Origin of the sequence: Mesorhizobium sp. M0140 (assembly GCF_040322475.1) — a bacterium.
Classification (GTDB): Bacteria; Pseudomonadota; Alphaproteobacteria; order Rhizobiales; family Rhizobiaceae; genus Mesorhizobium.
In genome coordinates this window covers 1-56201 of sequence record NZ_JAMYTM010000028.1, presented here as the reverse complement: position 1 = coordinate 56201, position 56201 = coordinate 1, and the positions used below count along the sequence as shown (strand labels likewise).

Sequence of the window (56201 nt, the reverse complement as noted above, 5' to 3'; positions counted from 1 at the left end):
TTCGAGTGGCGACAAGGGTTCGGGTGACTGGCGCTCAACCATGCATGCGGCTCCCGTCCGGATCGAAGAAGTGGTTGGAGACGATCTCGACCGGTCCAAAGCGGTTGCGCAAGGGATCGGAGACATGGGCGCGCGTGCCCTGCCGTGCCTTGCCGCCCTTGACCAGCGCCAGCGCGATATGCTTGCCGAGCGCCGGCGAATAGCAGCAGGCGGTGATATGGCCGATGGAGTCGTGCGGATTGGCTTCGTCAACCTCCTCGACGATGTGGGCGCCACCGTTGAGTGGCCGGTTATCGAGGGCGATCAGGCCGACCAGTTCAAGGCGGTCCGATGCGATCAAGCCTTCGCGGTCCATCATCGCCGAGCCGATGAAAGGCTTCTTCTTCGACAGCATCCAGTCGAGATGCAGGTCGCGTGCCGTGGTGCGGCCGTCGATCTCGGCGCCGGTGACATGGCCCTTTTCGATGCGCATGGTGCCCAGTGCCTCGAGCCCATAGGTGGCCAGCCCGAACGGCTTGCCGGCTTCAATAAGCGCTTCCCAGACATGGGTGCCGTGGCCGGCGCCGGAATAGACTTCGAAGGCCATTTCACCGGAGAAGGACAGCCGGCAAATCATCACCGGCACGCCTGCTATATCGCCACGCACGATGCCCATGAAGGGCAAGGCGGCGTTGTCGACCGACGTGCCGGTGACACAGGCGGCGAGGATCTGCCTGGCCTTCGGCCCGCCGATCGCGGCACCCGCCCATTCGTCGGTCACCGAGGTCACGTGGACTTTCAGCTCCGGCCAGATCACGTCGAGGAAATACTCCAGATGCTGCATCACCTTGCCGGCATTGGCCGTGGTGGTGGTCATCAGGAAATCCTGATCGCCGAGCCGCCAAGTGGTGCCGTCGTCGAAGGCTAGGCCGTCCTCGCGCAGCATCAGCCCGTAGCGTGCCTTGCCGGCGGCGAGCGTCGAAAACATGTTGGTGTAGACGCGGTCGAGGAATGCGGCGGCGTCAGGGCCTTGCACGGCAATCTTGCCCAGCGTCGAGACATCGACGATCCCTGCGCTTTCGCGCGTCGCCTTGGCTTCGCGCACATAGGCCTGCTCGACCGTCTCGCCGGCATGACCGTAGATCATCGGCCGGTACCAGAGGCCGGCGGAATACATCGTCGCGCCACTGGCCAGATGCCAGTCATGCATCGGAGTCAGCCGCTCGGGCTTCAGGTCGCCAAAACGCTCGGCCGCCAGCGAGCCGATCGACACCGGTGCAAAGGGCGGCCGGAAGCGCGTCGTGCCGACCTCGGGGATCGGCTTGCCCAGCGCTTCGGCCATGATTGCGAGGCCAGGCACGTTGGAACTCTTGCCCTGGTCGGTCGCCATGCCGAGCGTGGTGTAGCGTTTCAGATGCTCGACCGAGACGAAGCCCTCGCGGTGGGCCAGCCGCACGTCCTCAGCCGTGACGTCGTGCTGGAAATCGACAAAGCTCTTGCCCTTGGCCCTGATCTCGAACACCGGGGCGGGATCGGGATCGCCGGGCACTGCTTCGACGGTCGGCAGCATGGACGGTGTGCTCTGCCCGCCGGCGGCGGCGAGGCCGGCGGCGCGGCCTTCGGCGATGGCTTCGGTGGTGGAAAAACTGCCGGTGAAGGCACCGGCGCCGATCCATTGCTGTGGGGGCCACTTTTGTGTCGGCTTCGGCGGCAGAAAGGCTTGCCGGGCGGCGTTCCATTCCGCCTTGGCACCGGCCTGGCTGGCCAGATGGATGGTCGGCGACCAGCCGCCCGACATCAGCAGGCAATCGGCATGGATGCTGCGTGCATCACCGATGAGCGTGCCGTTGGTCATGTCGAAGCGCTGCAGTTTGAGGCCGGACAGCGCCTTGCCGCCTTCGGTGGCGACGACGGCATGGCCAGCGAAGATCTCGGCCTCGGCTTCCGCGGCCAGCTTGCGCATCTCCGGCGAAAGTTCCGGCCTGACATCGGCGATGGCGACGACCGCGGCACCGGCCTTCTTCAAGGCGACCGCCGCCCGATAGGCGCTGTCATTGTTGGTGAACAGTGCGATCCGCTCGCCCGGCAGCACGCCGAATTCGTTGGCGTAGCGCTCGGCGGCATGCGCCAGCATCACACCGGGCCTGTCATTGCCGGGGAAGACCAGCGGCCGCTCGAACGCACCAGTGGCCAGGACCACGGATTTGGCGCGGATCGCCCAATAGCGATGGCGCGGCTCGCCCTTGCCTGGCTGATCCTTATGGTCGCTGACCCGTTCGAGCGCGGCAAGCGTGTTGTTGTCGTAGTAACCCCAGACCGTGGTGCGCGGCAAAAGGCGGACATTGTCTCGGCCTTCGAGCTGGGCGACCGTGCGACGGGCCCAATCGGCGGCAGGCGCGCCGTCGATCGTTTCATCGGACCAGTTGGCCGAACCGCCGAAACGCGGCTCGAGATCGGCCAGCATGACGCGGGCGCCCTGATCGGCGGCAGCCTTGGCGGCCATCAGGCCGGCGGGGCCGGAGCCGACCACCAGCACGTCGCAAAAGGCGTTCATGCGTTCGTAGCGGGCCGGGTCCTTTGCCGATCCGGCGCTGCCGAGGCCGGCGGCGCGACGGATGAAGTGTTCGCAGAACATCCAGAAGCGCGTGCCTTTGAGCGGACCGAACACCGGTCCCATGAAGGTCTTGTAGTAGAACCCGGCCGACAGGATCTTGCCGCCGAGCTGGTTGACGGCGTTGATGTCCCAGGCAAGCGAGGGAAAGCGGTTCTGGCTGATGGCAACCAGGCCGTCATGGATCTCGACCATGGTCGCTGGGATGTTGGGTTCACGAACCTCGCCCTTCAGCACCGTCACCAGCGCGTTGGGTTCCTCGACGCCGGCTGTGAGCAGGCCGCGCGGGCGGTGGTATTTGAACGAACGTCCGTAAAGCGTGACGCCCTTGGCCAGCAGGGCTGACGCCAGCGTGTCGCCGGCATGGCCGGTGTAGGCCGCGCCATCGAAGGTGAAGCGGATGGTTTTCAGCCGGTCGATGCGGCCGCCGGTGTCGGTGCGGCGCGGGCTCATGACTTGTCCTCCGCCTTGCGGCGCGCGGCGGAGCCATGATCGCCGCGCCCTTGATGATCACCGCGCACAAAAGCAACGCTGGAAATCTCATGCGTCAGCGTGTTGCGCACGACGCGCAGATGCGTGCGGCAACCGCCGGAATGCTGCCAGATCTCGTTGTGATCCCCGGCCGGGTTCAGCCTGTCATAGACATAGGCGTTCCACGCCTCGAAATTCTGCGAGGCGGGGTCGGGGCGCTCACGGTTGCCGTCACCCTGATAGGTGAACTCGATGACGTCGCGCGGGCCGCAATAGGGGCAAGTGATCAACATTGAACTCTACCTAATGCCTAATGCAGCCGCGGGTTTGCACCCTGGCCCTTGTCGTCGATCACCAGGCCGCGGTGGAAGCGGTCGAGGGTGAAGGGGGCGTTGAGATCGTGCGGCTGGTCCTTGGCGATGGTCCAGGCGAAGCACCAGCCGGAAGCCGGCGTCGCCTTGAAGCCGCCATAGCACCAGCCGCAGTTGAGATACATGCCGGGCAGGGGGCCGGTGGTGATGATCGGCGAGCCGTCCATCGACATGTCGCAAACACCGCCCCAGGAGCGCAGCATGCGCACGCGCGCAAGGCCCGGAAACAGCGCCAGCATTTCGCTCATCACCTCGTCGACGACGGGCAAATTGCCGCGCTGGGCGTAGCTGTTGTAGCCGTCGATGTCGCCGCCATAGATGAGGCCGCCCTTGTCCGACTGCGACATGTAGAAATGGCCCATGCCGAAGGTGACGACCGTGTCGATGAAGGGTTTCAGCGATTCGGTGACGAAGGCCTGCAGCACATGGCTCTCGATCGGCATTGTCTCGATACCGGCAAGCTGCATGACACGCCCGGTGCTGCCGGCGACCGCAACGGCCACCTTCCTGGCGCGGATGTCGCCACGGGACGTCGTCACGCCTGAAATGCGGTCGCCGTCGCGCAGGAAGCCGGTGACCTCGCAGTTTTCGATGATGTCGACGCCGCGACGGTCGGCGCCGCGCGCATAGCCCCAGGCCACCGCATCATGGCGGGCGGTGCCGGCGCGTCGCTGCATCAGGCCGCCAACCACCGGAAAGCGCGCGCTGTCGGAGATGTCGAGCGCCGGAATCAGACGTTTGATCTCAGCCTTCGTCATCAGTTCGGCATCGACGCCGAGATGGCGCATGGCATTGCCGCGTCTTGCATAGTCGTCGAACTGGGCCGGCGTGTGCGCCAGGTTCAGGCAGCCGCGCTGCGAGAACATGACATTGTAGTTGAGCTCGTGCGAAAGGTTTTCCCACAGCTTCATCGAGTGTTCGTAGAAGCGGGTGTTGGCCGGCAGCAGATAGTTCGAGCGCACCGCCGTTGTGTTGCGGCCGACATTGCCGGAGCCGAGCCAGCCCTTTTCCACAACGGCGACATTGGTGATGCCGTGTTCCTTGGCAAGATAATAGGCGGTCGCCAGCCCATGACCGCCGCCGCCGATGATGGTGACGTCATAGGACGCCTTCGGGTCCGGCTTGCGCCATGCCGGCTTCCAATCCTTGTTTCCCTTGAGCGCGTTCGCGAGCAGCGAAAAGGCCGAGTACTCTGCCATTGATGTCATCCGGTTCGGGCGATGCGGCAGACTATAGAGCAGGCCGCACCGGCAAAGCCAATATTGCGCCATCGCCTTTCGACTGGCCGACGCATCGGTCAGGGGATCAATGGGGTCTGGGCTCAATGAGAGTCAGGATCAGTGAGGTCAATGATCGGATGAGTCCGCGATGCGACGGCTTGCCCCATGATAGGGCCGTCTTTATCAAGGACAGGCTTTCAAATTGCCTTCGCCGCCGATGAGTCGCCAACAAATCATGCTTTTCCGATTGCTTCGTCTCATTTTGATCCTCACGCTTGTCGTCTCGGCGCCGCTGTCGTTCGATGCGGTGGCACAGGGGCTTGGCCAGGCGCCTGCCGGACTGGTCGCCGACCAGCAGAAGATCATCCAGGCGCTGACGACCAAGACCGACAATTTCGAGAAGCAGATACAGCAGGACGGCGAGGAGGATAGCAGCCTTGTCGATATCCGCTTGCAACTCGAGGAGCTGTCGCGGCAATCGCTGAACAGCGCACTGGCCTTCCGTACGCGTCTTGGCGAGATCAACAGCCGTCTTGAGCAGCTTGGCGCGGCACCTGCCGCGGGTCAGCCGCCGGAGCCCGACATCGTCAGCGGCGAACGCGAGGCGCTGGTGTCGGAAAAGGCGGAGATCAATGCCGTCATTGCGCAAGCCCAATCGCTTTCGATCCGCATCAGCGGGCTGATCGACAAGATCGGCAACATGCGCAGCGAGCTGTTCCGCAATGTGCTCACCAAGCGCTATGTGCTGTCCGACGCGCTCAGCCCGCAGGTCTTTTCGGACGCCAGGGACGAATTCGGCAATTTCTACAAAGCGGTGTCGTCATGGCTAAGCTTCGCTTTCAAGTTCAAGTTCCAGGCCATTCTGGCGGCAACCTTCGTGGCGCTCGGGCTGGCGCTGGTGCTGCTGGTCGGTGGCCGGCGCCTGTTCGGGCGCGTGTTCGAAGCCGACCCTGCCAATGAGGATCCATCCTATCTCAGCCGCTTGTCGGTGGCCTTCTGGTCGACCTTGCTGCCGACGCTGGCGGTTGGCGTGTTCTTGGCCTCCACGGTGTTCTTTTTCAACTATTACAATGTGTTGCGTGGCGACATCGGCCTCTTCCTGAATGCGCTCGCGGCCGTCATCGGGGTGGTGTTCTGCGTCAACCGATTGACCAATGCGGCGCTCGAGCCGCGGCTGCCGAATTGGCGCCTTATCCCCGTCGAGACAGGTCCGGCGCGCTGGCTGGTGCGGCTGACGACCGCCATGGCCGTGGTCATCGGCGTCAATTATTTCCTGTCGGTCATCAACGACAAAATGGGCTCGCCGCTGTCGCTGACCATCGCCCGCAGTTTCGGCGCCACCATCATCGTCGGCGTCATCCTGATCCTGATGGCGATGCTGAGGCCGTTCAAGGCGCGTGACGGAAGCTGGCGGCCTTGGCCGGCATGGCTGCGCTATACGGCGCTTGCGCTCGGTCTTTTCACCATCGTCGCGGCGCTGCTCGGTTACATCGGCCTTGCTCTGTTCGTTTCGTTGCAGGTCGTCGTTACCGGCACCGTGCTGATCACCGCCTATATCGGCTTCCTGTCGGCGCAGGCGATCGGCGAGGAGGGTGCTTTCGCCAACACGACCGTCGGGCGCTGGCTGTCGGCCAAATCCAGCTACGAGGATACAGCCCTCGACCAGCTCGGCCTTGTCGTCAGCGTTGCCATCAATGTGATGATCGTGCTGGTGTTCCTGCCGTTGATCCTGCTGATGTGGGGTTTCCAGCCCGGCGATATCCAGGCCTGGGCCTACAAGCTCGCAACCGGGATCAACATCGGCTCGGTGACGATCTCGGTCACCGGCATCCTCTCCGGCATCGTCGTCTTCGTCATAGGCTATTTCCTGACACGCTGGTTCCAGGGCTGGCTCGACGGTTCCGTGATGGCGCGTGGCAAGGTCGATACCGGCGTGCGCAACTCGATCCGGCTGGCGGTCGGCTATGCCGGCGTCGCGCTCGCGGCACTGGTCGGCATCTCGGCGGCGGGCATCGACCTGTCCAGCCTGGCGCTGGTCGCCGGCGCTCTTTCCCTCGGTATCGGCTTTGGCCTGCAGAACGTGGTGTCTAATTTCGTTTCCGGCCTGATCCTGTTGGCCGAACGGCCGTTCAAGGTGGGCGACTGGATCGTTGCCGGCGATGTCAGCGGCACAGTCAAGAAGATCAGCGTGCGCGCCACCGAGATCGAAACCTTCCAGCGGCAATCGGTGATCCTGCCCAACTCGAACCTGATCAACAATGCCGTCGGCAACTGGACGCACCGCAACAAGCTCGGCCGCATCGACATCAAGGTCGGCGTCGCCTATGGCAGCGACGTCAAGCAGGTTCATGCCGTCCTGCTGGAGATCGCCCGCAGCCACCCGATGGTGCTGAAGAACCCCGAACCCTTCGTGCTGTTTTCCAATTTCGGCCCTGCCGCCCTGGAATTCGAGATCCGCGTGTTCCTGGCCGATGTGATGAACGGCAACATCGCGCAGAACGACATCCGTTTTGCCGTGCTTGAAAAATTCAGCAGCGAACACATCGAGATGCCCTCGACGCCACGCGCCGTGGTCGAGGCCCACAAGCCCAAGGCCTGGCCGACAGACGACGACAAGATCGAGGCCGACTTCGCCGAACAGGAGCAGGTGAAGGCCGAAGCCGAGGCGGAGAAGAAGCGACTAGTCAAGTCCCGCAAAACCAGGAAGCCAGATCCGGACTAGGCTGGGAATCGGTGGGTCTCAACCATCGAAAGCCGATTGCGGCATGAATGGGGCATTCAGTTGCGGTTCAGCTTCCATCTCATATAAGCTCCATGCAAAGGCGAAAATGCCTTGCGAAATGCAACAGAGGCGGTGGGAACACCGATATTGCACCATGTGGAAGTCTCTCGTCGCTGCCGTCGCCCTGGTCGCCGCTATCGGCTCGGTCCATGCCGCGAGCGCGGTCAACAAGGACGCCGAGACCCGAACGCTGGTCGTCACCGAGGGCGGCAGCAAGACCGACCTTGCGTTGGCCGGTGGCGAAACGGTTGAGTTCTGCCCGAATGGCTGCTTCGTCACCTTGCCCAATGGCGACCTCGAAGCCCTGACCGGTTCGGAAACCGTCGAGATTTCGGGCGGTGTCGCCCGCATCAAGTAATCCTGGCGTCACGATTGCGGAGGCCGGGAATTTGCCCGGCCTTTTATCGTTTCCGGTAGCGGTTGTTTAACAATGACGCCGGAAATACCCCCATGGCAGCCGTCTGCAACCGTGCGTTTTAACGTTCGCTACGTCATCGCCCGCTATACCAGCCTCAAGACGCCGAAAAGCGGCGCGCAACTCTACGCGGGCAGGGTAGGACATGGATGCGCGGTCGGACAGGAACGCAATACCGCTTGCGGTCGATCTCGACGGCACGCTGATCGCGACCGACCTGTTGTGGGAAGGGCTGTTCATCCTTCTCAAGAAGAACCCGCTCTATATCTTCCTCGTGCCTTTCTGGGCCGCCGGCGGACCGGCGCGGCTGAAGCAGGCAATCGCGCAGCGCATCGACATCGATCCGGCATCGCTGCCCTATCGCGAGGTGCTGCTTTGCCGCCTCCGGACCGAGCATGCCGAAGGCCGCAAGATCGTGCTGGCGACCGGCACGCCGCGCAAGTTCGCCGATGCCATCGCGGTCCATCTCGGCATTTTCGACCAGGTGCTGGCCACCGATGGTCTCGCCAATCTCACCTCGGGCAGGAAGCGCGCTTCGCTGATCGCAGCCTATGGTGATGGCGGTTTCGACTATGCCGGCAACAGCCGTCACGATCTCCAAGTCTTTGATGCAGCGCGCAACGCGATCGTCGTCGCGCCCGACCGCCATGCCGCGCGCTGGCAGGCGGCACATGGCGCCGAGACGATGCCGGCGCCGAAGCCGACTTTGCGGACCATCGTCAAGATGCTGCGTGTCCATCAGTGGCTGAAGAATTCGCTGATCGCAGTGCCGATGGTGCTCTCGCACGAATATTTCAACACCGACATGATCTGGCAATGCCTGCTGGCATTCGTCTCGTTCAGTGCGGTGGCATCGGCCATCTACATCCTCAACGATTTCTTTGACCTCGCGCTCGACCGCAAACACCTCACCAAGCGCAACAGGCCGTTCGCCAGCGGTGCGCTGTCCATCCCGTTCGGACTTGGCGCGATTGCGATGCTTTTGGCGATCGGCTTCGGCACCGGGCTGTTCTTGTCGCACGAATTTCTGGCTGTGCTTGGCGGCTACATGGTCGTCACCACGGCCTATTCGCTGTCGTTCAAGCGCATGCTGCTGGTCGATGTGCTGACGCTCGCCGGCCTCTACACGATCCGCGTCCTGGCCGGTGCGGCGGCGACCGGCGTCGACGTCTCGTTCTGGCTGCTGGCCTTCTCTATCTTCTTCTTCCTGTCGCTGGCGCTGGTGAAGCGCTTCGTCGAATTGCGCACCACCGCCATTCCGCCTGGCGAGCGCATTGCCGGCCGCGGCTATCGCACCGAAGACCAGGAGATCGTCGCCCAGGCCGGCATGGCCTCGGCCTTCTCCTCGGCGCTGGTGCTGGCGCTCTACATGGACAGTGTCGCGGTGCGGGAGCTCTATCCGCATCCATGGCTGATCTGGCCGCTGGCGCCGATCGTGCTTTATCTCACCATGCGCGTCTGGATCCTGGCGCGCCGCAACGAGATGCATGACGATCCGGTCGTGTTCATCATCCGCGACTGGCGCAGCCAGATCGTGGTGCTGATCGGTGCGGTGATGCTGGTCATCGGGGGCTGGTAGGCATGGCCGCCGGACGTTTCCCAAGCTTTGGCCTTGCCACACCGCCGGCGCCGCGCGCCATCGGGGCCGATGAGGCGATCGCGCTGCTGAAGGGCGGTCGGGCCAAGCCGGCGTCGCTGCTTGCCTATGGCAATGGCCGCTCCTACGGCGATTCCTGCCAGAACGAGGCCGGAGCGGTCGTCGATATGCGATCGCTGAACCGCATCCACGCCTTCAACGCCGAAACCGGTGTTCTCGAGGCGGATGCCGGCGTGCTGTTGTCCGACATCATCGCCCACGCCGCCCCTTACGGCTTCTTTCCGGCGGTTGTGCCAGGCACGCAATTCGTCACGCTCGGCGGCGCCATCGCCAATGACGTGCATGGCAAGAACCATCACCGGCGCGGCACCTTCGGCTGCCATGTCGAGAGCTTCACGCTGCTCAGGTCCGACGGAAGGACCTATCGCTGCTCGGCAGCAGACAATGCGCGCCTGTTTGCGGCGACGATCGGCGGCATGGGGCTGACCGGTCTCATCCTGTCTGCCTCGATCCGGTTGATGCGGGTTCATTCGCTCGACATCGTCGAAAAGGCGACGCCGTTTCGCGATCTCGACGAGTTCTTCGGTTTGGCCGAGGCGGCCGATCAGGCCAATGAATATGCGGTCGCCTGGATCGACCAACTTGCCGGCGGCCGCAATAGCGGTCGCGGGTTGCTGTTTACAGGCAATCATGCCGAGCACGGCTCGCATGCCGCCTCGCGCGCCGGTGGCAATCTCTCGGTGCCGGTCCAGCCGCCGTTCAATGTGCTCAACCGGCCGTTCCTGACCGCCTTCAACGCCGCCTACAGGTGGAAGAAGGGGCGGTCGACGGCGCCGCGCCAGGTTGGCTACCAGGGCTTCTTCTTCCCGCTCGACGGCGTGCGCGACTGGAACCGGCTTTATGGGCCGAAAGGGCTTTTCCAACACCAGAGCGTGGTGCCGGAAGCGGCGGCGCGCGAGGCCGTGCCGGCATTGCTTGCGGCTGCAAGGCAAGCCGGGCAGGGCTCGTTCCTCACCGTATTGAAACGCTTCGGCTCCATCCGCTCGCCGGCGCTGCTGTCGTTCCCGCGTCCCGGCTACACGCTGACGCTGGATTTCCCCAACAGGGGGGCTGCGACGCTGGCCTTGTTGCGGGAACTCGATCGCATCACCGTCGAGGCAGGCGGCGCCGTCAATCCCTACAAGGATGCTCGTATGGGCGCAGACATCTTCGCTTCGTCCTTTCCCGAATGGCCGCGGCTGGAGTTGCTTCGCGATCCCGCCTTCCTATCGAGTTTCTGGGCGCGGACGGCAAGGAAGCTCGACACGCGGCGCTGCGTAGCCGAGGCAGCGGAATAGATATAACTTGAGTAATTCTTGGTTATCGATCGTTAAATCCATGATTCACTCAAAACATTCTTGTGGCTTCACGAAATGTTTGCTGGTTTGTAATAGGAAGCATGAAGGGGTGGCTCGGAACACATGAAATACATCGTCTTCATTCTCTTTACGGTCATGACCAATGCCGCCGCACAGCTGATGCTGAAGCAAGGCATGATGTCGCTCGGGCCGATCTCGTTCGAGGGCGTCAATCCGCTCGTCAAGCTGTTGCAGATCGTTTTCAGCCCCTGGGTGTTCCTTGGCCTCTGCACCTTCGTCATCTCGATGGCCTCGCATCTCTATGTGCTGTCCAAGGTCGAGCTCTCCTTCGCTTATCCGTTCCTCAGCCTCGCCTATGTTGCCGTCGCCATCTTCGCTTATTTCGTCTTCCGCGAGGACCTCAATGGCTGGCGGATCGCCGGCATCGCCTTCATCTGCGTCGGCACGGTGCTGATCGCGCAAAGTGGCCGGGATTTGGGTAAGCAAGGGCATGAGGACCAGACCGCTTCCATCATGCCCGACAAGATCCAAGCAAACGAGATCATTCGATGAGACATGTGATTTTCGGCGGTGACGGTTTCGTCGGCCGCCACCTTGCTCCGAAGCTTGTGGCCGATGGTGAAGAGGTTGTCGTCGCCGACGTCGTCAAGAGCGACCTGCCGCAGTACCGCACCGTCCGCTTTATCCAATGCGACGTCACCGATCCGGCGTCGGTCGCGGCGGTCGGGCTGAAGGCCGATGATATGGTCTACAATTTGTCGGCCAAGATGCTGTCGCCGATCCAGGTGCGGGCCAAGCGGCACGATTTCTTTTTCCCGGTGAATTTCCACGGCACCGAGCACATCATGCAGGCCATGGACAGAGCCGGTGCGACAAAACTCGTCCACTACACGACCGACATGATCTACGGCCACACGGTCACGCAGCCGATGACCGAGGAGCACCCGGTGGCGCCGCTGGGCGAATATGGCTGGTCGAAGCAGAAGACAGAGGAGTTGGCGGCCGAATGGCGCAAGCGCGGCATGTCGATCTCGCTGTTTCGCCCGCGCCTGATCATCGGCCCAGGCCGGCTCGGCATCCTGGAAAAGCTGTTCAAGCTGATCGACTGGAACCTTCCCGTGCCGATGATCGGTTCGGGCAGGAACCCCTATCAGTTCATCTCGGTGTTCGACTGCGCCGAGGCCGCGCGCGCGGCCTGGAAGGCCGGTGTGCCTAATGAGGCCTATAATCTGGGTTCGCTCAACCCGCCGCCGGTCAAGAAATTGCTCGGCGATTTGATCCGGCATGCCGGCTCGAAATCGATCCTGATCCCGACACCGGGCTGGGCGGTCAAGCGCACGCTCGACCTGCTCGACCTCTTCAACATGCCGATCATGGACCCGGAACAGTATCTGATCGCCGACGAGGACTGCGTGCTCGACGTGTCCAAGGCCGGGCGCCAGCTCGGCTGGGTGCCGCAATATCGCGACGAGGACATGCTGATCGCCGCCTATAGCGAGTACCGCGCAAAGAAAGCCGGCCACGCAGTCGCCACCAAACATGTGCCCGCCGAATAGCGGCTCGCAAAACAGCTTTCGTTGCGCCCGATCCTGGTCGTGCGTGCAGACAGGAGATTGAAATGACCGTCATGGCCAAGCCCGAACAGACCAATTTGCGCACCATGGTCAGCGCGCCGTCGCTGTCGCCAGCGACCATCGCCAAGCCCGATTTGATCAGCGTCGAGCAGGCCAAGGCGATGGACGTCGCCCGCATGACCGACCTGTTCAAGGCGCATCTCAACCCCGGCCAGCTGCACTTCATGAAGCTGCTCGGCTTCCACAAGATCAAGATCGAGCGTGCCGAAGGCATGTTCTACATCGACCAGAACGGCCGCAAGATCCTCGACTTCTTCGGTGGTTTCGGATCGCTGGCCTTCGGCCACAATCATCCGCGCATCCTGGAAGCACGCAAGAAATTCCAGGAGGAGAAGCGCCAGGAAATCGCCATCGCCTTCATGTCGCAATATGCGGCGGCACTTGCGCACAACATCGCCAAATGCTCGCCCGGCGATCTCGACATGGTGTTTCTGGGTTCGTCCGGCTCGGAGGCGATGGAAGCGGCGGTTAAGCTCGCCGAGCGCGCCGCCGGTCCGAAGCGACCGAAGATCGTCTATGCCGAGAATTCCTTCCACGGCAAGACCAAGGGCGTGCTGGGCATCACCGACGGCCAGCTCTACCGCGCCGACTTCAAGGTGGCCGAAAACACGGTCCGCATCCCGTTTGCCGACATCGAGGCGGTCGAGCGCCTGTTCCGTTCCGACCCGGAGGTCGGCGTCATCGTGCTGGAAACCATCCAGGGCGGCGGCGGCATCATCCAGGCGCCTGCTGAATATTGGCAGAAGCTAAGGGCGCTGTGCGACCAGTATGGCGTGTTGTGGGTCGCCGACGAAGTGCAGTGCGGCTATGGCCGGTCAGGCCGCTTCTATGCCTTCGAGCATTACGGCGTCATTCCCGATGTGACGGCGCTGGCCAAATCGCTTGGCGCCGGCAAGGCGGCGGTCGGCGCGATGATCGCGCGGCGCGAGGTCTACATGAAGGCCTATGGCACGCCGAAAACGGCGATGATCCATGCCATGGCGACCTTCGGCGGCATGGGCGAGGCCTGCGTCACCTCGATCGAGGGGCTCAATGTACTCTATGATGAAGGGCTGATCGACAATGCCGCCATCACCGGCGACTATTTGCTGCAGCGCCTGCAGACGCTCAGGGAAAAGTACCCGAAGATCATCAAGGAGGTGCGCGGCAGGGGTTTTATGATCGGCCTGGAGTTCCACGACTTCTCGCAGACCTTGCCGATGGTGTTGCGGCCGATCGTCAGCGTGCTCGACGACAAGCTGAAGGGTTCGCTGTCGGGCTTCATCGGGGCGCTGCTGTTGCGCGACTACGATGTGCTGGTCGCCTTCACCGAATACAACCGCAACGTCATCCGGCTCGAGCCGCCGCTGATCTGCCAGCGCGAGCATGTCGACCGCTTCGTCGACGCCTTCGACAGCCTGCTGTCGCGCGGCATCGTGTCGATCGTCAAGGATTTCGTCAAAAGCCAGGTTCGTTAAGCGAGTTCGCTGGGTACAACGATGCTGACCAAGTCGCCCGATCCACAAAACCCGCTCGACCGCCTCATCGGAGCCGGTCTGGCGTGGGGCGAGGGGACTTATGCGCGGCTGGCAGCACCGATCGGCGCGGCGGCCTTCGCGCTCTACATTCTTTTTACAGCGTTCACCGCCTGGGTGATGCCCGACGCCAACTGGGACATGCTGCCCTATCTCGCTATATCGGAGGAAGGCACCTATCCCGATGCGCAGGCGCTGCATGACTATGCCTACAACACTGTCAAATCGGGCGTGTCCGCAGGCGACTATAAGGCGCTGACCGACGATGGAGGCGGCTTCCGCAGTCACATGACGGAGAATGCCGCCGACTTCCATTCACTGCTCGGCATGTACCGGATCAAGTTCCTCTATGCCGAGATCCTGTCGACACTGAGCGCGGTGATGTCGCCGGTCGAGGCAATGCGACTGGTCTCAGTGTTCTCCGTGCTGCTGTTTGGCGCGATCGCGTTGATGTGGCTACGCTCCACAGGGGCATTGGCGTTGGCGCCTATCGTCGGCGCGGTGCTGATCATGGCCGATTTCGGCGATGCGGCACGCGCTTCGACACCGGATCTGCTCACTTCAGCGCTGCTGCTCGGCGGGCTCTATGCCTATGTCCGCGGCCTCGAGGTGGCAACGGCGATCCTGCTCTTCCTCGCCTTCATGGTACGGCCGGACAACATTGTTTTCCTGGCGATTTTCGCTGTGCTGCTGGTCGCGTACCGGCAGAGGGCATGGGGTGCGCTGGCCGGTTTTGCCGCTTCCTTCGTGGCCTACTTCGCCATCTCTCACTGGGCGCATCATCCCGGCTGGGCGCCGCATCTGTGGTTCTCCAGCATCGAGCAGCACTTCAATATGGACGGATTCGAGCCGCCATTCTCGGTCACCACCTATCTCAGGGCGTTTGCCACCTCGCTGCTGCGCGCCGTCAGCCTGAACAGTTGGGTCGGCGTGTCGGTGCTGGCACTGGCCGGCTGGTTTGCTGCCGCCCGCGCCGGCTTCCGCCTCGATCGCCGCGCCGGCATCCTGTTTGCGGCGCTGGTGCTCGGTGCGCTGGCGAAGTTCACCGTCTTCCCGATCCACGACACGCGCATCTATTTCCCCCATCTGATTCCGCCATTCCTGCTGCTGGCGACGCCGTTCATGGCGCTGTGGGCAGCCGTGGCTCGCGGCCAGAATCGCGCTGCCATGCAAATCATTCCCGGAGACAAGTCATGAGTTCGCTATCCAGCCTGGCGCGCGTTGCCCTGTCGCTTGCTCTTCCCAAGGGCGTTCTCGATCGCGGCCCGTCGCTGCGCGGCACCAAGTTCCTGGCCAGGGCGGCGCTGAAGGCGCGTTTTGGTGGTGCAGGGCGACCGTTCCAGATGGTCAATGTCGGCGCCTGCGACGGCGCACTGTTCGACGATGTGACGCCTTGGCTGCACAGGATTCCCGGTGCACGGGCCATGCTGGTCGAGCCGATCCCGTACAACCAGAAGAGACTGCGCGCCAATTATCCAGACACGGACCGCTTCATCATCGAGCCGGTGGCGGTGACGAAGACAAAGGGCACGATAACCGTCCACACCTTCGATGCCGCCGCCCTCGAGGCCGGCACGTTGCCCATCGAATTTATCGGCTGCTCGTCGGTCACCGACACCAATCTGATGTCGGGCAAGAATGCCTGGGGCGAGGCCGACGCCAATTTCAACAAGTTCGCGCCGCATCTCAGGGACATCGAGGTGCCATCCGAGACCTTGCAGACGCTGCTCGATCGCAACGGCATCAGCCATATCGACGCTTTCCTCGTCGATTGCGAGGGCGCCGACTGGATCGTCTTCGAACAGCTGGACCTCAAGCGCTACCGCCCCGGCATGATCAAGGTCGAGGTCGGCGCGCTGCCCGCCCCGGAGATCGGCCAGGTCGTGGTCAAGCTGAAGACATCAGGTTATCAGGTCGGCTTTCAGGCCGAGGACATCTGGGCCTTCGCCTGAGTTAGCCCACCGAAAAGCGAACCGCCCCAGGCGCCGGTGTGAAGCATTCTGCCGTCTGGTCGCTCGGCTTTTTGCCAATGTCGCAAACAGGCTTCAATCGGCCTGCCGCTCCGCCCTATAGTCCGCCCGCTTTATCACTTTGGAGTCGCGGGCAATGGCAGAGTTTCCGAAAAAGGCGAAGGTCGTCATCGTCGGCCTGGGCGGTATTGTCGGCGCATCGATCGCCCATCATCTGATCGAACGCGGCTGGGACGATATTGTCGGCATCGACAAATCAGGCATCCCGACCGATATCGGCTCGACCGCGCACGCCTCCGACTTCTGCTACACCACCAGCCACGATTTCCTGTCGTGCTGGACGACGCTCTACTCCATCGATTTCTACGAGAAGATGGGTCATTACGCGCGTATCGGCGGCCTTGAGGTTGCGCGTGTCGGCGACGACAGCCGCATGGAAGAGATCAAGCGCAAGATCGCCTCCGCCAAGGCGTTTGGCACGCGCGCCCGTCTGATCGAACCGGCCGAGATCAAGGAAAAATTTCCGCTGATCGAAGAAGCGATGGTGCAGGGCGGCCTGTGGGATCCCGATGCCGGTCTGGTCATCCCGCGCTCGCAGACGGTCGCCGGCAAGCTGGTCGACCAGGCGGAAGCCTCGGGCAAGCTCAAATCCTTCGCCAACACGCCGGCTCGGTCGCTTGTCGTCAAGGACGGCCGCATTTCAGGCGTGGTGACCGATCGCGGCACCATCGAGGCCGACTATGTCATCGTCTGCGCCGGCATATGGGGCCGGCTGATCGCGGAAATGGTCGGCGAGGATCTGCCTGTCATGCCGATCGACCATCCGCTGACCTTTTTCGGCCCCTACAACGAGTTTGCCGGCACCGGCAAGGAGATCGGCTGGCCGCTGCTGCGCGACCAGGGCAACTCGGCCTATATGCGTGACACCGGCGATCCAAAGACCGCCGAGGGCGGGCAGATCGAGTGGGGTTACTACGAAGAGACCAATCCGCGCCTTTGCCATCCGCGCGACCTGCTGGAGAAGGACCAGGCGCGGCTTTCGCCCTCACAGCGCGACCTCGACATGGAGCAGATCCTGGCACCGCTCGAACGCGCCATGGAACTGACGCCGATCCTCGGCGAACTCGGCTACAATGAGAGCCATTCCTTCAACGGTCTCTTGCAGGTGACCGCGGATGGCGGCCCGTCCATGGGCGAAAGCCAGAAGGTGCGGGGCCTTTGGTATGCCGTCGCCATCTGGGTCAAGGATGGTCCCGGCATGGGCAAGCTGATCGCCGACTGGATGACCGACGGCCGCACCGCGATCGATCACCATGCCATCGACTATGCACGGTTCTATCCGCACCAGACCAAGGAGCAATTCATCTGGGATCGCTGCACCGAGACGGCGATGAAGGTCTACAATCCGGCGGTGCATCCGCGCGAGCCGTTCTCGAAAGCCCGCAACATCAGGCGCTCGCCGTTCTGGGAACGCGAGAAGGAACTCGGCGGCTATTTCATGGAGCTTGGCGGCTGGGAGCGCGCCCACGGCTACGCCGCCAACGAGCATCTCTTGGAAAAATACGGCAACCGGGTGCCGGTGCGTGAGAACGAATGGGACAACCGCCATTTCTGGCGCGTCTCCAATGCCGAACATCTCGCCATGAGCGAGGATTGCGGCATCGTCAACCTGTCGCATTTCGCTATGTACGACATCGAGGGTCCCGACCATGTCGCGCTGCTGGAATGGCTGTGCGCGGCCAAGATCGGCGGCGACAACAACATCGGTAAGGGCATCTACACTCACTTCCTCGACGAGGAAGGCATGGTGCGCGCCGACTTCACCGTCATCCGCATGGCCGACCGCTGTCGTTTGATCGATGGCGCCGACGCCGGTCCGCGCGACTTCCAGTACATGCGCCGCACGGCACAGGACAAAGGTTTCGACGTCACCATCACCGACGTGACCGAGAAATATGTCACCATCGGCATCTGGGGGCCGAACGCCCGGGCGACGTTGCAGAAGGTGGTCGAGAATCCGGACGGGCTCTCTGTTGAGAACTTCCCATTCGCGGCGATCAAGCCGGTCCGGATCGGCGGCAAGGATGTCAGCGCTTTCCGCATCTCCTATGTCGGCGAGCAGGGCTGGGAACTGCATATGCGCTACGAGGACGGTCTCGCTGTCTGGAACGCGCTGCGCTCGACCGGCGTGATGCCCTTCGGCGTTGAGACCTATGCCAACACCCGCCGTATGGAAAAGAGCCTGCGCCTGCAGAACGCCGACCTTTTGACCGAGTACAACCTGCTCGAAGCCGATCTTGCGCGTCCGAAGGTCAAGGAGAACGACTTTTGCGGCAAGGCCAAACATGTCGAATACCGCGCCCGCGAGCACCAACCGGCCATGCTGTGCACGCTGGTGATGACCAGTAATGTCGATTCCAAAGGCGTTGCCCGCTATCCTGTCGGCACGATGCCGGTGATGGACCCGAAGACCGGCGAGACGCTGGTCGACGAACTCGGCCGCCGGTCGTTCACCACGTCGATGGCCTATGGCCCGACCATCGGCAAGAACATCGGCCTCGCCTATCTGCCATGGGCCTACGCCCAGGAAGGCCGCAAGCTCACCATCGAGTATTTCGGCGAGACATATCCGGTCGAAGTCGCCGCTGTCGGCTACAAGCCGCTTTATGATCCGGAGAATTTGAAGCCGCGCAGTTGAAGCAGCAGAATTTGAGAACGCAAAGCCCGGCCTTGGTCGGGCTTTTCCCTTTTTAAACGGGCTGCTTTCGCTTACCCTTGCGGAATGTCTGCTTTTGCCTGTGCTAGACATTTGCTTTCGGGCTGTGCCGCGTTCGCGCTGACGTTTTGGTTGGCGCCGGCGTCCCTTGCTGACGAGCCCGTCGATGTCGAGCTGGTGCTGGCCGTCGATGTCTCGCTGTCGATGTCACCGGACGAGCTCGAGATCCAGCGTCATGGCTACGCAGCCGCGCTGACGCACGACAATGTGCTGCAGGCCATTGCCGACGGCGCCCATGGCAAGATCGCCGTCACCTATGTCGAATGGGCCGGTACCACCTGGCAGCGCGTCATCGTGCCGTGGACGGTGATCGCCAGCCGCACCGACGCCGAGCGCGTGGTTGCGCAGTTGTCGGCGCAGCCGCCCAACAGCGCGCGGCGCACCTCGATCTCCGGAGCGCTGGAGTTCGGCAACGACCTGTTCGCCGAAAGCGGCTACCGAGGCACGAAGCGGGTCATCGACATTTCGGGCGACGGCCCCAACAATCAGGGCGCGCCGGTCAACCTGACCCGCGACGAGCTGATCAAGCAAGGCATCGTCATCAACGGCCTGCCGCTGATGACGCGAGGCGGCTTCACCGGCGCCTACGACGTCAGCAATCTCGATCGCTACTACAGCGACTGCGTCATTGGTGGTCCCGGAGCCTTCATGATCCCGGTCAATGACTGGACGCAGTTTCCCGAAGCCATTCGCCGCAAGCTGGTGTTGGAACTCGCCGGCCCGGCCTCGCCGCAATGGGCGGCGGAAGAAGCCGCGCATCCGCCGGTGATATTGGCACAGGAGAGATCCACCACCGACTGTCTGGTCGGCGAGAAAATGTGGCGAAACCGCAGCTGGATGTTCGACAGCCGCTAAAGCTCTTCCCCATTGAGCGTGATCTTTGCCGAACCGGCTCCCGCTCTTGCCCCGCTGCCTACCTGTTCGGGCTTACGCTCCAGGCTTGCCTCCGCGACCGAAGCAGTGGCAAACTGGGCAGGCCGCGTGACCCAGCCAGGAGCGCTGCCGAACCGAGGAAAAACCGATGAGACGTCTTGCCATCCTGACCGCAGTCGCGTCCGTGCTGTATGCCGACGTCGCCAGCGCCCAATACAACCAGGCTGCCTGTATCATGTTCGAGAACGGGAATTTTCGCGGGCGGTCCATCGGCATGGGTGCCGAGGATTCCGTAAATTTTCGTGGCGGCCAGTTCTGGAATGACCGTGTGTCGTCGGTGATCGTTCGCCGCGGCTGCACGCTCGTGGCCTATGAGGATTCTAGGATGGGCGGCCGCTCGATCGAGATCACGCGCAGGATCCGCAATTTGGGCGGCAGTGACTGGAACGACCGTATCTCCTCGGCGGAATGCACCTGCGACGATTACTGAGGTTGGTTCCAGGCAGCGGGGCGCCGCTGCCTGACGATATCATGACACTAGCCTGTTTGTCCGTGGGCGTATCGGATCAGGCCGCCAGCAGCTGCTTGCGGTCTACGCGCTCCTGCTGCGGCGAGCGGGCGTAGAGTTCTCGGTAGCATTTGGAGAAATGCGATGCCGAGACGAAGCCGCAGGCGACCGCCACCTCGACTACCGGCATCGACGACTGGATCAAGAGATGCCTGGCGCGGTCGAGCCGGATTTCCAGATAGTAGCGGGCAGGGGAGCGGCCCATCTCGGTGCGGAACAGCCGCTCGATCTGGCGGCGCGACAGATCGACATGGTCGGCGATCTCGATCAGTGACAGCGGCTCCGACAGATTGCCCTCCATCAGTTCGATGATGGTCAGCACCTTCGAGTTCTGGACGCCGAGGCGGGCGCGTAGTGGCAGGCGCTGGCGGTCGGTGGGGCTGCGTACGCGGTCGGTCAGCACTTGCTCGCAGACGCGGTTGACGAGGTTCTCGTCAAAGTCGTCGCCGATCAGCTTCAGCATCATGTCGAGCGCGGCAGTGCCGCCGGCGCAGGTGTAGATATTCTGGTCGATCTCGAAGAGGTCGGCAAAGACATTGGCCTTCGGAAACGCCTCGGAAAAGCCCGGCAGGTTCTCCCAGTGGATGGCGCAGCGCTTGTTGGACAACAGGCCGGCGGCGGCGAGGATATGCGCGCCGGTGCACAGGCCGCCGACGGCGACGCCGCGATTGTATTCCTCGCGCAGCCAGGCGAAGGCGGACTTGTTCTGGTAGCGCTCGACGTTGATGCCGCTGCAGACGATGGCCATGTTCGGCCGGTCGGGACCTGCCATCTTCTTGCGCTCATCCTCGAGCGAGGTGTTGACCGCGCATTCGACCCCGTTCGAGGCGCGCACCGGCTTGCCGTCGATGCTGGCGAGGCGCCAGCGATAGGCCTCGTAGCCGAGCATGCGATTGGCCGAGCGCAGCGGGTCGAGCGCGGTCGCAAAAGCGATCATGGTGAAATCGGGAATAAGGAAGAATACAAACGATCGCTTGATCGGATGCTTTACCGCGTTCAAGGGAACCTCACACAGCCATGGCGCGAACAGGATGTCGCGAATAGCATAGCGACATCAGGAAAAACCATGTCTGTCAATCGGCTACGCCGCTACGACAAGATTAAATTTGCGACATGGGTCGCAAATGGGCAATCGGCGTGCAGCGAGCCCTGGAAGTGGCACGAACTGTTCAAGGGACGGGCAACGTACGGCCTGCGCACAGAACAAAACGCCGCTCTGGCTGGAGCCAGGCGGCGTTGCAATTTTAAAGCAGCGGCAGGGATGCGCTGCCTCTAGAAATCTTCAGGCGATGAAGCCGAGGCGCGCCGCATTCATGGCGCCGGTCTGGCCGGGCATGGTGTTGGCAAGACGCTGACGCTCGAGAGCGGTGGTCAGGTTCATTTCGCGGCGGGCAAAGAGGCGTGCAAAAAGCTTCATAATCATCTCCATTTGTTGCTTAGACGGGTCGCCTTCGCTTGATGGAGTGGGGCAGCTCGTTTGCTGGCGCTGATATAGGCTTGTGTAAGTAGAAACTAAATCGCAAAAGCGAAGCGCTTGATATGAAATGCGACATCGATTGCGACAGATTTGAGCAAGGTGCCCAAAATTTACGATTATTTACAAGGCATTAATTGGAAACAGGAGCCGCTATGCGGCTTTCTCATATGCGTCATGCGCCGGCGACATGGCTCCAAAGCTCAGTTGAATACAAGTAAAACAGAGAAGGCCTGCCGGGCGGGCTGCGCGGCAGGCCTTCAGCACATGGTACACACGATCTACTTTGCTCCAGCCCAGGATTCGATGCCATTGCGAGTACCGGTCTTGGTGTCGGAAGCTTCAGGCCAGCCGATGTCCTTCTGCAGTTCGATCGGCAGGGAGCGGATAGCGCGCTCGGTCTGATAGCGCGCGCGTGCCGCGCTGAATTCGGTCGCGATGCGACCAAGGGACGACAGGATAGACATCTCTTTCTCCTTTGGGTTGGCTAGTGCCAGACAGCGAGTTGGCTACTGCGGGTTTGTTTCAACTTCATTTCGTGTCGAATGCAGGTCTGTGTCGAGGTCGTTTCATGGCTGCTCGTGGCAGCTACTGCTTCGATGGAGTTGACTATCCTCCCAATCTGATGTTCAATCAAACGAAATGGAATGATGTTTTGTATCAGAAAAATTGAAGGTCGGTTGCCATGAACGCCCCGCTCAATCATCCGCTGCCACTGCTCGATCTCGATGTTTTGCGCACGTTCGTGGCGATTGCCGAGACCGGCAGCTTCACCACCGCCGCCAATGCCGTGTTCCGCACGCCGTCGGCCGTTTCCATGCAGATCAAGAAGCTCGAGGACATTCTCGGCCGCTCCGTGTTCGCGCGCGACGCTCGCTCGGTGTCGCTGACCACGGACGGCGAGATGCTGCTCGGCTATGCCCGCCGGCTGCTGTCCATTAATCGCGAGGTGGTGTCGAAGTTCATCATTCCCGACATTGTCGGTGTGGTGCGGCTTGGCTCGCCGGACGATTACGGTGAGCGCGTGCTGCCGCATGTGCTGAAGCGTTTCGCGCAGTCGCATCCGTCGATCGCCGTCGACGTCACCATAGACCAGAGCAGCAATCTGCGCCGGCGCATGGACGACCGGGCGCTCGACATCACGCTGTTGACCAATTCCTACAAGACCAGCGCGCTCGGCGCCGAGGTGCTGCTGACCGAGCCGATCGTCTGGGCCGGTGCCAAGGGCGGCTGTGCGCATCTGCGCGAGCCCTTGCCGGTATCGCTGTGGGAAGAGGGCTGCGCCTGGCGTGCCGGGGCGCTCGACGCGCTTGGCCGCGAGGGCCGCAACTACCGCATCGCCTATATGAGCGCGCACACGGCCGGCCAGCGCGCCGCGATCATGTCCGATCTCGCCGTGGCGCCATTGCCGAAGTCGTTCCTCGGCAACGACATGGTCGAACTCTGCCCGAAGGACGGCATGCCCGACATCGGGACCTACAATCTGGCAATGGTGGTGGCGCCGGATGCCAGTGCCCCGGTCAAGGCCGTTGCCGACCACATCCGCGCGACTTTCGAAGTCTTCCGGGAAACCGGCAAGTTCTGACCGGCTGGCAAGGACGATAGTATAGAGCTACTCCGCCGCTTCGGCGGGGCGCTGTTCATGCCTTACTCTCGTATCGTGCACGATCCGGCTCTCCCCGAGAAAGGCGACGATGCGCTCGCGGGCGCGCCGGGCTTCCGGCATGTCGATCAGCGGCCAGACGTGGAACATGCCTTCCTCATAGACAAGATCGATTTCAACGCCGGCTGCGCGGGCTTTTTCGGCGAAGATCAGATTGTCGGGAGTCAAAAGATCGCGCGAGCCGGTCAAAAGCAGCGTTCTTGGCAGCACGGACAAATCTCCATAGACCGGGCTGATGTGCCAATCGCTGGGATCGATGCCGGCACTGTACAGGCGAATTGCCTCTCGTCCGCCAGCTATGCCCAGCCAAGGGTCGTTGCGTTCCGCCTCGAACACTGCGGGATTGGTGAGCGACACGTCGAGACCCGGCGAAATGAGCACATGCCGCGACGGCAGGGGCAGTCCTTCTTCGGCGGCCATCATGGTCAGCACCACAGCCATATTGCCGCCGGCGGAATCGCCCATGAAGACGATGTCTTCGGCTTCCGTCTCGGCGAGCATCTGCCGGTAGACATCGCCAACCATTCCGAACATGGCATGGAAATCGTGTTCGGGAGCGATTGGATAGATCGGCACCGTGATCCCGTAGCCCAGCCGATCCGCCATCTCGGCGATTAGGTGCCAATGATAGGGTGTGATTTCAAAGACATATGCACCACCGTGCAAGTAGAGAATCCGCTTCTGCTCGCCGGTCCTGGGTGCGATTTCGTAGACGGGGAAGCCATCGACCGTATGCATCTCGATGTCGAGACGCTGGTGCAGCGAGGCGGGCGGCCGGTGGTTCTCGGTCTCGCGCGCGGCCGCGATCCAGCGCTGCAGATTTTCCGGACTGGCAAATGCCTGCTTGCGGCTGTGCCGCAGGACAAAAGACACGACATGGCTTTTCAAACTTGGCATGCGGATACGCGAACTTCGGCCAAAGCCGACTAAGAGAACCCCCACTATCTTCGAAGATCGTGCCGTGGCCGAAAATGTCAAGATTCGCGCCGTATCTACACGCTGGTGTGATCCGCGCCGCGATGCTCAGCGGCGCGGCAAAAGTGCGGCACGCAGCCGGTTGCTGGTGGTCGCCGGGGACATGCGTGATCCCCGGCGCATGCCGAGCAATTTGCATTTGTCGGCGAAGGTCATCAGCGCGCGGCGCTCCAGATGGTGTTGATGAGTGCTGCCTTTTCGCTGGATCGCGGCGACACCGGCCAGCCGATGTCCTTCTGAATCTCAGGCGGCAGACTGTTCAACAAGCGCCGCGCCTTGCTGCGGTCGTGAGCATTCTTGATGGCCGTGCCATAGCGGCCGAGGCTTTCGAGCATTGACATCGTTGTCTCCTCTGGAGCGTTGCGACGGCTGAAAGATATCTCCAGCCTGCCATTCGATGCCGGTTGAATGCGCCTGCCATGTATCTGGCGAATTTCACGAAAACAGCGTTTTGGTTTCCGGATCAAGCGATCCGGAAACATTTGCATGCAAATGAGTTTGGAAAGGCGGTGGGCGCGGCCGCTTATTCCCGTCCACGCCTGGCGGCGTGGCCTTCGCGCGAACGCCGTCGCGGAGCAGCGTCGCCGGCAACACCGTCCTCGCTGACCGTCTTGCGCGGCGGCAGTTTCACCGCTGCCGACAGTTTTGGGAACGGATCGACCTTGTTGGGCAGCGCCATGGCGTAGACGAAATGCTCCTGGAATTTCGGTTCCAGCGCCGTCTCGATCTTCTCGATCTTGCTGACCGTGTCCTCGATCTCGCGGCGGTAGCCGCGATTGAGCAGCGCCATGCGGGCGCCGGCACCTGCGGCGTTGCCGACGGCCGAGACCTTGTCGAGGTCGCAATCCGGGATCAGCCCGAGCACCATGGCGTATTTCGGATCGATGAAGGAGCCGAAGGCGCCGGCGAAATGGATGCGGTCGACATGCTCGGTGTTCTGCTTTTCCATCAACAGCTTGGTCCCGGCATAAAGCGCTGCCTTGGCAAGCTGAATGGCGCGCACATCGGTCTGGGTGATGGTGATCTTCGGCCCATCTTCCGTCAATGCGGCGGAGCCTTCCTTCAGCACATAGGAGAAGGTGCGGCCGTTGGCGGTGACGCGCGGCGAACGGGCCGAAAGCCCGCCGTCGATGACGCCGTCCTCGGAAATGATGCCGGCGAGATACATCTCCGCCACCACTTCGATGATGCCGGAACCGCAGATGCCGGTGACGCCGGTTGCCTGGACGCTTTCCAGGAAGCCCGGTTCGTCGGACCACAGTTCCGAGCCGATGACGCGGTATTTCGGCTCCAGCGTGTCTGGGTCGATGCGCACGCGCTCGATCGCGCCCGGTGCGGCGCGCTGGCCGCCGGAGATTTCAGCACCCTCGAAGGCCGGGCCGGTGGGCGAGGAGGCGGCAACCACGCGCGAGCGATTGCCGAGCACGATCTCGGCATTGGTGCCGACGTCGACAATCAGCATCATTTCGTCCTGGCGGTGCGGGCCTTCCGACAGCGTCACCGCCGCCGCGTCCGCGCCGACATGGCCGGCGATGCAAGGCAGCATATAGAGCCTGGCGCCCTGGTTAAGCTTCAGGCCGATGTCGGATGCCTTGATATGCACGGCGCCCGAAACGGCCAGCGCAAAGGGCGCGCCGCCAAGCTCGGTCGGATCGATGCCGAGGAACAGATGGTGCATGATCGGATTGCCGACGAAGACGCTGTCCAGGATGTCGTTGCGCTGGACATTGCCTTCGGCACAGACCTTGTCGACGAGACCCGAGATCGCCTCGCGCACGGCGACCGTCATGCCTTCGCGCCCGTCAGGATTCATCATCACATAGGAGACGCGGCTCATCAGGTCCTCGCCGAAGCGGATCTGCGGGTTCGAGGTGCCCGACGAGGCGGCGACGCGGCCCGACAGCAGCGATACCAGATGCATGGCGATGGTGGTCGAGCCGATGTCGCAAGCCAGCCCATAGGCTTCGTTCTTGAGGCCGGGCCACAGCGCCACGACGCGCGCTGTCTCTGAGTCGGCATCCTTGTAGATGGCGGCGGTCGCGGTCCAGTTGCCCTTGCGCAGGATACCTTGCACCTGCGGCAGCAGATGAAAATCGAAATCGAGGCTTTTCAGGCCCCAGTCGTGCATCAGCGCGATCTTCAGGCGGTCGAGGTCGCCAAGCGGCTTGTGCATGTCGGGCTCTTCGATCTCGACATAGCACATGCGGATCGCCGAATCGCGGGCGATGACCCTGGTGTCGGCATCCTTGCGGATGGTCTGCGCGTTGATCACGGTGTCCTGCGGCACGTCGATGACGAGGTCGCCGAGGATTTGCGCCGAGCAGGAGAGGCGGCGCCGTTCGGGCAGGCCGCGGACGCGCTCATAGCGCTCTTCCTTGGCGCCCTTGGGCGTGATGTGGTCGTTGGAAGAGGTGATCTTGTGCTTGGCGAAATTGCCTTCCTGCACTTCGATCTGGCAGCGCCCGCAGGTGGCGCGTCCGCCGCACACACTTTCGACATAGACACCAAGCTGGCGCGCGGCATCAAGCACCGGTGTGCCGACAGGAAACCGCCCGCGCTTGCCGGACGGCATGAAAAGCACGAGCGGATCGGTGATGTTTGCAGGTGAGTTCACGATTGCGCGCTTATCCTCGGCCCATCCGGGCTTCACGGCCGCCACGGCGGCGGCCGCCATTGCCGGCGCCGTCGCCCGGCGCATTGACCTGCGTCGGGGCGGCGACCGCCTGGCCGCCTTCGGCCGGCTTGTAATCCTTGTAGGTTCTGATCCAGTTGGTGCAGTTCTCGTCGGTGCCGTTCAGCACATTGGCGCCGCGCACGGCTTCCATTTCCTGCGGGCGTACCGGGTTCATGATGGCTGATGTCATGCCGGCGCCGATCACCATCGGGATGAAAGCGGCGTTGATGCCGTGGCGATGCGGCAGGCCGAAGGAGATGTTGGACAGGCCGCAGGTGGTGTTGACCTTGAGCTCCTCGCGCAGGCGACGCAGCAGCGCGAACACCTGGCGGCCGGCGTCGCCGAGCGCGCCGATCGGCATGACCAGCGGGTCGACGACGACGTCATGCGCCGGAATGCCGAAATCGGCGCAACGCTGCACGATCTTCTTGGCGACGGCGAAACGGACATCCGGGTCCATCGAAATGCCGGTCTCGTCGTTGGAGATGGCGACGACAGGCACATTGTACTTCTTCACCAGCGGCAGGATGGCTTCGAGCTTTTCTTCCTCGCCGGTGACGGAGTTGACCAGCGGACGGCCCTTGGCAACTTTGAGTGCGGCTTCGATCGCTGCGGTGACGGAACTGTCGATCGACAGCGGCAGGTCGACCAGCCCTTGCACGATCTCCAGCGTCTGCACCAAGAGGCCGGGTTCGGTCTCGTTCGGGTTAACCGAGGTGACACCGGCGTTGACGTCGAGCATGGTGGCGCCGCACGCTGCCTGCTCCAATGCGTCCCTGATGACGGTCTCGAAATTGCCCGCGATCATCTCGGCGGCCAGCTTCTTGCGGCCGGTCGGGTTGATGCGTTCACCGATCACGCAGAACGGCTGGTCGAAGCCGATGATGATTTCTCGTGTCGCCGAAGCGACGATGGTACGGGTCATGAATTCTCTCCGCCGTGATATAAAGATTTCTTTATATCGTTGTCTGTTTTCGTTCAAGCGAATGGGTGGCCGTCCGCGCTTCGCCTCGAGTTAAAGTATGTCGTTGTCCCAAAACCGGTTCCCACTTTTGGGCGACATACATCAGTGCGCGGTCTTCACCATGTCCACCTGCGTTTCGGTAATGTCGTCGTGCAAGATGCTGTCGAGCCGGTCGGCGACCATCTGGTCGTCGCGACGGATCTCACGTTTCCACGGCTGGCGGCCCCTCAGAACGCCCGATTCATCGACGATCTCGGCGACATATTCCTCCTGCCGGTAGGCCATTACGTGAACGCCGGAAACGCCTGATATTTCCTTCACCTCATTGATGATGTCGATGCAGAGCTGCTTGCCTTCCTTCTTCTGGTCCTGGGCGCCTTCCAGCCGCTTGATGACTGAATCGGGAATATGGATGCCCGGCACGTTCGAGCGGATCCATTTGGCCGTCTTGGCCGAGGCGAGCGGGCCGACGCCAACCAGGATGAAGCATTTTTCGGTGTAGCCGAGGTCGCGCACCTTTTGCATGTAGGTGCGGAACATCGGCACGTCGAAGCAATATTGGCTCTGTACGAATTGCGCGCCGGCGGCGATCTTCTTGCCCAGGCGATGCGGCCGGAAATCGATCGGCGGCGCGAACGGGTTGATCGCAGCACCCAGGAAAAGCTGCGGCGGCGTCGTCAGCTTGCGGCCGGACAGGAACTTGCCATTGTCGCGCATGATACGGCAGGTTTCCAACAGCGACATGCAGTCGAGGTCGAACACCGGCTTGGCGCCGGGCTGGTCGCCGGCCTGCACGCCGTCGCCGGTCAGGCACAGCATGTTGGCCACGCCCATGGCGGCACCACCCAGCACGTCGCCCTGGATGGCGATCCGATTCTTGTCGCGGCAGGCGATCTGCATGATCGGCGCATAGCCCATGCGGGTCAAAAGCGCACAGATACCGACCGACGACATGTGGCAATTGGCGCCCGATGCGTCGACGGCGTTGATGGCGTCGACCCAGCCATCGAAAATCTTCGCCCTGTTATAGACGTCTTCGGGATCGGCGCTGTCGGGTGGGTTGAGTTCGGTCGTCACCGCGAATTCGCCGCGCCTAAGCACGCGCTCCAGCCGGCCGCGCGAGGTGTGGCCGGGCAAGGGCTCAAGCGGCAGGTGGATGCCAGCCGGGTTCTCGTCGCGCTGGCGGCCGATCATGCCGACGCCCCGGTGTTGGCCGTCTCATTCTTGGCGGCAGCGGCCGCTTCGCGCGCGGTGGCCGCCTGCGCGGTCACCCGCAGCCAGGCCGAGGTTTCGCGCAGCGACTGGTCGACCGGCTTCTGCACGGTCAGGATCCTGTCGCCGTGCACCATGTTTTGCGAGCCTTCCCAGGCCTTGACCCAGACGCAGGGCATATCGGGCTCGACCTCGCAATTGCCGTTGGCGCGGACGCCGCCGCAAGGGCCGTTGCGCAATTGCTTGGGGCAGTTCATCGGGCACGACATGCCGGTCGAGGACAAGATGCACTGGCCGCACATGCGGCAGTCGAACATGAAGCCCTTGACGCGCTTCTCGACGAATTTGATCGGCCCTTCGACGCGGCCGTAGCCTATGCCCTTCCAGAGGGGATGGAGGAGCAGAAACATGTCGGCGAATTTGGCGTAGAACCATTCGAGCAGACGCGAATGCCTGATCGACCACAGCCGAACCGCAAAGGAACGCTGCACGCGCCGCTGCGGCGACACGTCGGCCGGCTTGTAGTCGGATTTCGGCGCTGCCTTCTTGACCAGAGTGGCTTGGGTAACCGGCTGGACAACCCTTTGGCCATCCTTGGCAGGAATGGTTTCAGACATTTTCTTTGCCGCCTGCCTTGACCAGGGCGACCAGCCGCTCGCGGTCGTATTTCGTGTCGATATCGTTGAATGCCTTCTCGACCTCGGCTTCGAGGTCATCGCCGACCGGGACGGGATCGGCCTTGCGCCATTCGGCCAGATAATCGTCGGTGCCGCCGGCGCCAGTGCGCATCGCGCACATGTCGATCGCCTCGGTGAAGCGCAGCGGCAGTTCGCGCTTGGCGTTCTGCCGGCCCTTCTTGACGATGATTTGGGCTGGGATGTCGCGCCAGTAGACGACGATCAGATCGGCCATGAATTCTCACTCCTCGATCTGCGAGCATTGCCGGAAGCGCAGTGGGGCCGCTTGTTATGGGACGACGCGCGCGCATTCAAAAGCGACGCATTTGGATGTCGTAAAATGAAAGGTGGGTTTATTCGTTTGCGGCGTGTGCTGGCGGCAGGTTCGACGCGCCGGAAGAGCCAGCGTGCGGCATGCGGATACGGGCGAGGAACTCGCTACCAGATGCCGGTTCTGAGGCCCGTCCAGACGTAGAACCAGATCGTCGGATGATACCACAGCTTCGAAGGCAGGCCGGGATCGATCGTCGTGAGTTTTCCAGCCAGTGCATCGCTGACGGCCTCGACGCAGATGTCGCGCGAGAACGCCGTCTGGCGTAGCGCGTGACTTGAGATGGTGTCGCCCTTTTTCGATCGTCCGCGCGCCTGCTTCAGCACGCCACCGGTGTCGACGCCAGCGTCGACGAGGTGGACAGTCGTGCCGAAATTCTGCGCATCGCCTGATACCAGAGCCCAATAGCCGCCATTCATGCCGCGATATTTCGGCGTGATGCCCGCATGGTAATTGAGCACCGGGCAGGGCATTTTGCTCAGCATCTCCGCCGAGATTAGTCGGCAACCGTTGAGCAGCACAACGCCTGGCCGGATCTTCTGGATTACCTGCAGGCACTCAAGCCCATTGGCCGAGGATACTTGGATGATCTCCTGGCCTGGTCGCGGCTCAACCTCCAGCTTCTCCTCGGCAATCAATCGCGCGCTATGGCCGGCCAGGAATCGCTTGCCCAACCTGCTCAGCACCATCGTGCCAAGCTGGCCCATGGCGGAGATCCAGCCTTGGCGGCGAGCCCGGCCACGCAGCAATTGCTTTTTGGATTCAGGGGTTTCGAGGACGACGCTGACAGGACCAACGCGATCGGCGATTGCATTGATCATAGCCCAGACATGCTGGCCGCCCCCGGTGACGACCACGATCGGACGCGTACTGGATTCTAATGCTGCCATGGATACTGCCCCCTCCAAGCAACCCGTTCTCGACAATGGACGGGATGCTAGGGTGTCCGGGTTAATCCTTGGTGATCAGCCTTCGATACACAGTCAGCGCTTGAATTCGATGATATCGAGCTTCGATTCGTAGTAGGGCGCCGGAAATTCGATGCGCCATTCCTTGGCGCTGTTGCGGAAGGCGTAGCCGACCTGGTCGGTTTGCGGGCCGCTTCCATAGGGCTTTGCCGGATCATCGTTGACATAGAAGGAGCCGAGATAGATCGCGCGTTTCTCGCCATCGTCGAAGAAGCGGCCCTTGGTGCGCTGCGAACCGCTGATCTTTTCCAGCCGCCAGCCGGAACCGTCGTCGGTCACCTTGCACTTGAACCAGCCATAGATGACGAGCGGCAAAGGCCCGCCGGCCTTGATGGTGCGGCACCGCCAACTGCCGGTCAGGTCCTTGTCGGAAAAGGCCACCAGCGGCTTTGCCAGCAGGGCATCGAGTTGCTTGACCTCGGCCGGGTTGCCTGCCTTCGCCTCGGCAAGGGCTGCCTTGCGGGTCTCGCCATATTTGTCGAGCCGTGCCTTGTCGGCTGGGGTGATGAGTTTCTGTATCTCGCCATCGGCATGAGCGGGCAGGGCGAAACAGAGGAGACCGAGTGCGGCTATCAAGAGGCGAGGTGTCATCGGTGCGTTTCCACGTTCGAATGGCTGGAGGGCCTGTTGCCTTGTGGCGCACAACTTACCCGTTCTCGATGGCCTGTCATCCAGGGTTGGAGCATAGCGGGTCAAGAATTGCTTCAGGCGTGTGCAGCCGCCTGCGCCATTCCGACCGTCAGGTCGCCGTAGCCAGTGGCGCGGCGTTCATAAACGAGACCGAGCATTTTGGCGGCCTTTTCGGCGACCTTGTCGAGTTCCGGATCATTGGTCTGGGCCAGATAGATCAGCTTCTCGTAGTTGCCGAAATAGTCCTTGATCAGTTCCGGGTGCTTGTCGAGGCCGAGCGGCTTCATGAAGAAGGCGTCGAACTGCCGGCAGAGGAAGTCGGTCATGTAGAACGACATCATGTCGTCGTCTGCGACCTTCGCGTAGGCCTCCATGCCCTGGTAGAAGGCGAAGCAATGCGGGCCGGCCATGCGCTCGACGCCATGCTTCTCGCAGACCCTGTCGAGCAGGCCGCCGGTGCCGCAATCGGCATAGCCGACGAAGATGTTGCTGTAGCCTTCGGCCTTGGCCTTTTCGATTGCCTTGTCCATGGCCGGAGCGATGCGGTCCGGGTAGAAATGGAATTCCGCCGGCAGGCAGGTCAGGTCGAGGTGATCCAGTCCGAGCTGTTCCTTGACGGCCAGAATTTCGCGCGCAATCATCCCACAGGCGATAACGAGCAGCCTGTCGTCTTGATTCGGTTTCGTTTTTTGCGTCTTGGCCATGGAACCCGTCGAGCCGGCCTTCGTTGCTGTAGCGCTAATTTATCTGCTAATTTATCTATTGAGGGAGACACCGTCCATGAAACTGCTACGCATCACGCCAATTGCCATCTTGACCTGCGCCCTGGCCCTCACGGCTTGTGCGAACACCGTCCGTGGCGTCGGCAAGGACGTCAAATCAACCGCCAATGCGGTCGAGGACACCGTCAACAATCCCTGATCTCCGCGCCCGTACTTCTTCATCTGGGAACAAAAAAGCCGCGCTGCAAGGCGCGGCTTCCTGTTGTCCATTCTGAATTGGCCAATCAGGCCGAAGCGCGCACATTGTGCTTGCGCTTCATGTAGTCCTTGGCGGTCTCGACCGCCACCGCCGCGTCTCGGCAATAGGCATCGGCGCCGACGGCCTTGCCGAATTCCTCGTTCAGCGGCGCGCCGCCGACCAGCACGACATAGTCGTCGCGGATGCCCTTTTCCTTCATCGTGTCGATGACGACCTTCATGTAGGGCATGGTCGTGGTCAAAAGTGCCGACATGCCGATGATGTCCGGCTGGTGCTGTTCGATCGCATCGAGATATTTCTCGACCGCATTGTTGATGCCGAGATCGATGACGTCGAAGCCTGCACCTTCCATCATCATGCCGACGAGATTCTTGCCGATGTCGTGGATGTCGCCCTTGACGGTGCCGATGACCATCTTGCCCTGCTTCGGCGCGCCGGTGGCGGCGAGCAGCGGACGCAGGATGAACATGCCGGCCTTCATCGCATTGGCCGACAACAGCACTTCGGGCACGAACAGGATGCCGTCGCGAAAATCCTCGCCGACGATGCGCATGCCTTCGACCAGCGCCTCGGTCAGCACCTTGTAGGGCACCCAGCCGCGCTCGAGCAGGATGTTGGTGCCTTCCTCGATTTCTTCCTTCAGCCCGTCATAGAGATCGTCGTGCATCTGCTGCACCAACTCGTCGTCGGAAAGTTCGGAAAGGATGATCTCGTCGTCGGCCATTTGTATCGAGCTCCTGCCGGCATCGCGACGTGCGTCGCAAGGCACAAAATATTCGCGTTCATACCTAACCCGCTGGGGGCAGGTATCCATAGCTGATTTGCGACTTCCCGCAAAAGGAAAGCGACCGTAACTCTCTTGGAATTCTTGTCGATTTTGCGACAGGCGTTGGCGCTGGCGGGCCGTTTCGAATAGGGTGCATGGCTACGATCGGCAAGAAGCGGCGAGATGCAGCCGCTATGGATTCCAGACAAGAACAGATTTAGGGAAGAGCCACCATGAGCGAACACGCGGCAGTCGATCAGGAAGCGTCAAACGCGCGACGTGGGCGTGGCGCCAGCGGCGGGGCTGCAGCCCGGCGGGCAGCACGTTCGGGCGGTGGCCCGGGTACGCAGCTCACCTACATCAAACGCAAGATCAACGTTTACGAGGTGCTGGACGAGGAAGGCCTGGCGCTGATCGAAAAGAACACCGACACGGTGCTCGAGGAGATCGGCATCATCTTCCGTGATGACGCGGAAGCGCTTCAACTGTGGAAAGAGGCCGGCGCCGACGTCAAGGGCGAGCGCGTGCACTTTCCGAAGGGGCTGTGCCGTTCGCTGCTCAAGACCGCGCCGTCCGTCTACACCCAGCATGCGCGCAATTCCGAGCGCTCGGTGCAGATCGGCGGCAATGCCACCGTCTTTGCGCCGGTCTACGGTCCGCCCTTCGTGCGTGACCTCGATGGCGTCAGGCGTTATGCGACGATCGAGGATTTCCAGAATTTCGTGAAGCTCGCCTATATGGCGCCGTCGATCCACCATTCGGGCGGCACGGTGTGCGAGCCAGTCGACGTGCCGGTCAACAAGCGCCACCTCGACATGATCTACAGCCACATCAAATATTCCGACAAGCCGTTCATGGGCTCGGTGACCGCGCCGGAACGCGCCGAAGACACCGTCGCCATGGCCAAGATCGTGTTCGGCGACGATTTCGTCGAGAACAACACGGTGCTGACCAGCCTGATCAACGCCAACTCGCCGATGGTGTTCGACGAGACCATGCTCGGCGCGCTGAAAGTCTATGCGCGCCACAACCAGGCCTGCATCGTCACGCCGTTCATCCTTGCCGGCGCGATGAGCCCGGTGACGGTGGCCGGCACGCTGACGCAGGTCCTGGCCGAAGTGCTGGCCGGCGCCTCGTTCACGCAGTTGATCCGTCCCGGCGCGCCGGTGCTGTTCGGCACCTTCGCCTCGTCGATTTCGATGCAGTCGGGAGCGCCGACCTTCGGCACGCCGGAGCCGTCGCTGGTGTCTTATGGCGCCGCACAGCTGGCGCGTCGGCTGGGCCTGCCGTTCCGCACCGGCGGCTCGCTCTGCGCGTCCAAGGTTCCGGATGCTCAGGCGGCCTATGAAAGCGCCAACACGCTGAACTCGACCATCCTGGCCGGCACCAACTTCGTGCTGCACTCTGCCGGCTGGCTCGAGGGCGGGCTCGCGTCCTGTTATGAGAAGTTCATGATGGACATCGATCAGCTCGGCATGACGCAGAAGTTTTCCGAGGGCGTCGACCTGTCGGAAAACGGCCAGGCGATGGACGCCATCCGCCAGGTCGGCCCCGGCAGCCACTATCTCGGCTGCGACCACACCCAGGCCAATTTCCAGACCGCCTTCTACCGCTCCAACATCGCCGACAACAATTCCTACGAGCAGTGGCTGGCCGAAGGCGAGAAGACCGCGCCGCAGCGTGCCAACGAACTTGCCCGCCGCTGGCTGGAAAGCTACGAGGCGCCGTATCTCGATCCGAGCATCGACGAAGCGTTGCAGGACTTCATCGCCAAGAAGAAGGGGTCGATGCCCGACGCCTTCACTTGAAAGGAGCCCGAGTCAGGCGGGGCTAAAGTCGCCAACATCATCCACAAGGAAGTCTGGCGGAGCGCGTTCTCCGATCCGGTCAAGAAGGAATGATTGCCGCGGGGCGCCGGGTTGAGGACATCGCGACCGTGCTTTCGGCCCATGGCCTCATCCTGCGCGGCGGCTTCAAGTGCGGAGCGAGCGAAACCCCGTTTGCCGACCTCTCAGGTGCTCCCGTCAAATCCGTCCTGCTGGTCGGGCAGGCGGGTGCAGCGCCTTGGCCGCATTTCCTGCGCTGGATCGACAAGCAATCGCAGACCATCGCCAATCCGCTCGACACGTGGTCGCGCGAAGTGATCGGAGCCGTGGCCGAGGCATTCGGGGCGCGAGCCGTTTCCCCTTCCGACAGACCTTATCTGCCGTTTCAGCAATGGGCGATGCGGGCGGAGGGACTGAAGCCGTCGCCGCTCGGCATCCTCATGCATCCGCAATACGGGCTATGGCATGCCTATCGCGGTGCGCTGCTGTTCGAGGACGAGCTTCCGATTCAAGCCGGCGAAACGGCGCCTCACCTTTGCGATAGCTGCGTCGAGAAACCTTGCCTGAAATCTTGTCCGGCCGACGCCTATTCCGCGCAAGGATTTGCTTATCAATCCTGCCTGACGCATGTGCGTGGAGCCGGCGGCTCGCCTTGCCGCAGCGGCGGCTGCCTTGATCGCAATGCGTGCCCCTATGGCACGGAGTATCGCTATCCGCCGGAGGTTCAGGCCTACCACATGGCGAGCTTCGCACGAGCCACCAACTGATCCATTCCCATTACGTGGTGCTCGTTCGCTTCGAGCATCTTGACGGCAGTTAGAAGCAAGCCTATTCATCAAGTCATCTGATGACTTGATGAATAGGCCGATGCAACCTGCTATCCGAACCAATCTCACCGACAGCGCCACCGAGAGCCTGCGGGCTGAAATCGTCAGCGGCCGCTGGGGTGTCGGCGAGCGTATCCCCAACGAGGCAGCTCTGACCGACCTTCTGTCGGTCAGTCGGGGCACCGTCCGCGAGGCGGTGCGGGTGCTGGTCTCGCAGGGGTTGCTGAATACGCGTCAGGGCTCGGGCACCTATGTGCGCTCCGCCGTCGATACTTCTGCCGCGCTTGACCGGGTCAAACGCAGCGGCTTGCGCGATCAGTGGGAGGCGCGGGCGGCGCTGGACCTCGAGGCCGCGAGGCTCGCCGCCTTGCGTCACACGCCAGCCGACCTCGAGCGGATGCGGCAATTGCTTGCCGCGCGCGGCACCGTCGCCGACGGCGGAAGCGAAGCCTTCATCCGGCGCGATCTTGCTTTCCACAAATCCGTCGTCGCGGCGTCCGGCAACAGGGCGATGATGGAGCTCTATGACTTCTTCACCGCCGCCATCACCGAGACCATCCATGCCACCATCGACGGCGATCTGCCCGAACCGGACCACCAGGCGCATGCGGCAATCGTCGACGCCATTGCCGCGAGCGATCCCGAGCGCGCCGTTGCCGCCGTCCGAGCCTTCATGGCGCCGGTGCTTGCCCAACTTGAAAGACTGCTTTCGCAATGAACCAGAGTTTTCGTCAGCCTGATCCGAAGGCCGAGGTCGAGGGTCTGGAACTCATCGATGCCGAGGCCGACAGCCTGCCCATGCCGCAGCCGCCTGAACTGCGCAGCCGTGCGGCGCGCATCGTGCTTGGCGCAAGCCTTGTGCTGATCGCCTTCAGCTTGAGGCCGCTGTTTTCCAGCCTGTCGGTGCTGTTGCCCGAGGTGATGCAGGCAACCGGTCTTTCGACGACGGGCGCGAGCCTGCTGACGACGCTGCCCGTCCTGTGCCTCGGCCTGTTCGCGCCCTTCGCGCCAAGGCTTGCGCAGCGCTACGGGGCCGAACGCACTTTACTGGGTGCACTCGCGCTGCTGGTGCTGGGAACAGGGCTGCGCTGGTTCGGTACGGTTCCCCTGCTGTTTGTCGCCACCTTCCTGGCCGGCGGCTCGATTGCCATCGGCAATGTGCTGCTGCCGGGCCTGGTGAAGCGCGATTTCGCCGACAGGGCCGCTGTCATGACCGGGCTCTACACCATGGCGCTCTGCGCCGGTTCGGCCGCCGCCGCGGGCTTCACGCTGCCGATCGAGCATTTTGTCACCGGTTCATGGTCCGGGGCACTCGCTGCTTGGGCGGTGCCTACATTGGTCGTGCTTTTGATCTGGATTCCGCAGGCGCTGGGCAGCCGTCGGCAGGTCAGTCATCGCGGCTTTCACGTCGTCGGGCTTTGGCGCGATCGCCTGGCTTGGCAGGTGACGCTGTTCATGGGGCTGCAGTCGGCACTTGCCTATTGCATCTTCGGCTGGCTGGCGCCGATCCTGCGCGAGCGCGGCTTTGACGCGGCCACCGCCGGTGCGATGGTTTCGGTGTCGGTGATGGCGCAGGTCATCACGTGCCTCGCCGTGCCATCCTTTGCGATGCGGCTGAAGGACCAGCGCGGCATCAATGTGGCGCTCGTTGCCACGGCGGTGATCGCGCTGCTCGGCATTCTCTTTGCGCCGACCTCGACGGTGCTGTTCTGGGCGGTCCTGCAAGGCATTGGGCAGGGGGGCCTTATCGCGGCTGCCATGAGCTTGATCGTGCTGCGTTCGCCGGATTCGCATGTCGCCGCGCATCTTTCAGGCATGGCGCAAGGCGTCGGCTATGTACTGGCGGCATTCGGCCCGCTGCTGGTGGGCCTGATCCGCGATTGGACCGGCAGTTTTTCGGGGACGGCGTTCCTGTTCGTCGCGCTCGGGCTTGGCGTAGCCATCATGGGGCTCGGTGCCGGCCGTGCGCTGCATGTCGGCGCGCGGACCGTGCGCGAGGGCGAGCAATAGCGTCACGCAATCCTGCACGAAATGTTGACTGTCAGGTTCAGGGAACGCCTTGCCGTATCGGCTTGGCCGGATATGTATCGCGCATCAATCGAACGGAGCGGGCGATGACGAAGCAGGACCTGCAGATCAAGACCAGGGATGGCGTTGCCAAAGCAGGGCTTTTTCACTCGGCAAACGCATCTCCTGCCAAGGCCGGCGTCATTCTCTATCAGGACGCCTTCGGTCCGCGACCGGCGCTCGACAGCCTGGCCGAGCGGCTGGCGAATGAAGGTTATGCGGTGCTGGTGCCCGACCTGTTCTACCGCAACGCGCCTTACGGGCCGTTCGACGCCAAGACCGCGTTCGTCGAGGAAAAGACCAAGACAGCGCTGATGGCGCTGGTCACCGGCACGACGCAGGAGATGACCATCAGCGACAGCGGTGCATTCCTCGACGCGCTTGCGGCGGAAGGCATCACCGGGCCGATCGGTACCGTCGGCTATTGCATGGGTGGCGGCCGGGCACTGAATGCGGCTGCAACCTATCCCGACAGGATCAAGGCGGCGGCAAGCTTCCATGGCGGCAATCTGGCCAGCGACGCCGCCGACAGCCCGCATCGTAAGGCAGCCTCCATCAAGGCGCGCGTCTATATCGGCATGTCGGGTGTCGACAGAAGTTTCCCGCCGGAACAATCGATGCGATTGGAGGAAGCGTTGCGGGTTGCGGAAGTCGACCACGTCATCGAGAACTATGCCGGCATGGCGCATGGCTGGTGCGTGCCCGATCATAGCGTTTTCAATGCCGCGGGTGCCGAACGCCATTGGAAGCGGCTGACGACGTTGTTCGCCGAGACGCTGATCTAAGGTCAGGGGTCGCGCCCCTGAGCAGGACGCTACGTGACTTTGAACCAGAATGGCAGCCGATGCGGCGAAGAGTGAGCGATGCTTGCCCTTTCGACGGCGGCAGATGACTGTTCACCTTGCCGCCGCCGGATCAGGCTGCGCCTAGGCGTTTGCCTTGCGATAGGCTGCTACGACAAGCCAAATTGCGGAGAGCAGAAAGTAAAACGCGCCGAACCCGGCATAAGGGGCGATGTCCAGAATCGTCGGCGCAGCCGTGCCGAGGGATCGGCTGATCATGAAGCCGCCAGCGAGGGCCGACTGCGCACCACTCAGGATCATCGCCCATTGTGCGCCTTGGTAGCGCCAACGCTTTAATCCCGTGTTCAGCTGTAGCAGGCCCGAGAGGATCGCCCAAACCCCAAACACGGCCAGAACGGCATACATGCTGTTGGCGACCGCCACGATGACAGCGAGCGTCGTTATCAGGCTGACCACGACGTTCAATGCCTGGGACGAGTTGGCTTTCAGGCCGCCATTTACCCTGGCGTCAACCAGATTGGCGAGGGCGTCCCATGCGGGGTAGATCACGAGCAGAAGCGCGGTGGGACCGGGTTGCCCGTTGAATAGGATGGCGGCAGCAACCCAGGCGATAGAAAATATGGCGCGTACGAAATAATAGGATCGTAGCCATCCGGACTGGGTGAAAGATTGGTTTTGCATCGGCAGATTTCTTATTGCTATCTACCTATTAGTAGGTAGCCAAAACCTCTAAGTCAACCCGATCTCCGGACACCTCCCTGTGAGAATCGGGAACGATGCATAACCTTGACAGTTCGCCTACCAGAAGGTAGGCAGCGATATGGAATCAATGGCTTCGACTTCAGAAAAGATCCTCGATGTCGCGCAGTCTCTCATCGTCGCGGGAGGCTACAACGGGTTCAGCTATGCCGATATCTCGGCTGCCATCGGGATCAGGAAGGCGAGCATCCACCATCATTTTCCGACGAAGGCCGAGCTGGTTTCGGTGCTGGTGGATCGTTACAGGCGGCAGGCCGAAGTGGGTTTGGAGTCTCTCCGGGGAGAACTCTCAAGCCCTGCTGAACAACTGCAGTCCTACATGAACTATTGGCGGACATGCATTCGCGATGCCTCGCCGTCCTTCTGCGTCTGCGCGATGCTCGCCGGCGAGATGCAGATGCTGCCGGAAGAGGTCGCATCACGCGTTCGTGCCCATTTCCAAAATCTCGCGGGATGGCTTACGTCGGTGCTGCGGGCTGGAATGGAGCAGGACTTGTTCCGCTTGAACAACCGGCCGGAGGAGGAGGCCCAGATGCTGATGGCATCGGTTCATGGGGCAATGCTGTCCGCGAGGGCTTTCAGTGATCCCGGGCTGTTCACCACAATCGTCACCCTCCAGATCACCATGCTGCTGGGACGGAATTGCTAGAAAACTGTCGGGCCAAAGTGGTATCAGGCAGCACAAATGGCGCGGCCCCATGTGAGTGGGTCGAGCGGAAACGAATAGCCTGATGCAATCCTATGATGTCGTGATCATCGGCGCGGGTGCCGCCGGAATGATGTGCGCCGTGGAGGCGGCCAAGCGCGGCCGTTCGGTGCTGATCCTCGATCATGCGGCAATGCCTGGCGAGAAGATCCGCATCTCCGGCGGCGGCCGGTGCAATTTCACCAACATCCATGCCAGCCCGAAGAATTTTCTGTCGGGCAATCCGCATTTCTGCATTTCGGCGCTCAGCCGCCACACGCAGCGCGATTTCATCGCCCTCGTCGAACGCCACCGCATTGCCTATCACGAGAAGACGTTGGGGCAGCTGTTTTGCGACGGCTCGGCGCGCCAGATCATCGACATGCTGGTCTCGGAAATGCAGGGCAGGGGCGTGGAGCTGGCGCTCTCGACCAGCGTTGAGGATGCCCGCAAAACCGTGGAGGGGTTTGCGCTCACCCTCTCCACAGGCTTGGTTACTTGCCAGTCGCTGGTCGTGGCCTGTGGCGGCAAGTCGATCCCCAAGATGGGGGCGACCGGTTTCGGCTATGAGCTTGCCGAACGGTTCGGCCTTGCCATCGTCGAAACGCGGCCGGCGCTGGTTCCGCTGACCTTCGACGCAAACACGCTCGAGCGGCTGGCGCCGCTGGCCGGCAATGCCGTGGACGCGGAAGTCGCCTGCGGCAAGACGCGGTTCTCCGAAGCGATGCTGTTCACGCATCGCGGCGTCAGCGGACCGTCCATCCTGCAGATCTCGTCCTATTGGCGCGAGGGCGATGAAATCCGCATCGCCATGCTGCCGGGAGTTGACGTGGCGGACCTCATCCGCGTGGCCAAGCGAAGCAATGGGCGGCAAGCGGTACAGACGGTGCTGGCAAATCATCTGCCGAAGCGGCTTGCGCAGTCGATCGCCGAGCGCACCGGGATCGACGGCAACCTTGCCGATCTTTCCGACGCCCAGATGAAAACCATAACTGCCGCAGTCAATGACTGGCGCATCAAGCCTGCCGGCTCGGAGGGCTACCGCACCGCCGAAGTGACGCTGGGCGGGGTCGACACCAACGGGCTGGACCAGAAGACGATGCAGGCGAAATCCGTGCCGGGCCTGTTTTTCATCGGCGAAGTCGTCGATGTCACGGGTTGGCTGGGCGGCTATAATTTCCAGTGGGCATGGTCATCGGGCTGGGTGGCGGGGCAGGCGGCCTAGACTTACGTCCGTGGCTTCGTCCCAGCAGCCGCCTTCTTCTTCTTTTTGGCCTGGTTGTAATCGATGGCGGCACGGACGAGGTCTTTCAGGGCGCCCTCGTCGAGCTTTTCGCCCTCGAACATGTCGATTGCCCGCCACACCTTGCCGCCAAAACCGTTGTTGAACAGCTTGTCGGGGTCCGGCAGGCTGGCGCCATGGGAAAAGGTCAGCTTCACCTTGTCTTTGTGGGCGTTGCCGACCACGATGTTGCCGTCGAGGCACCATACCGGGCTGCCCATCCACTTCCACTCCTCGACGATGTCCGGGTCGGCTGCAAGGATGGTCTTGCGGATGCGGGCGAGCGTCTCGCCGCGCCAGTCCGAGAGGCCAGCGATCAATTGGTCGATTTGTTGCGAGGGGGTCATTGGGTGCCTTCCTGTGCCTCGACGCGTTCAACCGCTGCCTGTCACCAGCGCGTCAGTTGGGTGATCTGAACGAGATTGCCGCAGCTGTCGTTCAGCTGGACGATGGTCGAACCGGTCACCTCGGTCGGCGGCATGGTGAACGCGCCGCCCTTCGCCTTGATGCGCTCGTAGTCGCCCTTGACGTCGTCGGTGAAGAACATGATCGCGGGCTGGCCCTGCTCGAAGATGGCTTCCTGATAGGCCTTGGCGGCCGGGTTGTCGTTGAGCGCGAGTTGCAGCTCGGTTCCATCAGGCTCGTCGGCTGAGATCACTGTCAGCCAGCGAAAAGGCCCGTTGCTGAAATCGGCTTTTTTGGCGAGGCCCAGCACGTCGGTGTAGAAGCGCAGTGCGTTTTCCTGGTTGTCCACATACACGCTGGTCAGCTTGATCTTCATCGCTCTTTCTCCTGTGTGTTATTCGGCCGTTACGGGATCCAGCCGGGCTGCGCGGCCGCCTGCTTGACCCAGTCCGCCATCCGCGCCTCGTCGAACTGGTCTTCGCGGATGTCGATCCAGCGCACATCCTTGCTCTTTGCCGTGCCGCCTGGTGGGATCGGCTGCAATGAGATGCCACTGAAAAAGGTCACCTTCAAATAGTGGGTGAAGACATGAAACGACACGAACCAGCCCTGGCCTTCGATGCCGTAGAAGGGCGAGTTCCATCGCACGGCTTTGCGGACGTCCGGCACGTTGCGCTCGATGAGCGCGTCGAGGCGTTCGCCCAGGCCGCGCTTCCAACCCGGCATCGCAGCGATATAGGCCTGCACCGGGGCGTCACCATCGCCCTTGGCGATTTGCGGGTTGCCGCCCGAGAGCAGCACTGGCGCAGCCTTGGTCAATTGACCCTGTGTCTTGACCATTCTACCCACTCCTATCCGCGCGCACGCTGCGCGCCGCGTCCCTTGGCGGCATAGGGCAGCACGAACATGTACAGGCCGCTGAACAGCAGCAGGAAGAGCGGCAGGAGCGGCGAGTAGACCACCCAGGCGGGAGGCTGCCCGAATGCCATGGTGGCGAAGTTGGCGATGACGGTCAGCGTAAAGATGATCGACAGCCAGCGATGAATTTGCCGAACCCACATGTTCCAGTCCAATAGTTCCTCCTGTCAAAACAGCCGACGCGGACCACCGATCCGCACCGGCGGGTTTCAATCTATCCGCGCCAGGACTTGACTCAGATTTGCAAGGTACTGCCGCCACCCGCTCGTCGCGCCCCGGTACGCCTGCTCCTGATCCGGCCGGAAGCCGGACTGTTCCATGCGCAACCGGGTGCCCGTGCTGGTCGGCAGGAGAGTCCAGGTGACGACACTCTCAAGGCCATAGGCCTGCCACGTGTAGGACAGTGTCTTGTTCAGCTCGACGGCTGTTACCTGACAGTCGACAACGATGCTCACGTCAAGTTGCGGTTCCTTTCGCAGCTTGAAACGGTGGTCCACGACTGGCTGGAAGTCGTTCTTCATCAACCATTCCTCGATGAGATGCGGCTGGGTCAGCGCGCGCCAGATTTTTTCCGGCGGATAGGGGATCTCACGTTCGACGATGACGGAGCGCGTTTCGGTCGCGATGTTGGTCATTGGTCCATTCTTTTGAGCAAATTTTCGAGATCATCGAACCGGCTCTGCCAGAACGCATTCATCTGGTTCGTCCAGTCGGTCAGCGGGGAAAGTGCTGCGAGCTGGGCGCTATAATGGGTCTGCCGTCCTTGATGGCGGTCACGCACGAGCCCGGCCTGCCTGAGCACGCCGAGATGCTTCGACACCGCCGGCTGCGAGACCCCCGACTGAGCCGTCAGGGCACCGACCGTCTGCTCGCCTTGCCGGCACAGGCGCTCGAAGATCGCACGACGCGTCGGATCGGAGAGCGTTCTGAAGAGGACGTCGTGAGCGTTGTTCATTTTGGATCGATAACCCGGTGGCTATTGATTGACGTATAACCGCCGAGATATGGATGTGTCAAGCGGGGTGCCGGCGGTCACGATCCGGCGGTTTCCAAAAAAATCTTTCCATTGCCCCAAGGATTAGCCATTAGCCTTCGTCCAACAGGCAAATGATGGCGATGATGCTGGATGAGAGCGAAGCCTCCGACGCCGAACTGATCGGGCGGGCGAAGGGCGGAGACAGGGGGGCCTTCAGCACATTGCTGGAAAGGCACTATGACTTCGTCTATCGCGCTGCCTATCGCTGGTGCGGCAGGAAGGCCGATGCCGAAGACATAGCCCAGGAAGTCTGCGTCAGGCTGGGCAAGGCGATCCGCGACTATCGCGGCGGCGGCGCCTTCACCACATGGCTCTATTCCGTGACCCTGAACGCCGCGCGCGACATGATGCGCAAATCCGCCCGCGAGACAGTCAAGACAGAGGCCTATTGCGTCCATGCACTGATCTCGGGCGAGGCGTCGATCGAACCGGAAGACCCCGCCGAAGCGCTATGGGCCGCGGTGCGGCAATTGCCGGACAAGCAGCGCGACGCCGTGCTTTTGGTCTATGGCGAAGGATTGAGCCACGCGGCCGCCGCCGAGGCGATGGCGATCTCGGAGACAACGGTTTCCTGGCACATCCATGAAGCGAAGAAACGGCTGAAGACGCTGATGCGCGCGGCCGGGGAAGTGTGACCATGGTCGACGACAATGAACTCAACAGACTGCGCGATATCGCAGCACCGGCGCCCGCCAAGGATGCCAAGGCACGTGCCTTCGAGGCCGCCCTGCGCGCCTATGATCAGGAAAATATTTCTGCTGTCTCCCAAGGATCGGTTGGCGGGCTTCGTCTCACAGAGCGAGCACAAAAGCTCTGGAGCGAGATCATGCAAAAGAAACTTATTGCCACGCCGGCCCTTGCCGGGCTCGTCGCCCTGCCGATCGCCGGATACGCCACCTTCCATTTGCTGAGGGAACAGCCGCCCAAATTCGGCGGCGACGAGAAGATCAGCGAGACGCTGGCCGACAAGCCGACGACGGTGAAGCCGACGACCGCCGAGCCGAAGCCGGCTCGCGGCGAGTTGGAGAAGGACAAGAAGGCGGACGCCGATGTGGAAAGCCGCGACGCCACCGATGCGCTTGTGGCGCCGGCCTCGCCGCAGAAATCCGAATCGACCGTTGCTGGGGGCGCTGCACAACAAAATGCGCTGGAGCGCGGTGTGCTGGCCGAGCCTGCGCCACCGGCACCGACAGGTGAATTCGCACTGGATGGCGCTGCAAGTGTACCCAGCACCTCGCGAGCCCGCATGGCGGCGGAGTCGAAGCTGATGGCGCCGCAGCAGCCGGCTATGGCGCCGGCCGACCAGATGCTGCCGCAGGAGGAAAATCGCGACCGTATCGAGGATTTCAAGACCAATCCGGTGCATGCGGCACTCGAGGACCCGGTCTCGACCTTCTCGATCGACGTCGACACGGCCTCCTATTCCTTCGTGCGCAGCTCGCTGAAGCAGGGCTACCTGCCGCAGGCCGATACGGTGCGTGTCGAGGAGATGATCAACTACTTCCCCTATGACTGGAAGGGTCCGGAGTCGGCTTCGACCCCGTTCAACTCGACCGTCAGCGTGATGCCGACGCCGTGGAACACGCGGACCAGGCTGATGCATGTCGCCATCAAGGGGTTTGACGTCAAGCCGACCGAGCAGCCGAAGGCCAATCTGGTCTTCCTGATCGATGTCTCGGGCTCGATGGACGAGCCGGACAAGCTGCCGCTGCTCAAATCGGCCTTCCGGCTGCTGGTCAGCAAGCTGAAGGCCGACGACACCATTTCGATCGTCACCTATGCCGGTGACGCCGGCACAGTCCTGGAGCCGACCAAGGCGTCCGAAAAGGACAAGATCCTCAACGCCATCGACAATCTGACGCCCGGCGGCAGCACGGCCGGCGAGGCGGGCATCAAGGAAGCCTACAGGCTGGCGCAAAAATCCTTCGTCAAGGACGGCGTCAACCGGGTGATGCTCGCCACCGACGGCGACTTCAATGTCGGCCAGACCGACGACGACGATCTGAAGCGGCTGATCGAAAAAGAGCGCAAGACCGGTGTCTTCCTGTCGGTGTTCGGCTTCGGCCGCGGCAATCTGAACGACCAGATGATGCAAACCATTGCCCAGAACGGCAACGGCACCGCCGCCTATATCGATACGCTGGCCGAGGCCGAAAAGGTGCTGGTCGAGGATGCCTCGTCGACGTTGTTCACCATCGCAAAGGACGTGAAGATCCAGGTCGAGTTCAACCCGAACAAGGTCTCGGAATATCGCCTGATCGGCTACGAGACCCGCGCCTTGAACCGCGAGGATTTCAACAATGACCGCGTCGATGCCGGCGACATTGGTTCGGGCCATTCCGTTACCGCGATCTATGAAATCACGCCAAAGGGCAGCGGCGGCGAGCAGATCGACGCGCTGCGTTATGGTCAGGCGTCGGTGGACAATGGCGGCGTCGCCAACGCGGACGAATATGCCTTCGTCAAGATCCGCTACAAGCTTCCGAATGAAGACGTCTCGAAGCTGATCACCACGCCGGTGACCTCGGCCAACGAGATTTCGTCCTTCGACCAGGCCAGCACCGACCAGCGCTTCTCCGTCGCGGTCGCCGCCTTCGGCCAGAAGCTGCGCGACCAGGATGCGACCGCGAAGTTCGGTTACGACAAGATCATGGAGATCGCCACTGCCGCTCGAGGAGCCGACCCGTTTGGGTACAGGTCCGAGTTCCTCTCGCTTGTGCGCCTTGCCTCGGCGCTGGGCGGTAACCGGTAGTGGTGATGACGGCCGGTTTCTTTCAGATGGGATCGTTCTGATACGGGAAATCGACCGCGGGCGGGTGAGGCAGGCCGGCGAGGGATTCATTCCCTTGCCGGCCTTTTTTCGCGGATTTTCCGGGTCGTTAAATTGCGCCGCTTTTCTGGTACCGGATCGCAACTCCCTCTTGTTACACAGGCCATGCCTACGGGGCTTGAGGGAGCCGGAATTGCAGATCAGGACTATCGCCAACTCGACACCCCCGGCGCGGGACGCCTCGGCGGTTTCATCAGCCCCATCATCCGAATCCAGGCGTATCAGCGACGATGTCGCGCAGGCGCGCCACACCGCTATGTCGGCGCTGACCAACGACCGCTTTCGCATCATGCTGGAGCAGATCACCGATCCGGTTTCATCCGGCGCGCTGATGACGATGCGCGGCGACAATGTGGTCGACTTCAAGTCGGCGCAGTCGAGCTACGCCGACAACAGCGAATAATCGAAACCGATAAGGTCAGGCCCGGCTGCGGCGGCGCTCGCGGCGGGCTTCGCTGGTCTCGGCGGTGTTTTCCGTCGCCACCTTGTTGCGCATCGGACCGATGCGCTCGACGATCGCGGCAACCGTCGGACGATCCGCCTTGGTGTGCGCGTCGAGCGCTTTGCGCATCGCGGCAAGGTGCTGGAACGAGGTGCCGCAGCAGCCGCCGATAATTTTGGCGCCGCCATCGACGGCGAGCCTGACATAGTCGGCCATCAGTTCGGGTGTGCCGGAATAATGGATTTCGGTGCCGCGGAATTCGGGAATGCCGCAATTGCCCTTGACGATCACCGTCGCCTCCGGCTTCGCCTCGGTCATGTCGAGCAGCGAGGCCAGGATATCGGACGCGCCGACGCCGCAATTGGCGCCGACGCCGAGCGGCGCCTGCGATAAGCCGTCGACGACGCCGTGGATATCCCTGGGCAGCAGGCCCATCATGGTGCGGCCGGCGGTGTCGAACGAACCGGTGTAGGTGTAGGGCAGGCCGACGCGGATCGCCGCTTCGGCAGCGGCGCGGATCTCGTCTGGAGCCGACATTGTCTCGATCCAGGCAACTTCGGCGCCGCCTTCCTTGAGACCCTCGATCTGCTCGGCGAAGGCGTCGACCGCCTCGTCATAGGTCATGGCGCCAAGCGGCACCAGCAATTCGCCGGTCGGTCCGATCGAGCCGGCGACGATCACCTTGCGGCCGGCCTTGTCGGCAACGGCACGAGCAAGCTCGGCGGCGCGCTTGTTCAGCGCATGCGCGCGGTCCTGCGCATGGTGCAGCTTCAAGCGGTGACGGGTGCCGCCGAACGAGTTGGTGAGGATGATGTCGGCGCCGGCATCGACGAAATTCTGGTGCAGGCTGGTGATGGTGTCGGGCGCCGTCTCGTTCAGCAGCTCGGGTGCCTCGCCAGCCTCCAGACCCATGGCGAACAAATTGGTGCCGGTGGCGCCATCGGCCAGCAGCACGCCCTTTTCAGCCAGCAGCGCATCGATCGGGTTGGTGGTCGTCATCGGATTGGCTTTCACGTTTCGAAGTCGAATAAGGATATAAAGAAGTCTTTATGTGTAGTCAATGAATAGCTAGGACGGATTCGCCCATGCGGCGCCTTGAGCCATGGCGCGGTGGTGATCTTGGCTGCCGAAAATCAGACAGTTCCTGTTGGGAACGACATGCCGGCCAGTCTGTGTGCGAAGCCGGACGCCTCGTGCGCATTGATGTCGGCAGCCCGGATCAGATTGTCGAAATGCTGGATCAGCGTCTGGATCGGCTGGGTGGCGTTGAGCACCAGATACATGTCGCCGACATAGATGGCGGCACGATAGGGGCCGAAGATGGTGTAGGGGATCGAATAGCGCATCCGCCCATCATAGAGAAACAGCCGGAAGGTCGGGTAGAGGTCGTCGAGCAGCGTCGCCATGTGCAGCAACTGGGCGCGCCGGTCGGCTTCGGGGAAACGGTCCCAGACACCCAGCCCGCGGGCGAAGATCTCCAGCGTGTGGCGCGGCATGCAGACTTCCATGTCGGTTTCCGGCCGCCTGTTGTAGTCGATGCGGTATTGCGTTTCTCCGGCTTGCGCCAGGCGGCTCTTGTTGGTGATGCCGGCTTCGTAGTCGACCAGTGCTTCGGTGCGCAAGAGGTCGGGGATGCCGGCCGGCACGTAGCGGATCTTGGTGCCGGCCGCCTCGGCATGCCATTTGGCCAGCAGGGTGCGGTCGAAACCGTCGGGTGCCTCCTCGATCTCCAGGCTCTCGCGGATTTCGCCGGTGAGACCCTCGTCCTGGCTGAGGCCGAGTAGCCAGTCCAGCGACACTTTGAACTCGGCGGCGATGTTGAGCAGCGTTTCGGCGCGGGGCAGGCGGGTCGAGGCGCCCGACAGCAGCTGCGACAGCGCCGAGCGGTCGATGCCGACCGCGGTCGCGAAGGCCGACTGGTTCAGGTCGGAGCGTGTCAAGAGCATTTTCAGGCGTTCGCGGAAGATCGTCGACAGGTCGCGCTTGTCCATGTGCGGGCTCCACCTCGATTGAGGAAAAATTTGCGCCGAATCGCTTCCGAGCGCGCCTCAGGCGTAAATGAATCTCTAGAACTGTTTACAATGTATAACATGTGCGGTCAAAAATGCGCAATCGCAACAGTTTGTGTACCTTGTCTCGTTGAGTGAAATCATTTCTCCTGACACAATACTGTCAGGAACCAATTGGGGTTCCGGCGACTGAGGGACAGTGGTCGATAGCATGACGAGCAAGGGCATCAGGCGACACAGCGTACCGGCCATCGAGTGGCCAACCGTGATACTCGCCTTCTTCTGCTACGCAACATGGCTCGCCACCGGTTTTCTGCTCTGGCCATCCTATCCCGTCCTGGCGCTCGCCGTGCTGGCTTTCACCGCTGCACTGCAATCGTCAATCATGCACGAAGTGCTGCACGGTCATCCGACACGCAACGCGCGGGTGAACGAAGCCTTCGTGTTCCTGCCGATCGGTCTGGTCTGGCCGTTCCGCCGCTTCAAGACCATCCATCTGCGCCACCACGCCGACGAGCGGCTGACCGACCCGTTGGACGATCCAGAGAGTTATTACCAGGCGCTCTGGCAGCATGACGAGCTGCCGCCGACGATGAAATTCCTGCTCAAGATCAACAACACCATGGCCGGCCGCTTCGTGCTCGGCCCGTGGCTGTCCTGCGTCGGCTTCTTCATCGACGACGCCAAGCAGATGTTCGCCGGCGACAAGGCGATCCGCAAGGCGTGGCTGCTGCACGCGATCGGCCTTGCCGTCGTGCTGCCGATCGTCCAGTTCGGCTTCGGCATCCCGCTGTGGCTTTACATTCTCGTGCCGGTCTGGCTCGGCCAGTCGCTGATCTCGATCCGCACGTTCGCCGAGCATCAATGGTCGGAACATCCGGAAGGTCGCACGGTGATCGTCGAGCGTTCGCCGCTGTCGTTCCTGTTCCTCAACAACAATCTGCACTTCGTCCACCACAAGACCCCGACCGTGGCCTGGTACAAGCTACCCAAGCTGTTTCGTGACCGCCGTGAGGAATGGCTGCGGATGAACAACGGCTATGCCTATCCGAACTATTTCGCGCTGATCAAGGCTTACGCCTTCAAGGCAAAAGAGCCGATCGTGCACCCGGTGCTGCGGCGTCAAGCCGAGCCGGGCAGGGCCTTCAAGCCGCGCATCAGGGCGCGCAGCATCAGCGGGCTTGGCAGTGCGCCGGTTCCCGCCGAGCCGCCCAAGGAATAATCCGGCCTATCCGGGGGTCCGTGTCGGCCAATTCTGATTGGACGCCGCGTTTTTGCGATCCTTTTTCCAGACATGATGATTTGATATCGGCATGAGTGAATTAGTTGCGGCGTTGCCGATGTATGATTGGCCCGAAGTGCGCGGCGAGGTCGACGCGCAATGGGTGCTGCTGCGCGATGCTTTCCGGGGAAAGGGCATTGACGCGCCGGAAACCATCGCGCGTCGCAATGGTGACCTGCCGCCGGTGCCGGGCGGAATTCGTGATGCTGCCGGTGCATTGATCGCACCCGATCCAGCGACATTGCCGCCGGACGAACTCGATTTTCACAGACTGTGGCTGCACCCGGCGCTGCTGTTCGCGCAGACCTGCTGGGGGCCGATGGAACTCGGCCTGTCCAGGCATGTGCAGGTGGTCGCCCAGCCAAGCTACGACGCCTACGAAGGCGGGCAGGGCGAGCTCTATTCCAGCGCTATCGTCATGCTGGCGGATGGCGCGCCGTCGGTTGCCTCGCCCAATGACGGCAGCCCGCTGGTCCCACTCGATCGCATCCGTGGCAAGCGCTTCACCTTCAACAGCCTCGATTCGATGTCGGGGTTCCTCGGTTTGACGCGCGACCTGGAGGCGATGGGCGAGAGCCTTGACCTCTTTGCCTCGCGCAGCGAAAGCGGTGGGCACCGTTCCTCGATCGTGGCAATTGCCGAGGGCAAGGCCGATATAGCGGCCATCGACTGCGAGAGCTGGGCACTGGCGCAGCGTTTCGAGCCGGCGGCGAAAAAGGTGGTGGTCATCGGCTGGACCGGGCGGCGCAAAGGCCTGCCTTACATCACCGCCGCGGTGACACCGGAAAAGACGGTTGGGGCGTTGCGCGAGGCCCTTGCCGGGCTAGCCGAGCAGCCTCGCATCCAACGGGTAGGTTGAGAGCTGTTCGTTGCCGGTCTCGGTGATCAGGATCTGTTCCTCGATCTTGACGCCTTCGCGCCCGCCAAGCCGGCCGATATAGCTTTCCACGCACAGGACCATGCCCGGTTCCAGCACGCCGTCCGGCGTGTCCGATGTCCAGTCGCTGGCATGCGGTAGTGTCGGATACTCGTCGGCCAGGCCGACGCCATGATAGAGCACGCCGTATCGCGTCGGGAAGCAGTCTCCCGGTGGCACGGCCGAGCGCTCGACGAGGTCGCGAAACGAGATGCCCGGCTGCATCAGTGCCGTGTTGTGCTCGATCTGATCGGCGGCGATACGGAACAGGTCGCGCTGTTCATTGGTCGGCTTTGCATCGCCGCACAGCCATGTCCGCGACAGGTCGGCGCAGAAGCCGTAGGGGCCGATAAGGTCGGTGTCGAAGGCGACGAGGTCGCCTGATACAATCTTGCGTGACGAGCATTCCTGGAACCACGGATTGGTGCGCGGGCCTGACGTCAGCAGCCGCGTCTCGATCCATTCGCCGCCGCGCGCGATGTTGCCGCGGTGCAGTTCCGCCCACAATTCGTTTTCGGAAATCCCCGGCTTCAGCGCCTGTTCCATCTCGCCCATCGCCGCCTCGCAGGCGGCGATGGCGCGGCGCATGGCGAGGATTTCGTCCGGCGATTTGATCAGCCGCGCGTTCTCCATCACCGCTTCGCCATTGCCGATGGAAATGCCGAGGCGAGCCAGCTCCTCGACGCCTTCCGGATTGATATGGTCTACGGCGATGCGGCTGTTGCCGCCGCCATGCTCTTTCACCAGATCGGCTATTCCTGCGGCCCAGCGGCGGACCTTTTGCTCGGTCAGTTCGCCGCCATAAAGATACATCCAGGATACCGCCGGCCGCACTTCGTCGACGACGCCGGAATGGTCGGACAAATGCTCGCAGGAGAAATAGTCGAACAGCACCACCGGCCCGTCGGTGGCGACAAAGCAATGCCGCGTCGGGTTGTGCGCCACCCACAGCTGCATGTTGGTCGAGTCGGTGGGGTAGCGGATGTTGACGGGGTCGTAGAGCAGGGCGCCGGCATAGCCGCGCCGCTTCAGCTCGGCGCGGATACGCTCCAGCCGGTATTGACGCATGGCAGGCAGATCGGGCGCGGCAATGCCTGCCGCGGCCCATTCAGCTTCGGCCTGCGCGCCATAGCCCAGCACATGCTGGTTGAGCGAAGCCGCCTTCCGGCGGGAGGCGTCGCGGAGGGCCTCGATCGAGCCTGGCTCGAACGGCATGATCTTGCGATGGCGGCCAAAGCTGCCCTTCGGCCCCGCGCTGTCCATGGTCGAACCTCAGGTCCGCATCTTCTCGCCGCTCGGGTCGAAAGGCGCTTCGACGTTGATGCGGGCCGGCCGGCGGTGTCCGAGGATCTCGATCTCGAACAGGCCCGCGCTTTCGTCCTCGGCAAGAGCCGCCGGCACATAGCCTTGCGCCATCGACTTCTGCACATAATGCGCATATCCGCCCGACGTGACCCAGCCAACCACGCGCCAGTCGCCGTCGACGATGCCGCGCACGGCGGACGCGCCTTCGGCAGCCTTGGAGCCGCGTATTTCCTTGCCGCCCTTGTCGAAGCGTGGCGCGCCATAGCCATGCGGCTTTTCCACCGTGCCGTAGTCCTTGCTGACCTTGGCCCAGATCGGTTCGTCGCCCATGACGTCGGCGTCGGCGGCATCGACGATGAAGGAGACGCGGCGCAGCTTCGGACCCTCGACCTGTTCCTTGGCGGCAGCCTCGCGGCCGATGAAGTCGTTCTTCTCCAGTTTGATGAAGCGGTCCATCGCCCCTTCGAACGGGCCGTAGATCGGCCGCAACTCGCGGAACCAGGTCGGAAAATTCTTTTCGAGGCGCATGGAGAGCAGCGCGCGCATGCCGAAATCGACAAGGCCGAATTCCTCGCCGGCGTTCTTGATCGCTTTGTAAACCAGGCGCTCGTAGGCCGGCGCCATCCAGATTTCATAGCCGAGGTCGCCGGTGTAGGTGATGCGGTTGACCATGCAGGGCGCCCCGCCGACCGCCATCTCGCGGAAATCCATGAAGCGGAAGGCTTTTGTCGAGACGTCGACATCGACCAGTTTCTGCAGCAAGTCCCGTGATTTCGGCCCGGCGATCGACAGGCCGACCAGGGTCTGGTCGAAGCGGTGGATGCGCACCGTTCCGTCCTTCGGCAGGTGCTTCTCGAACCAGCGCATGTGGTATTTCTGCGCCGCCGACGAGCCCCAGATCATGAAGCGGTCTTCTGCCGCCTTGGCGATGGTGAAGTCGCCGATCAGCTTGCCGAATTCGTTGAGCATCGGCGTCAACACGATGCGGCGGGTCTTCGGCATGCGGTTGGTCATCAGCCGGTTGAGGAAATCCTCGGCCGCGGGTCCCGAGACTTCGTATTTGGCAAAATTGGCGATCTCGGTGACACCGACACGCTCACGCGTGGCGCGCACTTCCTCGCCGATCGGCCCAAAATCGTTGGAGCGGTGGAAGGAGACGATATCCCTGGGTTCCTTGCCTTCAGGTGCGAACCAGAGCGGTGTCTCAAGGCCCCAGCTGTCGCCCATGACGGCGTTGTTGGCCAGCATCGTGTCGTAGAGCGGGGTCGTCTGCGCCGGGCGTGCCGCCGGGAGTTCCTCATTGGGGAAGCGGATGGAGAAGCGGCGCGAATAGTTTTCGCGCACCTTGGCGTTGGTGTAGCGCAGGCCGGCCCATTCGCCGAAGCGGGTGACATCCATGCCCCAGACGTCGAAGCCGGGATCGCCATGGACCATCCAGTTCGACAGCGCCAAGCCGACGCCGCCGCCCTGGCTGAAGCCGGCCATCACGGCGCAGGCGCACCAAAAATTGGTCAGGCCCTGCACCGGGCCGACCAGCGGGTTGCCGTCGAGCGCGAAGGTGAAGGGGCCGTTGATGATCTGCTTGATGCCGGCCTTCTCGATGCCGGGGAAATGCTTGAAGCCGATTTCCAGCGACGGCGCGATGCGGTCGAGGTCGGGCGGCAGCAATTCATGGCCGAAATCCCACGGCGTGTTGACCGGCGACCACGGCTTGCAGGCCTTCTCATAGGTGCCGAGCAGGATGCCGTTGCGCTCCTGGCGGGTGTAGATCTCGCCCTTGAAGTCGAGCACGCCGATCATTTCGCGGCCGGTCGACTTGTTGAACTCCTCGACCTCCGGCATCGGCTCGGTCAAGAGATACATGTGCTCCATGGCCAGAACCGGCAGCTCGACGCCGACCATGCGGCCGATCTCGCGCGCCCACAGGCCGCCGCAGTTGACGACATGCTCGGCCTTCACCGTGCCCTGTTCGGTGACGACGTTCCAGGTGCCGTCGACCTCCTGTGTCAGTTCCACAACGCGGTTGCGCAGCACGATCTCGGCGCCGAGTTTTTTTGCCGCCTTGGAGTAGGCGATGGTGGTGCCCGACGGATCGAGATGGCCTTCCACCGGATCCCACATGGCGCCGACGAAATTGGTCTCGTCCATCAGCGGAAACATCGCCTTGGCTTCGGACGGGGTGATCAGCTCTGTGTCCATGCCGAGATAGCGGCCCTTGGCGTGGGCCAGCCGCAGGAAATCCATGCGCTCTGGCGTATCAGCCATCATCACGCCGCCGGTCAGGTGCAGCGAGCAGGACTGGCCGGATATCTCCTCGATCTCCTTGTAGAGTTGCACCGTATAGGCCTGCAGCTTGGCGACGTTGGGGTCGCCGTTCAGCGTGTGGAAGCCTCCCGCCGCATGCCAGGACGAGCCCGAGGTGAGCTCCGAGCGCTCGATCAGCATGATGTCGGTCCAGCCGGCCTTGGCCAGATGGTAGAGAACCGAGCAGCCGACGACGCCGCCGCCGATGACAACCGCTTTTACGTGAGATTTCATCTAGATAAGTCCGTTTTTGAAGAGATTGAATTGGGTGAGCGGGGTGTGAAGACAAAGCGGAGATCGGATGCAGCGATGTTCTCGGCCAGCCTGCCATCAAGCGCGGCGAGGATGGTTTCACAGACCGACGTGCGATGTTTCAGGACGTCATGGTTCCAAACACGCAGGATCGAATAGCCTTGAGCGCGCATGAAGTCGTCGCGGTGGCGGTCATATGAACTGCCGGCGTGTTGGTGCCCGTCGATTTCCACGACAAGCCAATTTTCGCGGCAAGCGAAGTCAGCGTAGTATGGTTCGATAGAGAACTGTCGCGTGAACTTGTAACCGCCAAGCTTGCGGGCTTTTAACTCAAGCCAAAGCAGCGCTTCGGCTTGATTGTCGCCTTGCCTGAGTTTTCTCGCTCGCCGAGTTGTGCCTGTTTTTCGGCGGCTGCGCGTTTCATGAACGGCTTCCCCCACTCCGTCGCCGCTTCGCGGCGCCACCTTTCCCCCCTCCGGAGGGAGAGGAAGGGAGCCAGCCTGTATAAGCTCGCACCTTTCCTCTACCCCGTCGATCGGGGGAGAGGTGTCGAGCGTAGCTCGACGGAGTGGGGGTCGACTGTTCATCAAAGCAATGCTTCCGCCTGGTTGCCCGCTTGCCGTAGGTTACGCGCTATCTTCGTTGTACCAATTTTGCGGCGGCTGCGCGTTTCAGGAACGGCTTCCCCCACTCCGTCGCCGCTTCGCGACGCCACCTTGTATCTACACGAGAGAGATTTCGTGGGATTAGAGCGATTGAGCCAAGGTCCGGGCGGCCGCCCGGACCTTGGCTTGGCGAA

Annotated in this window: 56 protein-coding genes (1 of these 56 running past the window's edge); 26 read left to right on the top strand and 30 right to left on the bottom strand. The window is 62.3% G+C overall.

Going from position 1 to position 56201, the window contains the following annotated elements:
• The 4 genes in view from NKJ37_RS24580 to NKJ37_RS24565 are tightly spaced (at most 17 nt apart) and all read right to left on the bottom strand, a layout consistent with a single transcriptional unit that may run on beyond the window.
• Positions 1–42 carry the 5' portion of a sarcosine oxidase subunit gamma gene (locus tag NKJ37_RS24580; RefSeq protein WP_023812340.1) on the bottom strand. Its footprint begins 561 nt before the window's first position, so 42 of the gene's 603 nt are visible here — the first part of the coding sequence; its start codon is at positions 40–42; the stop codon falls past the left edge of the window.
• Entirely contained in the window at positions 35–3043 is a 3009-nt protein-coding gene (locus tag NKJ37_RS24575; protein WP_023812339.1) for a sarcosine oxidase subunit alpha, read from the bottom strand. The genes NKJ37_RS24580 and NKJ37_RS24575 overlap by 8 nt, the downstream gene beginning before the upstream one ends.
• Positions 3040–3354 carry a sarcosine oxidase subunit delta gene (locus NKJ37_RS24570; protein WP_023812338.1) on the bottom strand — a complete coding sequence of 105 codons (315 nt, stop codon included), beginning with the start codon at positions 3352–3354 and terminating at the stop codon, positions 3040–3042. Before NKJ37_RS24570 ends, NKJ37_RS24575 begins: the two co-directional genes overlap by 4 nt.
• A 17-nt stretch (positions 3355–3371) precedes the next feature.
• Positions 3372–4631: a sarcosine oxidase subunit beta gene (locus NKJ37_RS24565; RefSeq protein ID WP_352775343.1), complete on the bottom strand. Its 1260-nt coding sequence runs from the start codon at positions 4629–4631 to the stop codon at positions 3372–3374.
• Positions 4632–4887: 256 nt separating this feature from the next.
• Between NKJ37_RS24565 and NKJ37_RS24560 the strand changes: the two genes are divergently transcribed.
• From NKJ37_RS24560 to NKJ37_RS24505, 12 genes are all read left to right on the top strand, one after another.
• A complete protein-coding gene (locus tag NKJ37_RS24560; protein WP_023812336.1) occupies positions 4888–7374 on the top strand; it encodes a mechanosensitive ion channel family protein in 2487 nt (828 codons plus the stop codon).
• A 154-nt stretch (positions 7375–7528) separates the two neighbouring features.
• A complete protein-coding gene (locus NKJ37_RS24555) occupies positions 7529–7792 on the top strand; it encodes a hypothetical protein (RefSeq protein WP_023812335.1) in 264 nt (87 codons plus the stop codon).
• Between the two features lie 202 nt (positions 7793–7994).
• A complete protein-coding gene (locus NKJ37_RS24550; RefSeq protein WP_023812334.1) occupies positions 7995–9428 on the top strand; it encodes a UbiA family prenyltransferase in 1434 nt (477 codons plus the stop codon).
• A gap of 2 nt (positions 9429–9430) precedes the next feature.
• Positions 9431–10783, top strand: coding sequence for an FAD-binding oxidoreductase (locus NKJ37_RS24545; protein ID WP_023812333.1), 1353 nt, complete (start codon positions 9431–9433; stop codon positions 10781–10783).
• A gap of 123 nt (positions 10784–10906) precedes the next feature.
• Positions 10907–11356 (top strand): EamA family transporter, encoded by a 450-nt coding sequence (locus tag NKJ37_RS24540; RefSeq protein WP_023812332.1) that lies wholly within the window; start codon positions 10907–10909, stop codon positions 11354–11356.
• A complete protein-coding gene (locus NKJ37_RS24535; protein WP_128304388.1) occupies positions 11353–12360 on the top strand; it encodes an NAD-dependent epimerase/dehydratase family protein in 1008 nt (335 codons plus the stop codon). The genes NKJ37_RS24540 and NKJ37_RS24535 overlap by 4 nt, the downstream gene beginning before the upstream one ends.
• A gap of 104 nt (positions 12361–12464) precedes the next feature.
• On the top strand, positions 12465–13895 hold the full coding sequence (locus NKJ37_RS24530) for an aspartate aminotransferase family protein (RefSeq protein WP_245273256.1): 1431 nt from the start codon (positions 12465–12467) through the stop codon (positions 13893–13895).
• 21 nt (positions 13896–13916) lie between these two features.
• On the top strand, positions 13917–15149 hold the full coding sequence (locus NKJ37_RS24525) for a glycosyltransferase 87 family protein (RefSeq protein ID WP_023812329.1): 1233 nt from the start codon (positions 13917–13919) through the stop codon (positions 15147–15149).
• Positions 15146–15904, top strand: a complete 759-nt coding sequence (locus NKJ37_RS24520) for an FkbM family methyltransferase (RefSeq protein ID WP_023812328.1) — start codon at positions 15146–15148, stop codon at positions 15902–15904. The genes NKJ37_RS24525 and NKJ37_RS24520 overlap by 4 nt, the downstream gene beginning before the upstream one ends.
• 154 nt (positions 15905–16058) lie before the next feature.
• On the top strand, positions 16059–18620 hold the full coding sequence (locus tag NKJ37_RS24515; protein WP_352439860.1) for a GcvT family protein: 2562 nt from the start codon (positions 16059–16061) through the stop codon (positions 18618–18620).
• An 84-nt stretch (positions 18621–18704) separates the two neighbouring features.
• Positions 18705–19553 carry a DUF1194 domain-containing protein gene (locus NKJ37_RS24510; protein ID WP_352439861.1) on the top strand — a complete coding sequence of 283 codons (849 nt, stop codon included), beginning with the start codon at positions 18705–18707 and terminating at the stop codon, positions 19551–19553.
• Positions 19554–19719: 166 nt separating this feature from the next.
• Entirely contained in the window at positions 19720–20061 is a 342-nt protein-coding gene (locus tag NKJ37_RS24505; protein ID WP_023812325.1) for a peptidase inhibitor family I36 protein, read from the top strand.
• A gap of 76 nt (positions 20062–20137) precedes the next feature.
• Here NKJ37_RS24505 and NKJ37_RS24500 read toward each other — a convergent pair whose 3' ends face one another.
• The 3 genes from NKJ37_RS24500 to NKJ37_RS24490 all read right to left on the bottom strand — a co-directional run bounded on the left by NKJ37_RS24500 (position 20138) and on the right by NKJ37_RS24490 (position 22080).
• Complete coding sequence (locus NKJ37_RS24500; protein WP_348625597.1) at positions 20138–21076, bottom strand: GlxA family transcriptional regulator; 939 nt, start codon at positions 21074–21076, stop codon at positions 20138–20140.
• A 345-nt stretch (positions 21077–21421) separates the two neighbouring features.
• A complete protein-coding gene (locus NKJ37_RS24495; protein ID WP_023812324.1) occupies positions 21422–21556 on the bottom strand; it encodes a hypothetical protein in 135 nt (44 codons plus the stop codon).
• Between the two features lie 338 nt (positions 21557–21894).
• Entirely contained in the window at positions 21895–22080 is a 186-nt protein-coding gene (locus tag NKJ37_RS24490) for a hypothetical protein (protein ID WP_352439862.1), read from the bottom strand.
• Between the two features lie 218 nt (positions 22081–22298).
• On the opposite strand from NKJ37_RS24490, the gene NKJ37_RS24485 reads away from it, so the two are divergent.
• The gene (locus NKJ37_RS24485; protein ID WP_127291815.1) at positions 22299–23198 is read left to right on the top strand and encodes a LysR substrate-binding domain-containing protein; all 900 of its coding nucleotides are present in this window, start codon (positions 22299–22301) and stop codon (positions 23196–23198) included.
• 27 nt (positions 23199–23225) lie between these two features.
• Here NKJ37_RS24485 and NKJ37_RS24480 read toward each other — a convergent pair whose 3' ends face one another.
• The 10 genes from NKJ37_RS24480 to NKJ37_RS24435 all read right to left on the bottom strand — a co-directional run bounded on the left by NKJ37_RS24480 (position 23226) and on the right by NKJ37_RS24435 (position 32411).
• Complete coding sequence (locus NKJ37_RS24480; protein WP_352775338.1) at positions 23226–24173, bottom strand: alpha/beta hydrolase; 948 nt, start codon at positions 24171–24173, stop codon at positions 23226–23228.
• Between the two features lie 233 nt (positions 24174–24406).
• Entirely contained in the window at positions 24407–24586 is a 180-nt protein-coding gene (locus NKJ37_RS24475; protein ID WP_348629751.1) for a hypothetical protein, read from the bottom strand.
• Between the two features lie 188 nt (positions 24587–24774).
• Positions 24775–26925: an ASKHA domain-containing protein gene (locus tag NKJ37_RS24470; RefSeq protein WP_128304385.1), complete on the bottom strand. Its 2151-nt coding sequence runs from the start codon at positions 26923–26925 to the stop codon at positions 24775–24777.
• On the bottom strand, positions 26876–27850 hold the full coding sequence (locus NKJ37_RS24465; RefSeq protein ID WP_023812319.1) for a methyltetrahydrofolate cobalamin methyltransferase: 975 nt from the start codon (positions 27848–27850) through the stop codon (positions 26876–26878). The genes NKJ37_RS24470 and NKJ37_RS24465 overlap by 50 nt, the downstream gene beginning before the upstream one ends.
• Before the next feature lie 141 nt (positions 27851–27991).
• Positions 27992–29083, bottom strand: a complete 1092-nt coding sequence (locus tag NKJ37_RS24460; RefSeq protein ID WP_128304383.1) for a methylenetetrahydrofolate reductase — start codon at positions 29081–29083, stop codon at positions 27992–27994.
• Positions 29080–29718: a methylenetetrahydrofolate reductase C-terminal domain-containing protein gene (locus tag NKJ37_RS24455; RefSeq protein WP_128304382.1), complete on the bottom strand. Its 639-nt coding sequence runs from the start codon at positions 29716–29718 to the stop codon at positions 29080–29082. Before NKJ37_RS24455 ends, NKJ37_RS24460 begins: the two co-directional genes overlap by 4 nt.
• The gene (locus NKJ37_RS24450) at positions 29711–30013 is read right to left on the bottom strand and encodes a virulence factor (protein ID WP_023812316.1); all 303 of its coding nucleotides are present in this window, start codon (positions 30011–30013) and stop codon (positions 29711–29713) included. The genes NKJ37_RS24455 and NKJ37_RS24450 overlap by 8 nt, the downstream gene beginning before the upstream one ends.
• A 203-nt stretch (positions 30014–30216) precedes the next feature.
• Positions 30217–30999, bottom strand: a complete 783-nt coding sequence (locus tag NKJ37_RS24445) for a formyl transferase (protein ID WP_352609522.1) — start codon at positions 30997–30999, stop codon at positions 30217–30219.
• 93 nt (positions 31000–31092) lie between these two features.
• Positions 31093–31668: a DUF4893 domain-containing protein gene (locus NKJ37_RS24440; protein WP_352609524.1), complete on the bottom strand. Its 576-nt coding sequence runs from the start codon at positions 31666–31668 to the stop codon at positions 31093–31095.
• A gap of 113 nt (positions 31669–31781) precedes the next feature.
• A complete protein-coding gene (locus NKJ37_RS24435; RefSeq protein ID WP_352439868.1) occupies positions 31782–32411 on the bottom strand; it encodes a DUF1638 domain-containing protein in 630 nt (209 codons plus the stop codon).
• Between the two features lie 76 nt (positions 32412–32487).
• On the opposite strand from NKJ37_RS24435, the gene NKJ37_RS24430 reads away from it, so the two are divergent.
• On the top strand, positions 32488–32628 hold the full coding sequence (locus tag NKJ37_RS24430; RefSeq protein WP_023812312.1) for an entericidin A/B family lipoprotein: 141 nt from the start codon (positions 32488–32490) through the stop codon (positions 32626–32628).
• An 85-nt stretch (positions 32629–32713) separates the two neighbouring features.
• Here NKJ37_RS24430 and NKJ37_RS24425 read toward each other — a convergent pair whose 3' ends face one another.
• Positions 32714–33412: a cobalamin B12-binding domain-containing protein gene (locus NKJ37_RS24425; RefSeq protein WP_023812311.1), complete on the bottom strand. Its 699-nt coding sequence runs from the start codon at positions 33410–33412 to the stop codon at positions 32714–32716.
• Positions 33413–33687: 275 nt separating this feature from the next.
• Here NKJ37_RS24425 and NKJ37_RS24420 point away from each other — a divergent pair, with 275 nt between their 5' ends.
• The 5 genes from NKJ37_RS24420 to NKJ37_RS24400 all read left to right on the top strand — a co-directional run bounded on the left by NKJ37_RS24420 (position 33688) and on the right by NKJ37_RS24400 (position 38959).
• Complete coding sequence (locus NKJ37_RS24420; RefSeq protein WP_023812310.1) at positions 33688–35262, top strand: trimethylamine methyltransferase family protein; 1575 nt, start codon at positions 33688–33690, stop codon at positions 35260–35262.
• An 89-nt stretch (positions 35263–35351) separates the two neighbouring features.
• Positions 35352–36047 carry a hypothetical protein gene (locus NKJ37_RS24415; RefSeq protein WP_352439869.1) on the top strand — a complete coding sequence of 232 codons (696 nt, stop codon included), beginning with the start codon at positions 35352–35354 and terminating at the stop codon, positions 36045–36047.
• Positions 36048–36147: 100 nt separating this feature from the next.
• The gene (locus tag NKJ37_RS24410) at positions 36148–36825 is read left to right on the top strand and encodes a FadR/GntR family transcriptional regulator (protein WP_128304376.1); all 678 of its coding nucleotides are present in this window, start codon (positions 36148–36150) and stop codon (positions 36823–36825) included.
• Positions 36822–38117, top strand: coding sequence for a CynX/NimT family MFS transporter (locus NKJ37_RS24405; RefSeq protein WP_352439870.1), 1296 nt, complete (start codon positions 36822–36824; stop codon positions 38115–38117). The genes NKJ37_RS24410 and NKJ37_RS24405 overlap by 4 nt, the downstream gene beginning before the upstream one ends.
• Before the next feature lie 104 nt (positions 38118–38221).
• Positions 38222–38959: a dienelactone hydrolase family protein gene (locus NKJ37_RS24400; RefSeq protein ID WP_352439871.1), complete on the top strand. Its 738-nt coding sequence runs from the start codon at positions 38222–38224 to the stop codon at positions 38957–38959.
• Between the two features lie 141 nt (positions 38960–39100).
• Here the strand turns inward: NKJ37_RS24400 and NKJ37_RS24395 are convergent, their stop codons facing one another.
• Positions 39101–39658, bottom strand: a complete 558-nt coding sequence (locus NKJ37_RS24395; protein ID WP_023812305.1) for a DUF308 domain-containing protein — start codon at positions 39656–39658, stop codon at positions 39101–39103.
• Positions 39659–39797: 139 nt separating this feature from the next.
• Between NKJ37_RS24395 and NKJ37_RS24390 the strand changes: the two genes are divergently transcribed.
• Positions 39798–40385, top strand: coding sequence for a TetR/AcrR family transcriptional regulator (locus tag NKJ37_RS24390; RefSeq protein ID WP_023812304.1), 588 nt, complete (start codon positions 39798–39800; stop codon positions 40383–40385).
• Between the two features lie 82 nt (positions 40386–40467).
• Entirely contained in the window at positions 40468–41646 is a 1179-nt protein-coding gene (locus NKJ37_RS24385; RefSeq protein WP_352775334.1) for a BaiN/RdsA family NAD(P)/FAD-dependent oxidoreductase, read from the top strand.
• A 2-nt stretch (positions 41647–41648) separates the two neighbouring features.
• On the opposite strand, the gene NKJ37_RS24380 is transcribed toward NKJ37_RS24385, so the two are convergent.
• The 6 genes from NKJ37_RS24380 to NKJ37_RS24355 are packed head-to-tail and all read right to left on the bottom strand — an operon-like array spanning position 41649 to position 43981.
• The gene (locus NKJ37_RS24380) at positions 41649–42050 is read right to left on the bottom strand and encodes a DUF1801 domain-containing protein (protein ID WP_023812302.1); all 402 of its coding nucleotides are present in this window, start codon (positions 42048–42050) and stop codon (positions 41649–41651) included.
• A gap of 41 nt (positions 42051–42091) precedes the next feature.
• The gene (locus NKJ37_RS24375; protein ID WP_023812301.1) at positions 42092–42484 is read right to left on the bottom strand and encodes a VOC family protein; all 393 of its coding nucleotides are present in this window, start codon (positions 42482–42484) and stop codon (positions 42092–42094) included.
• Positions 42485–42513: 29 nt separating this feature from the next.
• Entirely contained in the window at positions 42514–42948 is a 435-nt protein-coding gene (locus NKJ37_RS24370; protein ID WP_352629347.1) for a DUF1801 domain-containing protein, read from the bottom strand.
• 11 nt (positions 42949–42959) lie between these two features.
• Entirely contained in the window at positions 42960–43181 is a 222-nt protein-coding gene (locus NKJ37_RS24365) for a hypothetical protein (RefSeq protein WP_023812299.1), read from the bottom strand.
• A 54-nt stretch (positions 43182–43235) separates the two neighbouring features.
• Positions 43236–43661: an SRPBCC family protein gene (locus NKJ37_RS24360; protein WP_023812298.1), complete on the bottom strand. Its 426-nt coding sequence runs from the start codon at positions 43659–43661 to the stop codon at positions 43236–43238.
• The gene (locus tag NKJ37_RS24355; RefSeq protein ID WP_023812297.1) at positions 43658–43981 is read right to left on the bottom strand and encodes an ArsR/SmtB family transcription factor; all 324 of its coding nucleotides are present in this window, start codon (positions 43979–43981) and stop codon (positions 43658–43660) included. The genes NKJ37_RS24360 and NKJ37_RS24355 overlap by 4 nt, the downstream gene beginning before the upstream one ends.
• 155 nt (positions 43982–44136) lie before the next feature.
• Here NKJ37_RS24355 and NKJ37_RS24350 point away from each other — a divergent pair, with 155 nt between their 5' ends.
• The 3 genes from NKJ37_RS24350 to NKJ37_RS24340 all read left to right on the top strand — a co-directional run bounded on the left by NKJ37_RS24350 (position 44137) and on the right by NKJ37_RS24340 (position 47295).
• Positions 44137–44697, top strand: a complete 561-nt coding sequence (locus NKJ37_RS24350; RefSeq protein WP_023812296.1) for an RNA polymerase sigma factor — start codon at positions 44137–44139, stop codon at positions 44695–44697.
• A gap of 2 nt (positions 44698–44699) precedes the next feature.
• Positions 44700–46814, top strand: a complete 2115-nt coding sequence (locus NKJ37_RS24345; RefSeq protein WP_352775331.1) for a YfbK domain-containing protein — start codon at positions 44700–44702, stop codon at positions 46812–46814.
• A gap of 211 nt (positions 46815–47025) precedes the next feature.
• On the top strand, positions 47026–47295 hold the full coding sequence (locus tag NKJ37_RS24340; RefSeq protein WP_352775328.1) for a hypothetical protein: 270 nt from the start codon (positions 47026–47028) through the stop codon (positions 47293–47295).
• Between the two features lie 15 nt (positions 47296–47310).
• Here the strand turns inward: NKJ37_RS24340 and bmt are convergent, their stop codons facing one another.
• Together bmt and NKJ37_RS24330 are read right to left on the bottom strand one after the other, a co-directional pair.
• A complete protein-coding gene (gene bmt / locus NKJ37_RS24335; RefSeq protein WP_352775325.1) occupies positions 47311–48333 on the bottom strand; it encodes a betaine--homocysteine S-methyltransferase in 1023 nt (340 codons plus the stop codon).
• A 134-nt stretch (positions 48334–48467) separates the two neighbouring features.
• The gene (locus NKJ37_RS24330) at positions 48468–49325 is read right to left on the bottom strand and encodes a helix-turn-helix domain-containing protein (protein ID WP_023812292.1); all 858 of its coding nucleotides are present in this window, start codon (positions 49323–49325) and stop codon (positions 48468–48470) included.
• A 229-nt stretch (positions 49326–49554) separates the two neighbouring features.
• Here NKJ37_RS24330 and NKJ37_RS24325 point away from each other — a divergent pair, with 229 nt between their 5' ends.
• Together NKJ37_RS24325 and NKJ37_RS24320 are read left to right on the top strand one after the other, a co-directional pair.
• Entirely contained in the window at positions 49555–50565 is a 1011-nt protein-coding gene (locus NKJ37_RS24325; RefSeq protein WP_352775322.1) for a fatty acid desaturase, read from the top strand.
• A gap of 91 nt (positions 50566–50656) precedes the next feature.
• Positions 50657–51484: a phosphate/phosphite/phosphonate ABC transporter substrate-binding protein gene (locus tag NKJ37_RS24320; RefSeq protein WP_023812290.1), complete on the top strand. Its 828-nt coding sequence runs from the start codon at positions 50657–50659 to the stop codon at positions 51482–51484.
• On the opposite strand, the gene NKJ37_RS24315 is transcribed toward NKJ37_RS24320, so the two are convergent.
• From NKJ37_RS24315 to NKJ37_RS24305, 3 genes are read right to left on the bottom strand one after another with little or no spacing between them, the layout of a single operon-like run.
• A complete protein-coding gene (locus NKJ37_RS24315) occupies positions 51449–52804 on the bottom strand; it encodes a M24 family metallopeptidase (protein WP_352775319.1) in 1356 nt (451 codons plus the stop codon). The two genes, NKJ37_RS24320 and NKJ37_RS24315, sit on opposite strands and share 36 nt — an antisense overlap.
• Positions 52805–52813: 9 nt before the next feature.
• Positions 52814–55384 (bottom strand): GcvT family protein, encoded by a 2571-nt coding sequence (locus NKJ37_RS24310; RefSeq protein ID WP_352775316.1) that lies wholly within the window; start codon positions 55382–55384, stop codon positions 52814–52816.
• A complete protein-coding gene (locus tag NKJ37_RS24305) occupies positions 55381–55866 on the bottom strand; it encodes an endonuclease domain-containing protein (RefSeq protein WP_128303963.1) in 486 nt (161 codons plus the stop codon). Before NKJ37_RS24305 ends, NKJ37_RS24310 begins: the two co-directional genes overlap by 4 nt.
• Positions 55867–56201: the final 335 nt, after the last annotated feature.

Coding starts and splice junctions, on each gene's coding strand:
- NKJ37_RS24570 (WP_023812338.1), bottom strand. CDS start 3,354: ATGTTGATCACTTGCCCCTATTGCGGCCCGCGCGACGTCATCGAGTTC.
- NKJ37_RS24350 (WP_023812296.1), top strand. CDS start 44,137: ATGGCGATGATGCTGGATGAGAGCGAAGCCTCCGACGCCGAACTGATC.
- NKJ37_RS24330 (WP_023812292.1), bottom strand. CDS start 49,325: ATGGACAAGCGCGACCTGTCGACGATCTTCCGCGAACGCCTGAAAATG.
- NKJ37_RS24560 (WP_023812336.1), top strand. CDS start 4,888: ATGCTTTTCCGATTGCTTCGTCTCATTTTGATCCTCACGCTTGTCGTC.
- NKJ37_RS24345 (WP_352775331.1), top strand. CDS start 44,700: ATGGTCGACGACAATGAACTCAACAGACTGCGCGATATCGCAGCACCG.
- NKJ37_RS24530 (WP_245273256.1), top strand. CDS start 12,465: ATGGTCAGCGCGCCGTCGCTGTCGCCAGCGACCATCGCCAAGCCCGAT.
- NKJ37_RS24475 (WP_348629751.1), bottom strand. CDS start 24,586: ATGCTCGAAAGCCTCGGCCGCTATGGCACGGCCATCAAGAATGCTCAC.
- NKJ37_RS24420 (WP_023812310.1), top strand. CDS start 33,688: ATGAGCGAACACGCGGCAGTCGATCAGGAAGCGTCAAACGCGCGACGT.
- NKJ37_RS24565 (WP_352775343.1), bottom strand. CDS start 4,631: ATGGCAGAGTACTCGGCCTTTTCGCTGCTCGCGAACGCGCTCAAGGGA.
- NKJ37_RS24525 (WP_023812329.1), top strand. CDS start 13,917: ATGCTGACCAAGTCGCCCGATCCACAAAACCCGCTCGACCGCCTCATC.
- NKJ37_RS24325 (WP_352775322.1), top strand. CDS start 49,555: ATGACGAGCAAGGGCATCAGGCGACACAGCGTACCGGCCATCGAGTGG.
- NKJ37_RS24485 (WP_127291815.1), top strand. CDS start 22,299: ATGAACGCCCCGCTCAATCATCCGCTGCCACTGCTCGATCTCGATGTT.
- NKJ37_RS24395 (WP_023812305.1), bottom strand. CDS start 39,658: ATGCAAAACCAATCTTTCACCCAGTCCGGATGGCTACGATCCTATTAT.
- NKJ37_RS24315 (WP_352775319.1), bottom strand. CDS start 52,804: ATGGACAGCGCGGGGCCGAAGGGCAGCTTTGGCCGCCATCGCAAGATC.
- NKJ37_RS24550 (WP_023812334.1), top strand. CDS start 7,995: ATGGATGCGCGGTCGGACAGGAACGCAATACCGCTTGCGGTCGATCTC.
- NKJ37_RS24370 (WP_352629347.1), bottom strand. CDS start 42,948: ATGGTCAAGACACAGGGTCAATTGACCAAGGCTGCGCCAGTGCTGCTC.
- NKJ37_RS24515 (WP_352439860.1), top strand. CDS start 16,059: ATGGCAGAGTTTCCGAAAAAGGCGAAGGTCGTCATCGTCGGCCTGGGC.
- NKJ37_RS24450 (WP_023812316.1), bottom strand. CDS start 30,013: ATGGCCGATCTGATCGTCGTCTACTGGCGCGACATCCCAGCCCAAATC.
- NKJ37_RS24375 (WP_023812301.1), bottom strand. CDS start 42,484: ATGAAGATCAAGCTGACCAGCGTGTATGTGGACAACCAGGAAAACGCA.
- NKJ37_RS24575 (WP_023812339.1), bottom strand. CDS start 3,043: ATGAGCCCGCGCCGCACCGACACCGGCGGCCGCATCGACCGGCTGAAA.
- NKJ37_RS24545 (WP_023812333.1), top strand. CDS start 9,431: ATGGCCGCCGGACGTTTCCCAAGCTTTGGCCTTGCCACACCGCCGGCG.
- NKJ37_RS24495 (WP_023812324.1), bottom strand. CDS start 21,556: ATGAAGCTTTTTGCACGCCTCTTTGCCCGCCGCGAAATGAACCTGACC.
- NKJ37_RS24385 (WP_352775334.1), top strand. CDS start 40,468: ATGCAATCCTATGATGTCGTGATCATCGGCGCGGGTGCCGCCGGAATG.
- NKJ37_RS24390 (WP_023812304.1), top strand. CDS start 39,798: ATGGAATCAATGGCTTCGACTTCAGAAAAGATCCTCGATGTCGCGCAG.
- NKJ37_RS24465 (WP_023812319.1), bottom strand. CDS start 27,850: ATGACCCGTACCATCGTCGCTTCGGCGACACGAGAAATCATCATCGGC.
- NKJ37_RS24490 (WP_352439862.1), bottom strand. CDS start 22,080: ATGTCTATCCTGTCGTCCCTTGGTCGCATCGCGACCGAATTCAGCGCG.
- NKJ37_RS24455 (WP_128304382.1), bottom strand. CDS start 29,718: ATGTCTGAAACCATTCCTGCCAAGGATGGCCAAAGGGTTGTCCAGCCG.
- NKJ37_RS24470 (WP_128304385.1), bottom strand. CDS start 26,925: ATGGCGGCCGCCGCCGTGGCGGCCGTGAAGCCCGGATGGGCCGAGGAT.
- bmt (WP_352775325.1), bottom strand. CDS start 48,333: ATGACGACCACCAACCCGATCGATGCGCTGCTGGCTGAAAAGGGCGTG.
- NKJ37_RS24360 (WP_023812298.1), bottom strand. CDS start 43,661: ATGACCAACATCGCGACCGAAACGCGCTCCGTCATCGTCGAACGTGAG.
- NKJ37_RS24435 (WP_352439868.1), bottom strand. CDS start 32,411: ATGGCCAAGACGCAAAAAACGAAACCGAATCAAGACGACAGGCTGCTC.
- NKJ37_RS24500 (WP_348625597.1), bottom strand. CDS start 21,076: ATGATCGCTTTTGCGACCGCGCTCGACCCGCTGCGCTCGGCCAATCGC.
- NKJ37_RS24410 (WP_128304376.1), top strand. CDS start 36,148: ATGCAACCTGCTATCCGAACCAATCTCACCGACAGCGCCACCGAGAGC.
- NKJ37_RS24510 (WP_352439861.1), top strand. CDS start 18,705: ATGTCTGCTTTTGCCTGTGCTAGACATTTGCTTTCGGGCTGTGCCGCG.
- NKJ37_RS24540 (WP_023812332.1), top strand. CDS start 10,907: ATGAAATACATCGTCTTCATTCTCTTTACGGTCATGACCAATGCCGCC.
- NKJ37_RS24480 (WP_352775338.1), bottom strand. CDS start 24,173: ATGCCAAGTTTGAAAAGCCATGTCGTGTCTTTTGTCCTGCGGCACAGC.
- NKJ37_RS24310 (WP_352775316.1), bottom strand. CDS start 55,384: ATGAAATCTCACGTAAAAGCGGTTGTCATCGGCGGCGGCGTCGTCGGC.
- NKJ37_RS24460 (WP_128304383.1), bottom strand. CDS start 29,083: ATGATCGGCCGCCAGCGCGACGAGAACCCGGCTGGCATCCACCTGCCG.
- NKJ37_RS24430 (WP_023812312.1), top strand. CDS start 32,488: ATGAAACTGCTACGCATCACGCCAATTGCCATCTTGACCTGCGCCCTG.
- NKJ37_RS24555 (WP_023812335.1), top strand. CDS start 7,529: ATGTGGAAGTCTCTCGTCGCTGCCGTCGCCCTGGTCGCCGCTATCGGC.
- NKJ37_RS24415 (WP_352439869.1), top strand. CDS start 35,352: ATGATTGCCGCGGGGCGCCGGGTTGAGGACATCGCGACCGTGCTTTCG.
- NKJ37_RS24400 (WP_352439871.1), top strand. CDS start 38,222: ATGACGAAGCAGGACCTGCAGATCAAGACCAGGGATGGCGTTGCCAAA.
- NKJ37_RS24425 (WP_023812311.1), bottom strand. CDS start 33,412: ATGGCCGACGACGAGATCATCCTTTCCGAACTTTCCGACGACGAGTTG.
- NKJ37_RS24520 (WP_023812328.1), top strand. CDS start 15,146: ATGAGTTCGCTATCCAGCCTGGCGCGCGTTGCCCTGTCGCTTGCTCTT.
- NKJ37_RS24535 (WP_128304388.1), top strand. CDS start 11,353: ATGAGACATGTGATTTTCGGCGGTGACGGTTTCGTCGGCCGCCACCTT.
- NKJ37_RS24505 (WP_023812325.1), top strand. CDS start 19,720: ATGAGACGTCTTGCCATCCTGACCGCAGTCGCGTCCGTGCTGTATGCC.
- NKJ37_RS24380 (WP_023812302.1), bottom strand. CDS start 42,050: ATGACCCCCTCGCAACAAATCGACCAATTGATCGCTGGCCTCTCGGAC.
- NKJ37_RS24405 (WP_352439870.1), top strand. CDS start 36,822: ATGAACCAGAGTTTTCGTCAGCCTGATCCGAAGGCCGAGGTCGAGGGT.
- NKJ37_RS24445 (WP_352609522.1), bottom strand. CDS start 30,999: ATGGCAGCATTAGAATCCAGTACGCGTCCGATCGTGGTCGTCACCGGG.
- NKJ37_RS24440 (WP_352609524.1), bottom strand. CDS start 31,668: ATGACACCTCGCCTCTTGATAGCCGCACTCGGTCTCCTCTGTTTCGCC.
- NKJ37_RS24355 (WP_023812297.1), bottom strand. CDS start 43,981: ATGAACAACGCTCACGACGTCCTCTTCAGAACGCTCTCCGATCCGACG.
- NKJ37_RS24320 (WP_023812290.1), top strand. CDS start 50,657: ATGAGTGAATTAGTTGCGGCGTTGCCGATGTATGATTGGCCCGAAGTG.